The following is a 42,893-nucleotide window of genomic DNA, read 5'->3' as shown; positions in this document are numbered from 1 at the left end:
GGGAAACAAATCTGGAAGGAAAAATTCATCGGCTGAATTTGACCTGACAGTCACGCCATCGAAATCGGTAACTGTCAGATTAAGTCCCGACTACTACAAATAAGGTGGGCTGAGCTCTCTGCTAGTTCACTCCTCCTGCTCTTTCTTCTCCGGCTCTTCGATCTGCAGGTGGCTGATATCGGGCAGCACTGGCGGCACCACGATCTCATTGAACTCATCCAGGTTGCCCTGCTGGGCTGGCGCAAGGCTCAGCTCATGGGTGTCGATCTCGACTGGCGGTGCGGCTTCGGTCTCATCGATGATGCTGCCCACCGCACCGAGTTGCAGGTGACTGGTATCGGGGGGCGGTGCCGCTTCGCCCTGCAGCGCGAACGCCTCCAGGCTGCCGCTGTTGGCTGGCGCCAGGGTCATGCCGGATTCGCTCTCTGCAGCCTGTTGCTTTGTGGCGGTTGCAGTGGGCGCCGGAGTGCGGTGCGGTGTGGCTGGCGGCGCCTCGCCGGCCGGTTTCTGTGCTGGCTGGATATCGACCAGCGCGCCGGCTTCACGAAACGCGACCCGGTATTTGACCGCGGTATCCATGTCGACCCCCCGCTTGACGGGGATCGGCTTGCCGGTAAACAGGCGGTCGAGCTTTTCGCCCTCGAGCTTGAAGATCTTGCCGATGTGGCGTTTCACCCGAGCCGGGTCCTGGCCGCTGATCATCTGGCCGGAGAAGAAAATGTCGTAGGTATCGAAGCTCATGGTATCTGATCCTCCCTGCGGGGATTGCCATGTCCTTTTCCATGCATATAGCACAGATGTTTTTATAGAGCTTGAAAGAGGTTTTGGTGGAGTGTACCTGAGCCAGCCTACCTCGCAAGCGCAAAAGCATTGATGATTATCATCAGCTGGCCTGGTTCACACTTGTAGTATCCTCCCCCCTCACACAACAACCCGGAAGAGAGAGCAGTATGATTCAACTCAGGAGATTAGTGACTATTGGTAGCCTGTTAGTGATGGGGGGCGCAGCTATCCCGACCCAAGCCGCCACCCTGGATGGCAAACAGGTGCCGCTAAATCAGCTGAGCGCTGAGAGCTGCAAGGATTGCCACAAGGCGATCTACAAGCAGTGGAAGGGCTCGATGCACGCTAACAGCACCGCATTAAAAGACCCGATTCACGGCGCTATCTACCGAAAACTGATCGGCGACCCGAGCCAGCCGGGGCAGACCGATAAGCAGGGCAACTTTCCGGTCTGTCTCAACTGCCATGCACCCAACGCGGCCCGTGACACGAGCACCAAACTGGATGCCATGCCGGCCTACAACGAGGGGGTGAGCTGCGTCTCCTGCCACAGCTTTGTGCATAACAAAGGGGCTGGGTTTGTCGATGGCAAGCCGGTGCTGGGGCTGAAGGCCTATGAAGTGTCGGACCAGCTGCAGGGGCCGATGGGCTTTGTGCATGAGCAGGGGGCTGCTGCGGATGCCCTGCGCAAGGCGCTGGATGATGAGGGTGAACTGAACCCCCATTTGGGGCGTGATAATCAGGGAAGGGCCTACCTGCCGGCGAAAGAGGTTGCGGAGCTCGATCTGCCGCTGCAAGGCAATACTAGTCTGCAGACCTCCAATGCGTGTCTGGGGTGCCACGACAAGATGCAGAATGTGCATGGCGTGCCGCTCTGCGCCACCGGTGATGAGTATGACAAGAGCGCGACCCAGGAGAGCTGCCAGTCGTGCCACATGGCCTCGGTCAAGGGGGTGGCGGATCACAGCATGGGGGGGGGGCACAGCGTCGGTGTGCTGAAGCGCGCGGTGAAGTTGGATCTGCAGGTAGAGCCAGAGGCGGGTCAGCTTGCAGTGAAGGTCCAGCTGCATAACAAGAGCGCTCACAACGTGCCTACTGGTGCACCGTTTCGCAATATGTACCTGAAGCTGAGTGCATTTGATGTCAACGGCAAGCTGCTGTGGCAGAACTTTCAGAAACATCCGATGAAGGAGGACCCGCAGGCCTTTTTCGTTTACGCACTGGCGGATAAGGAGGGCAAACCAGCGATGCCACCGATGGCCACTCAGGTGGTGAAGAACACCCGCCTGCAGCCCTATGAACGGCGGGCCCTGGAGTATCGGATTGCGGCTGATAACGTAAAAAGCGTGCGCGCCGAGCTCTACTTCAACCTGCTCTCACCGGGCATGGTGAAGAAGATGAAGGCGCTGCCGGATGCGCTGAAGGCGCCGAAGCGTATCGGTTGGAGTGAAGTCCAGCTCTAAGAGAGGGGCCAAGCCGGGGTTGGTTTTGACTCCGGCTTGGCCGATAGGATGGACCGTTATTTCACGAAGATGGCTGGCTAAAATGCCAGATCAGTGAAGTGGGGTGCTGAAGAAATCAAAGAAAATCCACATGATGATGGATGATGCAAGCAAGGTAAGCAGCATCGCCGGTGTGCCTTTGCGAAACCAAAGCCCAGGGGTGATGCGCAGGCTGTCATCCCCCGTCTCTTTCGCAAGACGTTCAGAAATGGTCACGATAAAGACATTGGCGGTGGAGCCCAGATGGGTGCCATTACCGCCCATGCCGACGCCAACGGCCAGAGACCACCACAGGGGCGCAACATTGATGCCCTGCGATTCCATGCCGAGAAGGATCGGAATCATGGCGGCGGTAAACGGGATGTTATCGATCATTGCAGAAAGGATGGCCGCAGCCCACATCAGCATAATGGATGCCAGCAACAGGTCCGACTCAACAAATGGACGGATAAACTGCCCCAGATACTCAAGAAAGTGGCTGTTTTCTACGCCACCCACCAGCACGAACAGGGAGGCAAAGAACATCAACAGACTCATCTCCACATCCTGAAGCGAGCTATCCATATCGACCTTTCTGCCAATGAACAACAGGACGGTCAGACCTAAAACAGCTACCACCCAGGGTTCCCAATGCAGCGCGTGGTGGACGATAAATAGGACAACCATTATCGCAAGTACGCCCAAGGCGGCGTACCAGGTCTGAGGGTCTGCCAGTTCTTCCAGCTTGGAAAAGTCAGGCCGGGTGGTTTCTGCTTTGAGTTCTTTCGCAAACAGCCATTTCTGCGCCACCAAAATGGTCAGCCAGGCCACAAGAACTAGCCCGCCCATGTGAATAAAAAAAGTATTGAAGTCGATATGGGCGGCTGAGCCGATCATCAGGTTAGGTGGGTCGCCGACTAGTGTGGCAACACCGCCAGTGTCTGACAGCAGCGCGGCTGCCAGCAGATAGGGCACCGGACTCACCTTGAGCGCTTGGCTGATCAGTATGATCAGCGGGCCGAAGATGACCACCGTAGTGACATTGTCCAGCAACAGGGAGATGACGGTAACCGCTGTTCCCAGCAACGCCAGTAAGAGAAACTGACGCCCCTTGCTGATATCAGCAATACGATAGGCGAGTGCTTGGAAGCCACCCGTTGGGATCATGATCGACACGATGGTCATCATTGCCCCAAGCAAAAACACCACATTCCAGTCAATTGCGTGCAGTGCCTTTTCAGGGTCATAGAAGCCAAGCCATTGACCTGCCAAAACCATTAATGCAGCACCGCCCATGGCAAACTTGGTGCGGTGAAAGCCGTGCACGCCCTCGGTGAAGATGCCGACAAAAGTTGCGGCGAGTATGGCCCCTGAAATAGCCATCTGGTTATTCCAGGTCAGGGCCTCCGTGAGAATATGAGATTCCATTATCAAGCTGCCTTAGAAAACAAGGTTCATCATTACCATCATCACCACCAGAAACAGCACCGTCATGATGCCGCCGGCCTTCATGAAATCGGGCACCCGGTAGCCACCCGGACCCATAATCAAGGCGTTGACCTGGTGGGTGGGGATGAGGAAGGAGTTTGAGGTAGCGATCGCCACGGTCAAGGCAAATACCGCGGGGTTGGCACCGGCGCCGATGGCGATGTTGACCGCCAGCGGCACCAGCAGCACGGTGGCGCCGACGTTGGACATCACCAGGGTGAAGAAGGTGGCGAGTGCCGCCACCGAGCCCTGGATCACCCAGATCGGCATGTCGCCTACCACTGAGAGCACCTGATCGGCGATCCACTTGGCGGTGCCGGAGGTCTCCACCGCCAGGCCTAGGGGGATCAGTGAAGCGAGCAGGAATACGGTCTTCCAGCTCACTGCCTCATAGGCCTCCTCGATCTTCAGCACGCCGGAGAGCACCATCCCCATGGCGCCAGTGAGCAGGGCCACCGAGAGGCGGATGTCGGTGAACAGCACCATGAACAGGGCGATGCCGAAGAAGATGCCGGCTGCCCCGACCTTGTTCGGACGTAGCTCCTCATGCGGGAATTCGGTGGTCACCACCACAAAGTTGCGGTCTTTTTCGATGCGCGCCAGGACATCCCAGGGAGTGTGTACTACCAGGGTGTCGCCAGCCTGAAAGGGCGTGTTGCGGATGTCTTCGCCCTCGCGCATCGTCTTACCGTTGCGGTGCAGAGCAATCATGGCCAGGCCGTAGGTTTTGCGCAGCCAGATGTCGCGGGCGCTCTTGCCGACCAGGTTGGAGCCTGGCGGGATGACTACCTCAGCGATACCGGCCTTGGTGGTGGCCAGCGACTCGGCGAAGGTGCGCAGCTCGCTGCGCTGCTTCAGGCCATACTTCTCGGCAAAGTGGGCCAGGGCCTGTGGATCGGCCACTACGCCCAGCACCATGCCGGCGACAAATTCGGTGTCGCGGGCCAGGGTGCCGGCGCCGATGCGGCTCTCCTCGCCGGAGCGTTTGCTGGCGATGACGCGCACCCGATAGGCGGTCTCTACATCATCCAGTTTGTGGCCGATCAGACTGCTGTTATCCGTCACCACCACTTCGGAGAGGGCGAAGTCCACGCCATAGATCTCCTGGAAATACTGCATTGGATCGGAGCCGCTGGTGCTGCTCTCGCTATCGCTCTTGGTTGTAGGCAGAACGAATCGGCCGGCCAGGACAAAGTAAAGGATGCCGGTGGCCACCAGCACCAGGCCGACAGGGGTCACCGAGAACAGGCCCCAAGTCTCCATCTGCTGCTCCGCGGGCAGAGCCTGGTTAGAGGTGAGAATCAGGTCGTTGAGCAGGATCAGTGGGCTGGAACCGACCATGGTCACGGTGCCGCCGAGGATTGCGCAGAAGCCCATTGGCATCAGCAGGCGTGACATTGGCAGGCCGGAGCGGGCCGAGATGCGCGCTACCACTGGCAGGAACAGCGCTGCGGCGCCGACATTCTGCATGAACGAGGAGATGATGCCGACGGTGGCGGAGATGATCGGGATGATGCGCGTCTCGGTGGTGCCGCCGACCTTTAGGATGAAGGCTGCCACCTTGCTCATGATGCCGGTTTTGTCGAGACCGGCACCGATGATCATCACCGCGATGATCGAGATCACTGCGTTGGAGGAGAAGCCGTCGAACAGATGCTTGGTATCCACCAGTCCCTGATCCAGTCCCATGTAGGGCGCCAGCAAACTGGTTAGTCCGAGCAGCACCATCACGGTGATTGCTGCCACATCGACGCCTACCACCTCGAAGGCGAACAGGTAGATGGTCAGCATCAGGATCGCGCCGACCCAGGCGATCTCGACGCTCGGTACCGCCCAGGCGAGTAGCAGAGCGCCGGCCAGGAAGATGGCGGCGGCTATGATCTGTTTTAGCGACAGAATGCCGGGGGCGGCAATCGTCTGTTCTTCATCTGCAAGTTTGTTCATCTCTCTCCTCTTGGTATGGAGCAAATAGTGTTGTTGTCTGGATTATCTGCCCGGCACCGGTCGGCCGGGTCGATGGTGAAATTTAGGCGGCGGAGCGCTGATAGCTCACTTCCGGTCTGCGGTCTTCGATCAGTACCAGCGGCACCGGGATCTGCCCGCCGTGATGCGGGATCACCTCTTCAGCCAGTACTCGGACGCTGGTGTCGTCAGGTATTCCCACCAGGAACAGCAGTGAAGGGTGATTGCAGATATATTCGAGGATTCCGGTGGTGACGTCGGAACCGAGCGGGAGGGTGCGGCAGATAACGCCGGCTTGGCGCAGCTGCTCTTCCAGCTCGTTGATGCGGCTCTGTTCGATCTCTCCATGCAGCAGCAGATCGATCTGCGCTCCTTGCTGCATGCAGGTGTCGATTGCATAGTCGAGCGGCGCGCCAGCGCCACGGCCATCGCTGATCAGGGCAACACGCTTTGGCTGAGCGCTGCTCGTCACCACCACCGGACGCTCTGCTTGTCGGGGACTGGCGTCACTACCGCCTAGCGCTGAGAGCTTTTCGCGCATCGGCAGGTAGTCACCGGCGTGCTGCAGCGCCAGGGCGGAAAGAATACGCTTCAGTTCGGTGTTAAGTCGCTTCATGGTTGTCTCCCGTGTAAGTCAGTTGTTGCTTGTAAAGCAATAGCCATGCCAGTTTTTTTGTCGGCAAGTGGTTGTTTCTTTGATGCATTTTCTGACTGCTGCGGGGCTTACTGTTGCTTGTTGCAACACTTGTTTTGGTGGTTCCGTGAATATGTGGGAAATGCAGGGGATTCAGGAAGTTGATAGAGTTGTTGCAATATGTAACGCGGGGTTGTGTTTTGTGACAGCGGTTGGACAAAGATGAGCAGTCTGCAGGGCAAGATCAGTGGCGCCTACATCGCCCTGGTGATGAGTACAGTGGTGCTCGCTATCATTGCCTTCTGCGATCTGCTGTTTCTGCAGCGGCAGGTGACAGAGGGTGAGACAGTCACGGCGCTCAACGATGCGATTCTTGAGATGCGCCGTGAGGAGAAGAATCTGTTCCTCTATGCCGGTGAACGGGCGCTGGCCGATACCGACCGTCAGGCGCTGCGTGCGCAGCAGATCCTGCAGCGTGAGGGGGCTGCGTTGCGTGAGAGCATTGGCCAGGATGAGCAGGCGCAGATGCGCCAGGCGTTACAGGTCTATCGTGAGCATCTGCGCCAGTGGCAGTCGGTAGCGGCTGAGCGGCGGGATGCGCTACATCAGGATCTGCGTCGCCTCGGCCATCAGCTCTATCTGGTGGTCGAGTCTGCTTCCACGCGCGAGCGGCACCTGCTGATGGCGGTGATTCAGGAGTCGCAATGGTTTCTTTTCATCTCTCTGGTGTTGATCGGCCTGTCGATATTTATTGTCGGACGCAAGCTCAGGCGTGCCGTGGTCAACCCGCTTCGGCAGCTGGAGTCGGGGTTGGCATTGATCGCTGAGGGGCGTTTCGACCGGCTCGCCCCCCCCTCCGGCGACCGCGAGTTCATTGCTTTCACTGAGGCATTCAACCGCATGCTCAAAGAGTTGGAGGTCCGCCGCCGACGTCTGCTGCAGTCGGAGAAGCTCGCCTCCCTGGGGGTTCTCTCCGCCGGTATCGCCCATGAGTTGAACAACCCGCTCTCCAATATCTCCTCCTCCTGCCAGCTGCTGATGGAGGAGTTGGAGGAGGCGGAGCCTGCACAGCTTCAGGGATGGTTGCGCCAGATCGACAGTGAAACCGAGCGCGGTCGAAAAATTGTGCGCAGCCTGCTCGACTTTGGTGATCAGCGGCTGTTCCGCAAGCAGCGGCTGAAGCTGCTCGATCTGATCGAGGAGACTCGCATCATCATCGACAACATGCTGCGTCAGCATCGCGCCCATCTCAGCGTCAATGTTCCCGCCGAGCTCACCCTGGAGGCCGACAAACAGCGCCTGCAGCAGCTCTTCATTAATCTGATCCAGAATGCCTTGCATGCCACCGGAGAGGGGGGCCGACTGCGCATCAGCGCAGTGCTCTGCGAGCGTGGTGTGGCGATGATCCCGGTGGAGGCGGAGGTGGCCGGCAACCTAAAGTGCATCACCAATGAACAGGGGCGCTTTGTCGAGATCCTGGTGGCTGATGATGGTCCTGGGATACCGGCCGAGCACATTGGGCGGGTCCTCGACCCCTTCTTTACCACCGGCGAGCCAGGGCAGGGTGTCGGCCTTGGATTGTTCATCGTGCAGGAGATTGTACGTGAGCACGATGGCTGTCTTGCCATCACCTCCCGTGAGGGGGAAGGGACACAGGTGATCCTGCTGCTGCCGGGGGAGGTATCGGCCGATGAGTGAGGCGGCGCGTATCCTGATCGTCGATGATGAGGAGGCGGCGGTGGAGAATTTGGCCCATGTCTGTCGTAAGGCGGGACACGAGGTGACCACACGTACCAGCAGCAGTGCCGCGTTTGAGCTGCTGGAGAGCCACGAGTTTGATCTGGTGCTGAGCGACCTGCGTATGGAACGGGTCGATGGCATGGCTATCCTGCGGCGAGTCAAAGAGTTACAGCCGGAAACGGCGGTGGTGTTGATTACTGGTTATGCCACGCTCGATTCGGCGGTGGCAGCGATGAAGGCGGGGGCCTTCCACTACATTGCCAAGCCATTTCGCCTGGACGAGGTGCGCGAGGTGGTGCGTACTGCCCTGGAGGTGGTGCGGCTGAAACGTGAGAACCGCCAGCTCAAGAGGCAGTTAAACCAAGAGCAGGTTGGTCCCACCATTATTACCCAGGATGCCGGTATGCTGCGCCTGCTGGATACTGCCCGGCAGGTTGCTGCCACCGATACCACGGTGCTAATCGGGGGGGAGAGTGGTACCGGTAAGGAGTTGCTGGCGCGCTATATCCATGGCCACAGTGGGCGGCGTGAAGGCTGTTTTCAGGCGCTCAACTGCGGTGCTTTGCAGGAGGAGCTGCTGGCCAATGAGCTGTTCGGTCACGAAAAGGGTGCCTATACCGGGGCCAGTGAGGCGCGTCCGGGACTGATTGAGAGTGCCCAGGGCGGTACCTTGTTTCTCGATGAGATCGCCGAGATGTCATCGGCGATGCAGATCAAACTGCTGCGGGTGATCCAGGAACGGGAGCTGGTACGGCTGGGGGCGAGCCACCCGATTGCGGTGGACATCCGGCTGATCGCTGCCAGTCACCGGGATCTGCGAGCTGAGGTTGCCGCCGGACGGTTTCGCCAGGATCTCTACTACCGGCTCGACGTAGTTGGCCTGCAGTTGCCGCCGCTGGCGCAGCGCCGTGACGATATCCCGCTACTGGCCTTCTACTTTCTACGCAAATATGTAGCGCGCATGGGGCGCCATGTGGAAGAGATCGAACCGGCGGCGATGGCTGCGTTGCAGGCCTACGACTATCCGGGCAACATCCGTGAACTGGAGAACATCATCGAGCGCGGTGTGGCGTTGGCACACGGCAGTGAACTAACCAACGCTAGCCTGCCGCCGAGCCTCACCGAGCGGACGCTGCAGGTGGTGCGGGAAGAGGCCGGGCGTCTACCCACTCTGGCGGAGCGCGAGACCGACTACATTCGTTATGTGCTGGAACGTAGCGGTGGAAACCGTACCCGTGCGGCACAGATCCTCGGTATCGACCGGGTCTCGCTGTGGCGCAAGCTGAAGAAGTACGGCATGGATGAGGGCTGATACACTCTTTCGCCGTCGCGGCTGCGCCCCATCACTGCTGGAGTGATGGGGGGCGATCAGGCGTTGCCCTTGTTTTGCATACCGATGCCGTGGGTTTTGGCGAAGTCGAGCATGCGCTGGATCGGTTTCACCGCCCGCTCCCGTACGGCCGGATCGATCTCAATGGCGTTCTCACCACTGCGCAACACCTGCGCCAGATTCTGCAGTGAGTTCATCCCCATCCAGGGACAGTGGGCGCAACTGACGCAGGTAGCGCCCTCGCCGGCGGTGGGGGCCTCGATCAGTACCTTGTCCGGCGCCATCTGCTGCATCTTGTAGAAGATGCCGCCGTCGGTAGCGACGATGAACTCCCTGTTCTTCATCTCTTTGACCGCCTTGATCAGCGCGGTAGTAGAGCCGATTATATCGGCTTGATCGACGATGTTCTGCGGTGACTCCGGGTGTACCAGTACCGCTGCATTGGGGTGCAGGCGACGGGTTCGTTCCAGCGCCACCGATTTGAACTCCTCGTGGACCACGCAGGAGCCGGGCCAGAAGATCATCTCCGCACCGCTGATATGCTGCACATAGTGGCCCAGGTGGCGGTCTGGCGCCCACAGAATCTTTTCGCCACGCTCGGCCAGGTGCTGCACGATGGGCAGGGCGATGCCGGAGGTGACCACCCAGTCGGAGCGCGCCTTTACCTCGACACTGGTGTTGGCATAGACCACTACGGTGTGGTCAGGGTACTGGTCGCAGAAAGCGCTGAACTGATCCGCTGGACAGCCCTCGTCGAGGGAGCAGGTGGCCGCCAGGTCGGGCATGATGACCTGCTTTTCCGGGTTGAGGATCTTCGAGGTCTCGCCCATGAATCGCACTCCGCAGACCACCAGGGTTTCGGCCTCCTGCTCGGCGCCGAAGCGGGCCATCTCCAGGGAGTCGGCGACACAGCCGCCAGTCTCCTCGGCCAGCGCCTGCAGATCGGCGTCGGTGTAGTAGTGGGCGACTAATACCGCGTTGCGCTGTTTCAAAAGCGTCTTGATCTCTGTCTTGAGTGCCTCTTTCTCCGCAGCCGATAGCGCGGGCCACTGGGGATGGTCGGGGACCTTGATGGTGGGCAGGTCGACAGTGATGGATGGGGCGTTGGCGCTCATGTCAGGTCTCGGTGTTGGGTTCATTTGATGATCTCTACCCGCTTCGGGTTTTTTACCCGATAGACGCGGGCGGGGCGATGGTTGCCGGTGCGATGTTGCTCGCCGGTCTCCTCGATCTGGCCGAGGGCGAGCATGCGCTTGCGGAAGTTGCGTTTGTCCAGTCGGGTGCCGAGCAGGATCTCGTAGACCGATTGCAGCTGACTCAGGGTGAACTGCGCCTCCATGAACTGAAAGGCAATGGTGGAGTAGTCGAGCTTGGCGATCAGCCGCTGCTGGGCCAGGGCGATGATCTCTGCATGGTCGAAGGCCAGCGCTGGCAGGGTGTTGAGCGGGAACCAGTCGGTCGCTTTGGCATCGCTGGCGGCCTTGGGTGTGAGCCGGTCGGAGGGGGTCAGGGCATAGTAAGTGACGCTGATCACCCGTTCGCGCGGGTCCCGATCGGGCCTGCCGAAGGTGTAGAGCTGCTCCAGATAGATGCCACTGATGCCGGTCTCCTCCTCCAGTTCCCGCTTGGCGCAGTGCTCAAGATCTTCGTTGATCTCAAGAAAGCCGCCGGGCAGCGCCCACATGCCACTGTAGGGCGCATTGGCACGCTGGATCAGCAGTAGCTGCAGTTCCCCTTCGCGGATAGTGAACAGCACCACGTCGGTGGTGACTGCCGGGTGGGGGTGGCGGTAAGTGTAGGGTGCGTTCTGGTACATGGGTCGGAGTGGTCGGTGTCTAGTGTGGCGCTATTTAGTGTGAAGTGTACACCAAGATAGTGTCATCAATACACCTGTCGGGGTTGGGTATGAACTGGAGGGGTAAATAAGCGAATGTGGACGGGGTGCGGGTTAAAGGAACGGTTTGCTAGGCCGATCTTTATGGATGTCAAGATGAGTAGGGGAGTCTGGATGTCTGCACAGCTGATGGCGAAAGAGAGGGTGTTGCGGGTCAAGCATCTGCCGCCACTGTCGGCAACGGCGTCGCAGTTGCTGGAGCTGTTGCCGCGGGAGGATGTGGAGCTCAAGGAGCTGGCTGAGGTGATCGGGCAGGATCCGGGGTTGACCGGGCGTCTGCTGGGGCTCGCCAACTCGGCCTATTTTGCACTACCCAGCCCGGTGCTGACGGTGGAGGCGGCGATCATTCGGGTGCTTGGGCTGAAGATGGTGAAGAGCCTGGCGTTCAGTATCGTGCTGGCCGGCGCCTTCGATACCCATCAGTGTCCGGCTTTTCTGCTCGATCGTTACTGGTACAAATCACTGGCCACCGCTTTTTTAGCGCGTCGCCTGAGTGAGCTGGATAGCGGTGATGAGGTGACAGACCCGGATCGGGCCTACCTCTGTGGCCTGCTGTTGGATCTGGGGCAGTTGCTGCTGGCGTATGAGTTTCCACACGTCTATTCGCAGGTATTGAGTGAGGTGGAGCGGCGGCCGGAGCTCGATTCTGCACAGCTGGAGCGGCAGTCGTTGGGGATTACGGCACAGGATGCCGGCGTTTGGCTGGCGGACCGCTGGCACCTTCCAGCGGAGGTGGTGGCGGTTCTCGCCGGCTGTTCTGGTGTTAAGGAGGGGATGCGCGTACCAGCAGAGACTCCCCTGGTGATGGCGGCTGAGGCCTTGGTGCTGATCTCAATGCGTGGTGAATCCTTTGCCAAGTTGGGCGACGGCCGGCCGTCTGGTTTGCCGGCAACAGAGCAACTGCAGCGGATGGATGAAGAGTTTGTGCAACAGCAGGATGCGATTCAAGCGCTAGCGGGTCTGCTGGTGAGTTAGGGTGCCTTTGAATGAAGCTGGGTGAGCAGAATTGTGAGGCTGAATTTTCCGCTGCAAGGCGGAAATTGCAGGTAATAGCCGGACTATTGCCAAGATTTTCAACGCAGCAGCGGGAAATTTGGACCGCAAGGCTGCCATCCATGATTCGTTCAGGGGCTCCTTAGAGGTAGTGTGGTGGATTTCTCCTTCAGTCAGGTATCAATGGATCTTCGCGAGCGGTTCTTCAACCTGCTCGATTCGCTATCGGCATTGCGTGCCCTATCGCGGATCGACATGGCGCGGCTGACCGAAGAGGAGCTGGTCGAGCAGGCGCTTGAACAGCTGGTGCGTTACCAGAACCTGGAAAGTTGCTCGGTGTTTTTCCTGGAACAGGGCGAGCTGCGCTGTGTTGCGGGAACCAGCATGTCGGAAATCCATACCAGGAGGGCCGGGATCCAGATGCATGCCAGTCGCGGCTCGTCACAGATGCGTTTCGGGCTGGGGGAGGGGATCATCGGCATCGCCGCCCAGACCGGGGACCTGCAATATTGCAATGATTGTCAGCAGAGCTCTGCCTACAAACCCTTTCCCGATGAAGAGATAGGGCGGCCGGGGTCACTGGTCTGTGTGCCGATCAAGATGGGAGACCGGACTCTCGGTGTGCTCAACGCCTCCCATCCGATGAACGACCATTTTGAGCCCTGGCAGCAACACACCATCAGCCTCTTCTGCAGCATGCTGGGACAGATGTTGCACAACCATCGGCTGCTGCATGACCTGGAGTATGTCGTGGATCAGCGCACCGTGGAGTTGCGTGCGGCGCTGCGGGAGGCGGAGCAGCTGAGACAGCGCTATGAGCGGCTCGCTGCCATCGATGAGCTGACTGGCCTGCACAATCGGCGCTTCTTTTTCGATGAGGCGGGTAGGATGCTGGCCCAGGTGCTGCGCCACGATTTCGCCTGCAGTCTGCTGCTGCTCGATGTGGACTACTTCAAGCGGGTCAATGAAGAGTGGGGTTTTGCGGTGGGGGATCGCCTGCTCTGCTGTATCGCGGAGATCCTCAAGGCAGAGGCGCGCGGCGGTGATCTGGTGGCGCGGATTGGGGGAGAGGAGTTTGTGGTGCTGATGCCAGATTCCCAGTTGGAGGGTGCGCATCTGCTGGCGCAGCGGATCCAGGAGCGTTTTGCGCTGATTGATCTTGGCGTGGAGATTGGCCGGCCCAACCTCAGCCTGAGTGTAGGAGTATCGATGTTGGACCGGCAGAAGAGCCGGCTGCGCTCACCGGCTGAATTGGTGGAACAGCTCTACACAGAGGCAAATCAGGCGCTCTACCAGTGTAAAAGCGAAGGTTGCAACTACAAGGCCTACTCTCTGTAACGCTCAGCAGGCGTAATCAGTTACTTGTTTCTCCGGCCGCGGCAGTGTCGGTTTGGAAGCACTGCCGCGGCTATTTTCTCTATGCGTTCTGCTCCTGAGCGGTCGCTATTTCCTCTGCTGGAGCAGTATCAGTGGAATCCTCCGGTGCTGCAGAATGGTGTGCGGTCTTCAGGCTGTTGCCCGACGGATTGGTGAAGCGGTCGTTGAGGGTCTGCACATAGTTGTCAGTCGACTTGATCACCTCGGTCAGGCGGGCACGTGTGCGACGTCCCCAGCCTGCGGGAGCGCGCATGAGCATACTGCGCCAGGGTTTGGTGCTGCGCAGGAAGCTGCCGAGCGGGTTGCACAGCAGGCCGGCCGCTTCGCTCTGTTTGTGCAGGCTGGCAATCAGGCTCTTCGCTGCCAGTGAGCGGACACTGAAGTGGATCGCGCCGAACACCAGCAGCAGCGGGATCAGTAGCAGCCATGGGTTGAAGATCGGGTTGCCTGCCGCGTCGAGCAGCCAGGGCGGGGTGAAGCTGAAACCGTTCCAGTAATTGGCCTTGATGCTGAAGAAGAGCAGCAGTGCGAGCAGGCCTCCGATCAGCACGCCATCCCCCCAGAAGACTCGTTTGCGCCACCTCTTCAGGGTCTTGGCGACCAGCGGAATGCTGCGCTCCTCGATGTCGCGCGCGGTCTTTTCGAGGGCGCCGACGATGCGGTAGGCGCGCTCGATCTCGACCTCCTCCATGCGGCCGTGGATGTCTTTCAGGTCCTGGTCGCGTTTCTGCTCGTAACGTTCTCGCAGGGCAGTATCTTCGATCGGTACCGCCGCATCTGGACTGTAGATGGTGTAGAAGCGTCCTGCGGTGAGTCCGCGCTCACCCAGGGCACGTTGCCAGGCAGCGATTACGTCTTCCGGGTTGTTCTCGCGGGCAGTGGTGTCGATCTGGTTGAGAATGTAGAGGAACTTGCCGGAGTCGGGGCGGCTGATAGTATCGTCGATCAGGTGGTCGAGGGTGTCGCGCATGGCGCCCGGTTCCGGGTGACGCGCATCGAAGAAGACCAACACCAGATCCGACAGGCCGATGATATGGTCGGTGATGCGCAGGGTGGCGGTGCGTTGCGCATCGGCGTCAAAGCCGGGAGAGTCGATGACGATTTTGCCGCGCAGCTTGTCGCTGGGGCAGGTCTTGAGCTGTAGGTAGGCGTCGATGCGAGCGCCCTCGCCGGTGGCCACCTTCTCGATCTCATCGGACATCTGATAGAAGGGGAAGCGCGGGTCGGAGTCGAGCGCGACACCGGGCAGGGCGTGGCCGGTCTCCTCTCGGCTATAGCAGATCACGGTGAATTTGTCGTCCACCGCCTGGTTGCCGGAGCGCTGGATCTTGTGGCCGATGTAGTGGTTGATGAAGGTCGATTTGCCCGCCGAAAAGGTGCCAAGAATCGAGATCAGCGGCCACCAGGGGATCTGCATGGAATAGGAGTTGTCGCCTGCGAGCAGGCCGAGTTTAAAGCCGATCTCGTCCAGGGTGCGGAAACTTTTGACCGTCTCCAGCAGGACGGGATTCTCCTGTTCAAGGTGGGTTTCCAGGTGTTGCAGGCGCGATTCGATAATCTTTCCGGCGGGGTGCATAGGGTGCTTTCTCCTCAACAAGGCCGATGATGTCGGGTGGTTGTTCAACGTTCCCTTAAAATTAGCGATTTCCACATACTAGCGCGAGCCAGATTTAGGTTACAGGGATAATTTGTCTCTGTGGATTGCATGCCAAGTTACAAGTCAAAGGGCGCGCGCGAAAAAAGTCGTATTTGTGCAGATGCTTAAATAGCCGTTATATCGGGGTGTCGAGCTGTCTGTTTTGTTGCATTGGCAATCGGCATCGGGGATACTTTCACGCCAAAATCACTCCAGTTCCTCTACTGTTTGCTGGAAAGCGTCTTGGATTTTGTGGAGATGGTATGGCTGATCTTTTTTCCGATGCATGGATGAAGGGTTTCATGGAGCACTGGAATGCCGAGCCAGAACTCTCCGACGCACTGGCCCAAATCGGTTTCAATAGTGTCATCGGCTATGGTTTTGTTGGCGATGCCCAGCCGCGTGGTGTGTTGGTTGTGGATAATGGCAAGGCGACCTCTGCTGGGGAGTATGAGGGAGAGGCACTCAACTGGGATATCCGGGCTTCGGAAGCACAGTGGAAAAAGTGGTTGGCAAAGCCACCGGGCATGATGGGATTGGGCGTTGCTTTTACCTCTCGTAAGATGCGTTTTGAAGTGGGTGATTACGCCTCGATGCTCAAGGACCCACGCATGGCTGGTCCCTTCATCAAGAGTTTTTCGGTAATGGGGCGTGTCTGATAGCCTCTCCTCCGGCGGATCGCTGGCTCACTGCTGAGCCGAGGATTTGGCAGATTTCTCATAAAGATTCGGATATTTATACTCATCTAGGTTGCGCAGGATTATGGGTGACAGAATAAAAACGTTGGTTATTACTCTTAGCATGGCCTTGGCGGCGGCATCGGCAAGCACGCAGGCTCAGGAGTATGACGCCAGCAGCGGTGATCGCTTCGTGGTGCAGCAAGCGCAGGGCGTAACCCAGGTTTCTTTGGGCGGCACGGTGGTGCCCTATAAAGAGGTGACTCTGTCGGCGCAACTGCCTGGTCGGGTCAAATACCTGGCCGGTATCGAGGGCGATGCCTTCAAGTCGGATGATCTGCTGGTCGAACTGGATGACAGTGAGCTTTCGGCGAAGCGCCAGGCGGCACTGGCGCAATTGGCCAACGCCGATGCTCAGCTGCGTAATGCCGGGGTGCAATACTCCCGAGAACTCTGGTCGCCGAAGTCAAAAAATTCTCCTGGTGGCATGGGGGTGCCGAATCTGTTTGATCAGATGTTCACCCGTCAGATGGAGGATGTGATTGGCGAGCGTGATCGTGATGCAGAGCGCGGCGCCGATCTCTATGCCTCGCAGACCCGTATCCAGCAGGCGCAGAACACCATCCTGCGGGTCCAGTCAGAGATCCGGGCGATCGATGCCAAGCTGCGTGATGCCAAGAGTGTTGCGCCATTTGCTGGCGTTATCATGAAGAAGTTTATCGAGGTGGGTGACACGGTGCAGCCGGGCCAGCCGCTCCTCAAGTACGCGGATGTGGAGTACCTGCAGATCGTTGTGGAGGTGCCCGGACGGCTGCGTCCCGGTCTCAGCGAAGGAATGATGCTGCGTGCCGAGCTGGATGTCGGCTCCCAGGAGATCCCGGTGAGGGTGGCGCAGATCTTCCCCATGGCCGACGCCCAGCGCCACACAGTCACCATCAAGTTTGACCTGCCGCAAGGGGTCTCGGCACCCGGCATGTACGCCAAGGTGCAGGTGCCGGACTTCAACGCGCCGACCCGCAGTAATCCGGTTATCCCCTCCAGCGCCATCCGCTACAACGGTAGCCTGCCCGGGGTCTACGTCATCGGCGAGGATGACAAGCCGATGTTGCGCCTGATCCGTGTCGGTGAGGAGCTGCCTGGTGGTTATACCATGGTACTTTCCGGTCTGCGGGCGGGCGAGCAGGTGCTGCGTAACCCCGGTGTCGGTGTTAGTGCCGGCTGGACCCAGCCACAGCGCTAGTTAGCAGCTATTCAAACAGAGGCAGGTGGGTGATGATCAAATTCCCGCGCCTTTTCTTTCGCTATTCGTAAGGGGACCCAGCCCCTTCTGTTGCAGAGGCTTTGCGAGCGAATATGAGCCAGAACGACGACCACAACGATCAGCTCCACTCGATGGATCCCGATTACGAGGCCCACCTGGGCATAGCCGGCAGGACCGCCCGGTTCTTCATCGAGTCGCCGCTGTCGCCGCTCTTCTTCATCGCGATGATGATGATGGGGCTGATGGGCCTAATGCTGACTCCGCGCCAGGAGGATCCTCAGATCTCGGTGCCGATGGTCGACATCTTCGTCCAGTATCCGGGGGCGGCGGCGGAGCAGGTCTCCAGCCTGGCGATCGAGCCGCTGGAACGGATCATGTCGGAGATCCCGCGGGTCAAGCATGTCTACTCTGCCGCTCAGCGTGGTGGCGGTGTGGTCACCATCGAGTTCGAGGTGGGCGAGGAGATGGGTGCCTCGCTGGTCAAGGTGAATGACAAGCTCGACTCCAACATGGACAAGATTCCGCCGGGGGTGATGCCACCACTGGTGAAGGCCAAGGGTATCGATGATGTGCCGGCGGTCAATCTGACTCTCTGGTCGAAGGATATGGATGGGGATTCAGTCCCCGATGTGGACGATGGCCAGCTACGCATGCTGGCCCACGATGTGCTGCAATCGATCAAGCAGCTGCCCGACACCGGTAGCGGTTTTGTGGTGGGTGGTCGGCGTGAACAGATGACCGTCGAGGTCTATCCGGAGCGCCTGTCGGGCTTCAACATCAGCATCGATCAGGTTGCCCAGACGATCAAGAAAAACAACATCGAGCTGCAGGCGGGCGGCATCGAAAGCGATGATAGCCGGTTCAATGTGACTACTGGCGCCTTTCTGCGCTCTGCCGACGACATCAACCGTCTGATGGTCGGCATGCATAACGATGTGCCGGTCTATGTGCATGACGTAGCGCGGGTGACCCAGGGGCCGGAAGATGCCAAGCAGCTGGTGGCCTACTACACCGGCAAGGCCAGCAATCTCGATATCCGGGCCGATGGCGTCCCTGCAGTGACTATCGCGATAGCCAAAAAAGAGGGCTCCAACGGCGTCACCGTGGCCAGTTCGATCATCTCCCGGGTCAACAAACTCAAGGGCACCCTGATCCCCAACAACGTCGCGGTCAGCATTACCCGGGATTATGGTAAGACCGCCGACGACAAGGTCAGCGATCTGATCTTCAAGCTGTTTGTGGCCACTGGCTTCGTCTTCCTGCTGGTGCTGGCGGCGTTTCGTGCCTTCCGTCCCGCTATAGTGGTGGTGCTGGTTATCCCGGTGGTGCTGCTGATGACCATCTTCAGCGCCTGGCTGATGGGCTATACCATCGATCGGGTGAGTCTGTTTGCCCTGATCTTCTCCATTGGCATCCTGGTGGATGATGCGATCGTGGTGGTGGAGAATATCTACCGGCGCTGGCTGGAGGAGGGCAAGACCGATGTGGCCACCGCAGTGGATGCGGTGCGTGAGGTGGGTAACCCAACCATCCTGGCCACCTTTACCGTTATCGCGGCGCTGCTGCCAATGGGGTTTGTCTCCGGCATGATGGGGCCCTATATGGAGCCGATTCCGGCGCTGGGTTCGTCGGCGATGCTGATCTCGGTATTTGCTGCCTTTGTCTTCACTCCCTATCTCACCATGTCCCACTGGCTGCGCCCCTCGATGCGCTACCTGAAGACTGCCGGCGAGCGCGAGCACAAGGAGGCGGAGAGGTTGGAAAGGATGTTTCGTCGCGTCCTAGTGCCGATGATCGAGACTCCGAGCAAAGCGCGCTTGTTTCGGCTAGTGATGTGGGGGACGTTCCTGTTCGCCTGTTCGTTCTTCTACTTCAACTGGGTGGCGGTGAAGATGCTGCCGTTAGACAACAAGCCCGAGTTTGCGGTGGTGCTCGACATGCCGGAAGGCACCGCGCTGCCGGTTACCGCGAACCTGGCGCACCGCATGGCGGAAGCGATCCGGGTCCATCCCGAGGTGATGGCGGTGCAGGTCTATGCGGGGACTGCGCGCCCGTTCGATTTTAACGGCATGGTGCGTCACTACTACCTGCGACAGGATCCTTGGCAGGCCGAGGTTCAGGTGCAGCTGACGCATAAGGGCAAGCGTGCTGAGAGTAGCCACGATATTGCAGTGTATACACGGCGCCTGCTGACCGATATGACCGAGAAGCTGAAGCGGCAGAAGAGGATCCCGGCGGGTGTCAAATTCTCGGTGGTGGAGATGCCGCCAGGTCCGCCGGTGCTGCAGTCGGTGGTTGCAGAAGTCCACGGCCCAAATCAGGCGGTGCGCCACCAGGTGGCGAGTGAGTTGACCGAGATCTTTAGCCGCACAGAAAGTCTCAGGGATGTCGATAACTATATGCGCGATCCCTACAAATACTGGCGTTTCGAGGTGGATACTGAGAAGGCGGTGCGGCGCGGTATTTCGGTGGAGACGATCAATCGCAACCTGGCGATGGCGCTGGGCGGTGCGCCGGTGGGTGACGTTAAACAGCGCGCCGGGCATGAGCCGATCAATATCGTGATCCAGGTGCCTCTGGCAGAGCGTTCCGAGGTGACCCGTCTGGGCGATCTGCCGGTTCACTCCGACAGCGGCATCACTGTGCCGTTACGGGAGTTGGGACAGTTTGTGCAGGTCACTGAAGAACCGATTATCTATCATAAGGATCTGCGCGACGTGGAGTACGTGGTGGCAGAGGTCGGTGGCAAGTTGGCGGCGCCGGTCTACGGTATGTTCCAGGTGCAGGATCTGCTGAAAGAAGATAGCTACATCAGCCCCGACGGGGTGGCGCTCGAGAGCTTCTGGCTGGGGCCGCCGAAGGATGACACCACCTCCGCCATCGAGTGGGCCGGCGAGTGGACAGTGACCTACGAGACCTTCCGCGACATGGGCGCAGCGTTCATGGTGGCGCTGGTGCTGATCTATGTGCTGGTGGTCTGGGAGTTTGGTAACTTCCGCATCCCGGCGTTGATCATGGCGCCAATCCCGCTGACCCTGCTGGGCATCATTCCTGCCCACTTCGTGTTCTTCCACTTTGGTGCGGGCGGCGAGTTTACCGCCACCTCAATGATCGGCTGGATCGCCCTGGCGGGCATTATCGTGCGTAACTCGATCCTGCTGGTCGACTTCTCGATCCATCAGATCCAGCAGGGTGAGCCGGTGGTGGAGGCGGTGATCCAGTCCTGCAAGACTCGCACCCGGCCTATCCTGATCACTGCCTTTGCGCTGGTGGCGGGTTCCTCGGTGATCTTTTTCGATCCGATCTTCCAGGGTATGGCAATCTCGCTGGCCTCAGGTGTGCTGGTCTCCACGGTGCTGACCCTGATCGTGATCCCTCTGGGCTGCATCAAGGCGAGCAAGGATCTGGTGGAGGTTGCCGCGGCAACCTGTCCCGCCGGGGTGACCATGAAGAGCTATGAAGAGCTGATGCCGGGCGGTACGGCAGCAGCGATGAGTTCGGCGCAGCCAAAGCTGGTGGCCGATTCGCCACCGCTCTGGATTGGGGTGTGGGGCAAGCTGATCACCATCGTGACTATGCTGTTCTATTTTGTTCGCGGCATCGTTCTGCTATTGATGCAGCTATTCAGGAAAAAGCCATCCAGAGAAAAAGGCGCGCCAGCAGCCGACAATGCGTCGCCCCCGCCCTCCTCTGGAAGCGGTGGGGCTGGCGGTGCAGATCGGGTTGTCGCTGGCTTAGCAGAGGTCGCCCCTGCGTCAGCCTCCACGCCAACAGCAGCAGATGCTCCGGCCCGGGTGGAAGCGGAACCGGCAAAGATAGCCGCGCAGGCTGATGCCGTTGACAAGGTTTCTGGGGCGACGAGGCAGGAAGGTGTCGCTAGCGAAGCGCCTGAGCTAGTTGCGGAAGCCGTGCAGCCAGATATGACCGCAAGCGGGGAACCGGCGGCAGAAGCGGCACAGAGTGAACCGACGCCCAAAGTCCCGGCGAAAGCGCAGCCGAAGGCCAAAAAACGGCCATCGACTCTGAAAAAGAAAGTGGTAAAACCGAAAGCGGTCGAGGCCGTGACCAAGTCCGCTGTTGGCGTTAATTCAGCCGTGGCTCTGGAGGCGGGAGACGCCCCGAGCCGGAGCGGTTCCGCTCCGGCTAAGAAAAAGGGCGGGCGTCGGGGCATTCGTTTGAAGGGCTGAGTCTGATGGTGATGGCGTCGCTTTGAAAGCTCTTCTGAATCATCATCTGCTTAGCTTGGTGTTGGCTGTGATCTGCCTGTTCGGTCAAGCCACTGTTATTGCAGGAGATCCCTATCAGGGCTATCGCTTTCGCCCACTGAATGATCCCTCTGAGCAGCGGCCACAGGTTGTGGAAGAGCCTGCCGCTTTGCCGTGGCGCCCGAGTCCGGGTGAGACCAGAGACAAGAGGCGATCTGAGACGGCAAAGGGCTCGCTCAGCGATGGCTCTGCTGCATTGGGCCTGCCGCGAGGCACCTATCGTCCAGTCGAGCGCTTTACGCAGGTTCCAGCTCAGGTCGGCAGCTATCAGTTTCGTCCGATTTCGTCGACGGAGAGGAAGCGCATAGATGCCCAGGGCAGGCCGCAACCACAAGATCGCGCAGCCGCGCTTCACAATCCCCCCCAGCGCTACCGCTTTCGTGGTGATCCGCTGCCTGAAAAGCGTAATAAACCTGCCCCCTTCAATTGGAAAGACCCCGATCAGCCAGCGGTTTTGCCCAGGTTTCGACCCGATAGTCGATTTCGCAACAGCAGGGCCCTCACAAAGTAGGGAGGGTGGTTGCGCTATCCGGTCCCGTTCGAACTGAATCGATGTCTGCGAGCCGCCGCTGATGGGTTTCATATCAATCCTGTTGGTTATGCGATGATCTCTGGAACATGGGAGAACAATGAATAAGGGTAAAGGCTTGTATGCTGCTCTGGTGTGGCTGGCGTTGTTGTTCAGCGGCGCTCTTCAGGCGGGCTTCGCCTGCATCGAGTTTTCAGCGGAAATGGTCCAGCTTAATCCGGGCGGCGAAACCGTCAGCGGTAGGGTGTTCGTGGGCAAGCGACACATGCGTACAGAGCTCAGGCAGGGTGGGGACACGATTGCGTTGATTGCTGATAGTGAATCGGGGAGCAATCTGCTGCTAAATCTTGAGCAGCACACCTATCTGCTCCAGCAGGGGCGCCCGAACGTCGATGTAAAGTCTGGACGCGGTGAGCGAAATCCCTGTGAAGAGGTAGAGGGCGCACTCTGTGAAAGGCTGGGTGAAGAGCAGCTCAATGGACGGCCAGCGAGCAAATGGCAGATCACCCTCGGCAGTGGGGAGGGTGCTCAGAAGGTGACCCAGTGGCTCGATAAACAGCGAGGCTTTCCGCTGCGTACCCTCTCAGAAGGCGGGCAGCAGGCTGAGATGCGCCTGCTGGGCAGAGAGACCCTCGCAGGCCGGAGTGTGGAAAAGTGGCAGGTGAGTGTGAACCGCCCCGAGCAAGAGGTTGTTCGGACCACCCAATGGTATGATCCGGTGCTTTGTCTTGCCATTAAAGAGATTTTTCCGGGGGGTAGGGTGCGCGAGCTGAAACAGATCGAGCTTGGTGAACAGTCGCCCGCTCTTTTTGTTGTGCCTGAGGGGTTCAATCAGGTGGAGTTCCCCCGCTAGGGGGCTGATAAATAGGGCCTTGAAGGCGGAGTGACAGCTTCCCCGGTGGTTTTTTATCGGCTTGATTACCGTTAAACTGTGCGGCTAGTAATGGCGCGCCTGCTTGATCAGGCTGGCCGGCAATGCCTGCCCTGTCTGGCGCTTCCTCTTCCCATGTTGGGCCTTGTTCCCAGCAAAAATAGGTAGTTTGATGAAGACGGATAGACTTAAGCTGTTCTCTCTCGGCTCATTTTTCCTCATGTCTTTGCCGCTGATTGACGCGGAGGCCTATGTGCCAAACGGTGGCTTCTACTCGCCCTACGATTATCGTGCGTCGTTCTATCCGGAGCGTCAGCGGAGCCCTGATTATCCTCTGCCGCAGCCACGGGTTAGCTATCCGTTTCAATGGCAAGGCGTAACCCCGACACGTTTTCTTGAACAGCTGCCACCGCTATGGAGGGAGCGTTTTCGCCCCTATTCATCCGCTGGCGATCGCTATGGTAGAAGTTATGTTCAGCCCGCCGACTACCGGGAGCCGGCGCCACGGATTCGATACTCTTTTCCTGCTCAGCCTCATCAGGCGTATGGATGGCGGCATTCGAGGCCAGCGGTGGCGGATCGGTACCAGGGTTACACTGGACACATCTATCCGCCCTACTGGAATGCGTCAAGACAATCAGCGCCTCCTGCCTGGATGGCACATGAGTATGCCAACTATCGTTTCCGGCCGATGCGCCGGCAGTCTGGGCCGCAGCCGGTGCGCAACTGGGGCATGGTTGCACCGCGATCTACGGGGTACTACCCGCAGTTTGCTGTGTCGCAGCAGGTTCAGATGCCGACCTTTCGGCCATCCCCTGATTACTACCAAGCAGCCCAGGTGCCAGATTATTCCAGGTTCAACCAGGCGAGAGTTCAGCAAGGGTGGCAGCGACCTGGCCGTGAGTGGGCTGGAGCAGGGCCGGCTGCGAGCGGGCGCTATATCTATGGCTATTCAGCACCTGCACGCTATGTATTTCGCCCTATGACGCAACCAGTTGCGCCGCAAAACAGCGCCAGTGGCTATCGACAGAGCTATTCTGCCGGTGCTTATTCAAGATCCAATCCAGTCGCGCCGGCGGTTCAGGATAGGAGATCTGCCGCCTACAATCCTGCAGTGCAACCAGCTAATAACTGGAAGTTCGTGCCCCGTAATGAGAGCACGCCAGCGATGCAGCGGGACTATCGTTTTCGGCCTGTCGGGATGACGCGCCAGGTGCCGGTTGCTGTGAGTGGTTGGCGAGGCGGTTTTCGCAACAGGAACGAAGAGAACTATCGGCACGCTCAGCTTCAGGAGCTCTCCCCCAGTCGAGACGAATGGCCGATGTTGTCAAGCCTGCCGGACTGGCCGTCACGATGAAACGGATGATGATCCAATGCCTCGGCCTTTAGCTGCTTGGCGGGATGTCATATTGCAACGAGAGACGAACCTATGATCACGGTAGTCGGTAGTCTGAAGGGTGGTTCAGGAAAGAGTACCCTGACCTTTAATCTCGCTGTCTGGTTGGCAATGGCTGATACCGATGTGGTGTTGGTGGATTGCGATCCACAGGCGACTTTGACTGACGTGGTCGAAGTGCGTACCGAGGAGGGCTACGATCCGCGCATCAAGGTGCTCGATTCGGATGGCCTGGATGCAGCGCTGGCGGATGAACAGGGTGAGATGCTCATCGATGTGGGTACTGCCGATATCGAATCCTTGAAAAAGGCGTTGAAGATGGCCGACCGGGTGGTGATTCCGGTTCCCCCTTCGCAGGCCGATGTCTGGTCAACACAGCGTTTTATCCGCTTCGTTGAGGAGGCGCTGGGTGACCGGGAGATGCCTGAGTTAGTGGCATTTATTAATCGTGCGGACACCCACCGGGCGATCCGTGAGTCGGATGAGGCGGCCGTTGCTCTGATCTCCCTGCCTGGTATCGATTTCGTAAAGCAGCGCCTCTGCCAACGCACAGTCTTTCGGCGCTCCTTCAGTGAAGGGCTGGCGGTGTTCGAGCTCGATCCGCGCGGCAAAGCATCGCGGGAGTTCAATTCACTTACAGCAGCCCTCTATCCGCAGCATCTGCGGGCATAGGCATCAGCCGTTTATCAATAACCAATCGCAGCATGATAATCAGGCGTTCGCAGAAGCGTCTCTGTTTGCCAAAGAGGAGAGAGGTATGGGGATTATAAAAAATTTGTTGGCATTGATTGGCTTGGTTGCCATTGTTGCCGGCGGTGGGCTTTATATGAAATATAAGAATGTGGCCTCAGAGTTCGACCCGGGAGCGATTGATGCCTATGGGGATATGGTGCGGCAGCTGCTTGAAACGAAAAACGCAGCAGAGGCGACGATCTGGAAGCTCCCCGTCGAGGAAGGGCTCTCGGCTGATGAGGTTGAGGAGACCATGAAGTTCGTTGCAAACGAATACAATATGTCACATGTGGGTGAGCTGCCGCTCTCCAAGGATATCGAGGCGAAGAGCGGCAAGAAGTATCGCTATGTAAAGATCTTCCTCTTCTGTAACTCACTGACTGCAGCCAGAATGCTCGACTATTCGGATGCCTACTCGGCCTATCTGCCCTGTAGAATCACCCTGATAGAAGACGATCAGGGAAAGCTCTGGCTGATTGCGCTCAATATGGATTTGATGATCTACGGTGGTAAACCGCTGCCTCCTGCATTGAAAGAGGAGGCGATTCAGGTCAAGGAGTACATCCTCGATATCATGAAGCGCGGGGCGTCCGGAGAGTTCTGAGCCTGGCCGGAAAGGCCAGTCAGTAGCTAAGTGGTTCGGGATTCGGTATCGCTTGTTGGTCTGGGAATCTCTGAATTAGAAGGCCTGCGACGATTATCGTCGCAGGTTTTTTTATGGGCTCGGGGGGAGCAAACAGGCAGCCATAGTTGCAGCTGGCAGCGTTTGACGAGAAACGCCCCTGTTCAGGGGCGCTCTTATATCGTTATCTGCAGTGCGGAGTGGGCCTGCGGCTACTCCACTTTTTCGATGCGCAGATTGGTTGGTGGATCTGGGGCGTAGGTCTCGATGGCGCCGATCTCCCAGGCTGCCCCTTTTGGCCGCCGGTTGCCCTTTAGATCGTAGCGGATGTCGATGCCGTAGAGGTCTTCGAATTCCTGATACGCTTTGCTGAGAATGCCGGCATCAACACCAGGGGAGTTGGAGACCTGCTCGTAGCTGTCTCTGGCAAATACAGGGGCTTTCACCAGATTGTTGCTGCTGCTAGCCAGCTTTGATACCAGGCTAGAATCTGACAGCAGATCGACATCCGAACCGGAGCGGGAGGTCCCGCCGATATCGACCGAAGCACCGGCCGTGGCGCTGTTCCACAGCAGGTTGTTGCGCAGATCTATCTGTTCCGAGATGCAGCTATCTACGATGATGTTGTGTAGAGATGCGTCCAGGATCAGATTGTTCTCGATACTGAAAGAGTCCGCTCCGCACTGCCAGGAGTGATGAATGCCATCCTCTGTGTTGACGATGGTGTTATTCACCACTTTGACATTGGTGGAGTCGCCGCCGATATCGAATTGGATGCCTCTCCGAACATTGCGGATTATATTACCGATGACATAGCCATCCTTGACCCCCTCGATTCGCAATCCACGTCCACCTGCCTGTGAGATGTCGTTGAAAAGCAGCCATGCACGGATAGGCCCATAGCCTCCAGCGAGATCGATGCCGTTACTGCCGAAGATGACGGCGTCGCCGATGGATGTATCAGACCTCTCATATCCGTAGATAGTGTTTTGGGAGATGATAGCGTCATGGATGGTTTTCAGGTCGACGCCATTTTCGCGGTCCTCATGCATCACGTTCTTGCCTACATAGACAAACCGCGGTGCAGGTAGACAGCGGTGGCAGCCTTGGAATGAGTCGCCGCTGTTGTGGTGGATGTGGTTCTCCAGAATCCACATATTGGTGGCACCGCTGCTCAGATTGACGCCATGCATGTCGATCGGATTGCTTGGGCTGCCCCGGTGGTTGTCATGAATGTGGTTGTGGTAGACCACATTGTTATTCGAGCTCCCCATCGAGACGGCGGAGCCATGGTTGCCCCAGTAGTCGGGGTCGCTGCTGACTTCACTGTGGCGGAGCACGATGCTCTCGGAGCCCGAGGCCATCTTAATGTTGATGCCGGTGTGGAAGTGGAGGTTCTCGACGATCAAGAACGAGCCGCCAAGCTCGATAACGCTCTCGCCGGGATCCTCAAAGCGGGGCATATTGTCAGGATCGGTGCCGCGGATGAAGACCGGTTGGCTGGCAGTGCCCGATGCTGTGATGTATTTGTCCCGACCGATGTAGTAGGGGCCGCCATGGATCTCCACCACCGAGCCGGCGGGTAGAGAGATGGAGCTGCTTTTGAATAGGTCACAGATGGGGGCGTTCTTGGTGCCAGGCCAGTTGTTTTCGCTGCAGTTCGGGTCAGTGTTGTCCACATAGTGGGTGTAGGGGGCAGTGCTATCGTTGCCATAGCCGGAGGCCCCGCTGTACATCTCGACAGATTCATCGATGCCAAATGGCGGCTCTGGAATGCCGATCGGTGGATTGTAGGCCAGGGCGTGCTGGACTGGTAGAAAAACACACAGCATTGCTGCCAGTTTGATCTTGCTTAAGCTGTTCATATCGCTCACTTTAGCGTTAGTTCCCAACGTCATGTCGTATGTCGTCCTGTGCTGCCGTTTATAAAGCCCTGCGGCTTGGGTTTGTGACCAACTCTGCGTTCCGGGTGTCATGACAGGACGCAGGAGACGTGTCGGGTGTCCGGCTGGGCCGGGTACGGCTGTTGAGGCGGCAATCCGCGGGTGAATCGTTCCGTTAGTTGCCAGATAGTGCCAGGATTATAGGTGTCAATTATCCCGACAGTCTTCGGCCTGCTTCACACTCCCCGCGTTCGGCAGCCTCTGAATGATCATGGACAGCAGACTGCAACGTGAGACTGTGTCAGCAGTCGAGTTTGGCGATGATGCGGTTGCGCACAGGTTCATTCATGTCCGGGATCGGAAAAAGAGATGTTTTTGCCCAGAATCCCCTCCATCAAAAATCTGCCAATCGATCTGCTGATCTGTTGCGGCCCACACTGATCACCCTCCCGGGTTTGCAGCTGTCCGCCAATGATGAGCATCGCGAGGCCATGCATCATGGACCAGGCGGCAAGCGCCAACTCTTCGGTAGGCTCGTCACGGAAGACGGCTGCAGCCTTGCCGCTCTCGATCAGGGATAAGAGACTGTTGAATGCCCTTTCCGAGGCCTCGGCCAGTGTGCCGGAACACTCATCAGGCGTGATGAATCCGCCAAACATCAGCTGGGTGATCTCGGGGTTTTCTACGGCCAGCTCAACATAGGCGATGCTTGCCGCCTGAAGCTGCCTGGTGGGGTCATCGGGGAAAGCCTGGGATGCCTCCCGGGTGCGTGTCGCCAGCGCATTGAAGCCGGATTCGGCGATCGCCATGAGCAATGCGCCTTTGTCTTTGAAGTGACGATAGGGGGCAGAGTGGCTGACCCCGGCCCGCTTGGCCACCGCTCTCAGGCTGATGGCGTTAGGCCCCTTCTCGGCAATCAGACTGATTGCCGCCTTGATTAAGGTGTTTTTCAGATCACCGTGATGGTAGTTCAATCGCTGTTCCGTCTGATTACAGTGAGTTAGTGGTTAATCTACGCAATGTTGACACTGTCAACTTGTGGTGTAGGATTGCATTCCCAGATTCACACCAACAGCTGTATTGATTGGTGCTGCCAAGCAGGCAGCCACCGCTACAAGGGAAGATAACAATGAAATCGATACTATTGGTCAGATTTTTTGCTGGATCGCCCCTGTTCGCGGGAGTCGCTACACTAACCGTCATGCTCCATTCTGTCATGGGGCTCCTCAGCATGCTGACTGCATAGGTGGGGGAGGCAATGGACAGCTACCTACTGCTGAAGGCAATCCACCTGCTGGGTGTTACTGCCGGTGCAGACCAAACAGGCCAGAATGGCGAAGGTATTTCGGCGGGATCAGCCGATCCCCGAGCACTACTGGCAGCTCGGCTGGATGTGAATCATGTTCGGTACCCTGGCGACCCTGCTGCCGCTGATGACCCTCTACTGGATGGTTTTCAAGCCGGTGTCATAGCCTCATCTTCTGATGTCATGCGACCTGTTGGCGAAAAAGGAGTTTGACGTGAACAAGATCCTCACTCTACCTCTGCTGATGCTATTGTTGCCGCTGCCAGCACTGGCAGCCCAGCTGCAGAGCGTTGCGGCCCGTGTGGCCACCCAGCAGGAGACCCTCACCGGCTTCACCCGTGAGGCGGCGCTGCTGGTTGTCTCTGCCGAGGTTGCCGGCCGGGTCGAGCAGGTGACAGCGGATGTGGGCGACAGGCTTGAGAAGGGCAAGTCGCTCGCCTGTCTCGACACAACCTTCATCGACCTGGAGATTCGCGCCAATCAGGCGGAGCAGCAGCGTCTGCAGGTGGATATCACCCACTACAGCAAGCAAGTGAAGCGCTTCAGCCGGCTACTGCAGCAGAAGAGCTCATCCCAGAGCCAGCTGGATGAGTCAGAACGCGCCCTGCAGAGCAGCCGTGCCCAGCTGGTTGCCAGTCAGGTGCAGGCCCAGATCCTGCGCGAGCGCCGGCAGCGTCACTGCGTGGCGGGGCCTGCAGGCTGGCGAGTGATTGAACGCCATGTGGAGCCGGGGCAGTGGCTGAATATCGGAACGCCAGTGGTGACCCTGGGGGACTACTCACGCCTGATCGTACCGTTTGCCCTTAACAATGCGGAGTTCACCGTACTTGAGCGACAGGCTGGCGATCTGAAACTGCGCCTGCCAGATCGGGGAGGGGAGGTAACGGCGCAGATCGAACATGTCTCTCCTGCCTTCGACCCCGTGTCACGCAAGATCCAGGTAGAGCTGGCGATCGAACAGCCCATGCAACAGCCCCGCGGCGGTATCCGTGCCGAACTCCGGCTTGAGTTGCCAGCATCTTCCGGGGCCGTGCTACTGCCCCGCGCCGCTCTCAGCGAGCGTTATGAGCAGCACTGGCTGACCCGCGTCGACGGCGAGCAGCTGAAGGTGGTCTATCTTGGCAGCGCCAGCGGTATTGAGGGCGACTGGGTGCGGGTCGTCTCCCCTGAGGTAAAACCCGGCGACCGCTTCCGGCTCCCGGCGGAGTGAGCGCGATGGAGCCGGTGATACGTTTCTCCCTCAAACAGCGGGTCTTCTACAACCTGATGTTCGTGGTGTTGATGGTAGTGGGCTTCATCTCCATCTTCGCCATGCCCGCAGAACGCTACCCCAACTTCGGCTTTGGTGAGGTGATCATCAACACCATCTACCCCGGTGCCTCGGCGGTGGAGGTAGAGACCCTGGTGACGCGCAAGATCGAGGATGCGCTGGAGACGGTGGATGATGTGGAGTGGGTCAACGCCACTTCCTTTAGCGGTCGCTCCAATGTGCGTCTCAAGTTTGTCGACGATTCGGACTACGAGGCGCTCTACGACGAGGTGCGCTTCGAGGTGCTCAATATCATCAACGAGCTGCCAGAGGGGGTCGATCCGCCGCACATGCTGTATGTGACGGTGCAGGACTGGCTGCCGGTGATTGCCGTCAACCTGGTGGGGGAGCATAGCAACCGGGCGCTGGCGCTGATGGCGGAGGAGCTGAAGAGCCGCCTCAAGCAGATTCCCAACGTGCAGGAGGTGAAGCTGAGTGGGGAGGATGTGCAGGAGTTCCACGTCTCCCTCGATCCCGCCAAACTGCGAGCGCTGGGGGTCAGCTACGAACGGGTTGCTGCTGCCCTGAGCAGCGCCAACCTGTCGATCCCGGCGGGCAGGTTCACCGCCAGCAGTGGTGAGTTCCTGGTCAAGGTGGATGAGCGTTTCGTCAGCCGTGAGCAGGTGCTGCAGACCGTGGTACGCAAGGATGCCGATGCCAGCCTGGTGCGGGTGGCGGATCTGATCAGTCACGCCGGCATGGGCTATCGCGATCCGGTGGTGATCTCCTCGGTCAACGGCCGGCCCTCGCTGGGGTTGCAGGTGATCAAGTCCGATGCGGGCAACGCGATGCGCATCCGTGATGCGGTGGTGGCGCTGCTGGAGGAGTTCAGGCCACTGCTGGCAGCCCAGGGGGTGGAGCTGGTGCTAACCCAGGACTCCACCGTCTATATCGAGGATGGCCTCAACACCCTCGGCATGAACATGTTGGTGGGTATAGTCCTGGTGTCGCTGATCATTTGGTACTTCATGGGCATCCGCAATGCCGGGCTGGTGACCATCGGCATCCCCTTCTCTTTTATGATCACGATGCTGATCATGTACCTCACCGGCAATAGCTTCAACGAGATCACCCTGTTCTCGTTCGTGCTGGTGACAGGCATCATCGTCGACGATGCGATCGTGGTGACCGAGAACATCTACCGTCACGTGCAGGAGGGGGAGCCGCTGCAACAGGCGATCGTTAGTGGCACCGCTGAGGTGGCGCTGCCGGTGATCTCCGCCACCATGACCACCGTCGCCGCGTTCCTGCCGATGCTGATCATGTCGGGCACCACCGGCCAGTTCTTCGCCCTGGTGCCGAAGGCGGTGACCTTTGCCATCCTCGCTTCGCTGGTGGAGTGCCTGCTGATCCTGCCGATCCACTACCTCGATTTTGGCCCCCGTGGCGGCAGCAGGATCAAAGCGGTGGAGCGCGACAATCTCCTGCTGCGGCTGCTGCGCAGCTTCACCGACCGGGTGCTGCGGTTCACCCTGCGTTTCCGCCTCACCAGCGTGTTGCTGGTGGTGATCGCTTTCGGTGCGGCGGTGGTGATCCTGGGCCTCTCAGTCAGCGGCAAGGCGCCACTGATCCGCATCCAGTTCTTCCCCGACGACTACAAGCTCTACTATGTGGATGTGGTGGGGCCGAGCAACACCCCGATCGAGACCATCGACCGCAAGGTGCGGACGATCGCAGAGGCAGTGATGGAGGATGGCCCCGGCTACGCCCGCTCCGCTGCCGGATTTGCTGGCTACTACTTCAATGAGGACTACGAGCCGGTGTTCGGTAACAACCACGGCTCAGTGATGGTCACCATGCCCTCGGTGGGGGAGCAGGCCTTCGAGGATCCGCTAGCACACCTGGAGCGAATGCGTGAGCGGCTCAAGCCGCGCTTCGAGACCGAAGGCTACCAGCTGCACATCCACCCGCAGAAGGATGGCCCGCCCACTGGCAAGGACATCAATGTGCGTATCGTCGGCTCGAAGACCGAGACGGTTGCCGCGCTCGCCGCCGAACTCCTCTCCTTCATGCGCGCCGATCCTGATATCGGCCCGCATCTGCTCGATCTGGCGGATGACCAGGGACGCCCGCGCCGGGTGATCCGGCTCGAGGTGCTGCAGGATCGGGTGGCGGAGTATGGTCTCGATAACGCCCGGGTGGCGCGGCTCGCCGCCAGCGTGCTCGACGGCCGCTATATCGGCAAGTACCGCCATTTGGATGAGGAGATCGACCTCAAACTCTATGTGGATCAAGCACAGCTGACGGAGCCGGAGCATGCACTCTACCTGCCGGTGGTGGAAGATGCCGACCGGCCGGTCCATCTGGCCGATTTGGTGCGGCTGCATAGCTACTCGGAGCCGGGCGAGATCAAGCGCTACCAGGGGCAGCGGGCGATCAGCCTAAAGGCGAATATCAAAGAGGGCGCGCCGACTTCGACGCCGGCGATCGTCAGCGCGGTGCGCGCCCACTACGAGACCCTGCGTGATCGCTATCCGGGCGCTACGGTAATCTTCGGCGGTGAGCATGAGGACACTCAGCGTTCTTTTGAGTCGCTGGCCTACGCCTTCATCATCGCGGTACTGGTGATGTATGTGATCTTAGCGACCCAGTTCCAATCCTACCTACAGCCGATGATTATCCTCTCGGCGATTATCTTCGCCCTGATCGGCGTGGTCTTCGGCAAGCTGGTCAGCCAGTCGTTGTTCACCGTTAACAGCTTCATCGCGGTGATCGGCGTGGCCGGGGTGGTGGTCAATGACGCGCTGGTGCTGATCGACTTCATCAATCGTCGCTACCGGTCGGGTATGGCGCGGCGTCAGGCGATCATCGAGGGGGTGCATGTGCGGCTGCGGCCGATTGTCCTCACCACCCTCACCACTACCCTTGGCCTGCTGCCGATGGCGCTGGGCATCCCCAGCTACTCGCTGGTGTGGGGCAGTATGGCTTCCACCTTCGTCACCGGCCTGGCCACCGCCACCGCCCTGACCCTGTTTATCGTGCCGGTATTGTGGGATCTGCTGACCGGGCTGGAGGAGCGCCGCCAGCGTCGTCGTAAGGGTACAAATCGGAGCGTGGATCTCGATGTGGATGAACATGAACAGATCACGGGTTGATAGATTGGGAAAAATGGACCGATTATGACCTGAAATTGACCGCGGCAGAGGGATATAATCAGTTCTCATTTCGATTGCAGGAACGGGCCATGCGATCACTTATCATGATCTATCTGCTGCTGGTAATGACTCTGCTAGCAGGCTGTGGCGGAGGTGATTCATCCACTACCACCACCCAATCCACTGACAGTGGCGATGGGGGTGGCGCCACGCTCCCGCTCACCAGGGTCGACGCTGGCCCGAGCGGCCGTGTCGATCTGCGAGTCTCCTGGGATCTTACCCCCACCACTCAACTGCCGGTAACAGGCTTCAAGGTCTACCATGCCGCCACTCCCGACTACGATGCGATGCTGCCGGTGGGGGAGCAGAGCGATGGCAGCAGCAGGCAGTTCATACTGCGGGATGTGGCGGTCGGCACGCACTACTTTGCGGTCACCGTCGATGACATCGACGGCTACACCAGCGCCTACTCGGATATGTTGGCGGTGGAGGTCCAGTAGTGCGGCTTCAGGCCTATTCCGGTAGCTGTTCCTTTAGGTAGTCGATGCGCTTCAGGCGTTTTTTCAGATCTCCCTGTAGCGCCTGGGCGGCTGGGTTATCTAATCCTTTTGTGGCGACCTGAGTCGCGTCCATTGCCTCCCTGTAGCATTGTGCAGCCGCCTCGATCATCTCCATTTCCTCCATCACTTCGCCTAAGGCGATCTGGCTTTGGGCGTACAGCAACGGGTCGTCTATCTTTGTGGCGATCTCTGCCGCCCGCTGGAGCTGCGATTCTGCTGACGCACGATTGCCCCGCTCCTGTTCCAGCTCTGCCAGTTGTAGCAAGGCATCAAACTCAGCGTTAGGAATATTGAGCGAATCGGCTAGTTTCTGAACTTCTTGGTAGATCGGATAGGCTGCTCCAAGATCACCGCGCAGTCGTTCAGTTTTTGCTTCGACGAGCCGCAATCGTAATTCTGCTTTACGGAAACGGTTAGACTCGGCGATCTCCAGAGCTTGATGGATATAGTTTTTTGCCTCATCGAGTTCGCCTCGTTGCTGGTTGATGGTGGCGAGTGTCTCCAAGGCCTCTAGCTCGGCGCGGCTGTCGCCAATGGCCCGCGCCAGGGAGAGGGCCTGGGCGGCCGGTTCCTGGGCCTCGGCAGGATGTCCGGCGGCGAGTTCGATCTGTCCCTTGAGGCTGAGCGCCGCCAGTTCCAGGTCCCGGTCCTGATGGTCGATGCCTGCCGCCAGCGCCTCCGCCACATACTGGCGCGCCCAGCGCAGATTCCGTTGCTTGAGACGAATCTCGGCACGCAACAGTTGTAGTTTGCCGCTGCCAAGCGGTTCCTCTCTGCTTTTCGTGATCTTCAGGGCCTTTGCTGCCACGGCCTCAGCCTCATCGAGCTGATTCTGGCCTAGCAGTTGATGGGTCTGCTCCAGCGCCTTGAGCACCCTGTCACTGACATGATCAGCCGGTTTGGTTGGTGGTGGTTCAGCGGTAGTTTCTGCTTCACTGGTCGATGTGGTTTGGCTGACGGGCTCAGGGGGCAGACCGAATTCGAAGTAGCTCCTGGCCTCCTCGATACTCTCAAAGCTGCTGACCAGCGGTTGCTCTGACGGCTCGGCATAGAAGCAGGTGGCGAACAGCTCGGCCAACGCCTCGCTGCGATGAAAGGGGTCATCTTCCTGCTCCCCAAAGGCCTCTGTCAGCGTCTGACTCTCCTCTTCATCAAGGGCGACCTCGCCGCTGGCCAGTTTGAGAAAATGGCTCTGATAGCGCACAAACAGGCCGGGATCAGCGCGGCAATGGTCGATGAATCTGCTGAAGCGTCGGTTCAGCACGATCATCAGTGCCACTCGGCCCGGTTCGAGTTGGCTGCTGCCATTCAGGTTGGTGTTGGCCTGCCCCTTGTCCCACTCTGAGATGAACTGGTTGATCAGGCGTTTGACATCGCGGAAGTTGGCGCCGCTGGCATCGCGGATGATCTGCGCCCAGACCTCCGGTCGCTCTAGTAACTGATCCACCGCGCTCTCCCCCAGGCAGTGGCGAACATATCTGAGAAAGCTAGCGCTGGTGACCTGAGGGACAGGGAAGGGGATCTGGATCAGTTTCTCGATGTAACGCTTGCCCCACTCTGGGTCGAGCTTCTCCCGGTCGGTATTGAGCAGCTTCGAATAGAGGGCGTAGACTGCGCGCGACAGCTCCTGTTCAGCAATCCCCATCACCACGATCATGTTGGGCTGGTTGAGCACCAGTTTCAGCGCCTCCAGCACCGTCGCTGCGGCATCGGGCAGGCAGCGGTCCAGGTCATCGATAAATAGCACCACCAGCCGCTTTCTGGGCTTTTTGGACGCCCCTGAATCCTCGGCGCGGGTAACCTCGCTGATCAACTGGCCAATGTTCTCCTCGAACTGGTGCAAAAAATCCGGCGACCAGGGCTCCTGTTGTGCGGCGTGAACCAAGGTTGCTCCGGGCTTGCCTAACAGCCTGTCCCACAAAAGTTTGGCGAGACTGAGTTTGATGGCAGGCAGACGGCGCTGGAATTGTTTTTTCGCCGAGTCGTGCCTGGTGATCTTGTGCACCAGCTCCAGCGCCAGGCCCTTCCACACCTCCTCCCGGCTATGGTATTTCCAGGGGTCGAACCAGACCGTATGGCACTCATCCTTCAGGCGTTGCTGCAACATGTGCATGATGCTGCTCTTGCCCATGCCCCACTGGGCGAAGATGCCGATGGTCAGCGGCGTGTTGTGCTGGTCGGAGGCGAGGATGCGATGGGCGAGGGGGTTGATGAAGGATGCAAAATCGAGCCGGTCGTCCCGTGAAGCAGAATCTTTTACCTGATCATGGCCGACTGGATTGTCGTTGAGAAACTTGAGGCGGATCTCGGATGCCATCAGTGTCTTCCTCCCGTTCCAGCTGCTGGAGCCATGTTGAGAAACTAGTTCCTGCTCTGATAGGCGTCAAGCCGGTGATTGGCTCGGTTATACTGCCGCCTCTATAATGTAACCTAACTGATCGCCGATGAAACTGCTTGCCCTTGAGACAGCCGCCGAAGCCTGTTCCGCCGCCCTCTATCTGGAGGGTGAACTCACCAGCCGTTTTCAGGTAAAACCCCGCGGCCACAGCGAACTGATCCTCACCATGATGGACGAGTTGCTGGCCGAGGCCGGTCTGCACCCGAACCAGCTCGATGCGTTGGCCTTTGGCCGTGGTCCCGGCTCTTTCACCGGGGTGCGCATTGCCACCGGGGTGGTGCAGGGGGTGGCTTTTGCCGCCGAGCTGCCGGTAGTGCCAGTCTCGACCCTGGCCGCGCTGGCGCAGCGGGCGTTTCGTGAGTGTGGTGAACGCAGGCTGCTGCCAGCGTTTGATGCCCGGATGGGGGAACTCTACTGGGGCGCCTACCGGGTCGATGATGCGGGTATCGCGCAGCTGCAGGGGCAGGAACTGGTGGCTCAGGCCGACCAGGTAAGCCTGCCCAACGGGGAGGGCTGGTACGGCATCGGTGGCGGCTGGCAGGCCTATGGCGAACAGCTGCGTCCGCGGCTTGGCGCTCAACTCAAGGCCAGTGATGGCGAACTGCTGTGCCGCGCCGAAGAGGTGGCCCTGCTCGGCGTCGATGGCTTTGCCCGCGGCGAGGCGGTGGCCGCCGAGGCCGCACTGCCAGTCTATCTACGTGATCAGGTGGCGAAGAAGCCCCGTTCCTGATTACGACCCACCCGGCACGCATCGAGGTCGTTCCAGCTCTCCGGAGCTTGGTACGGCTGGGTTTAGCTAGGCTCTTGCGTTGATCGAGAAGTGGCAGCCTGTCACCGGTGTTCAGATTGCCGAGTGGGGCATCAGGCGCATGCGGACGCGATGGGGTAGCTGTAATATTGAGGCGCGGCGCATCTGGCTGAATCTCGATCTGGCCAAGAAGTCACGTCAGTGTCTGGAGTACGTCGTTGTACATGAGGTGTTGCACTTGCTGGAGCGTCATCATAACAATCGGTTTCGGCGCTGATGGACCGTCTCATTCCGTTGTGGCGGGTGTATCGGGAAGAGCTGAATCGCGCGCCGCTGTCGCATGAGGATTGCGTTACTGATCCTGCCTTCTCCATCCGCTCTCAGCCTTTGGCCAAGCGCACGCAGCAACCCCAGTTGAATAGTAAAATTGCCGGTCAGGCCAGATCCAGGTAAGTACAACATGACACTGCTCAAGACGCTGACAACGAACCAAATCAAACGCTGGGCCGGTTCCCGCGCCTATGGGCGTGGTGAGGCCTATTACCAAGATGAGCGGGTCCGTAACCTGCGGGAACGCCGGGGCAAGATCGCGGCGACGGTTAGAGGCACTCACAGCTACCATGTTCGGTTGTGGGAAGACGGCAAGACTATCGATTATGATTGCGACTGCCCGGTGGGGCTGGGTGGCGATTTCTGCAAGCATTGTGTGGCGGTTGCACTGGCCTGGCTGGAGAAGCAGGCGCCGGCTGGCAAGACGGCCAGACGCAGGCAGCCGAAACAGGCGGAAGCGGATCTGACCATGAAGGATGTGCGAGCCTGGCTGCTGCTACAGGAGAGGGAGGCTCTGGCGGATATGCTCCTTGAGGCCGCCGTGGAAGATGAACAGCTCGTCGACCGGCTGATGCTCAAGGCTGCCGCAGCCCGGGGCGTGAACCTGGATGCCTATAGAAAAATCATCGACCAGGCGATCGGTAGCGACGGATTCATCGATTACTATGCGATGCCCGACTATTACCGCGGCATGGACGGAGCGATCGATGCCATCGACGAACTCCTGGCCCAGGGCCATGCCGCCGCGGTGATCGAACTGAGCGAGTATGCTCTGCAACGGACGACGCGCGCTATTGAGACTGTGGAGGATTCCGACGGCTACATGAGTCTGCTGTTGGAGCGACTGCAGGCACTGCATCTGAGTGCCTGCCGCAAGGCAAAACCTGACCAGGAGGTGCTGGCAGAACGGCTGTTCCGTTGGGAGTTGAGTGGTGACTGGGATGTGTTTCATGGCGCCATCAAGAGCTACACCCAGGTGTTGGGGATGCGGGGGCGCGAGCACTACCGCGCACTGGCCGAGGCTGAGTGGGCCAAGGTTCGGTCGCTCAAGCCGGGTGAAAATGATCAGAGCCGATACTGCCGGCGTTTCTACATCACGAGCATCATGGAAAGCCTGGCCGAACAGAGCGGCGATATCGAGGCGCTGGTGCAGGTCAAGAGCCAAGACCTGTCATCCAGTTACGCCTTCTACCAGATCGCCGAAATCTACCGCAAGGCGCGCCGCAGCGAACAGGCGCTGGAATGGGCGGAGAGAGGCATCCAGGCCTTCGGCGATGAGGCGGATAGCCGCCTGCAGGATCTGCTGGCCGATATGTATCACCGTCGCAAGCGGCACGACGAAGCGATGACTCTGATCTGGCCCCAGTTTGAACAACGCCCCTACCTCAGCAACTATCAAAAGCTGAAAAAACATGCTGATCGCTACAAACATTGGCCCCACTGGCGTCAGCGTGCCCTGGATCAGTTGCGGGCGGTCATCGAGCCGAGGGTGAAGAAGCCGCCGCGCGGCCAGCGGCCTTATCGTCCCGGGTCGGATCGCTCCAGGCTGGTGGAGATCTTTCTGTGGGAGAAAGAGATCGAGGCCGCCTGGCAAGAGGCTGTTGAAGGGGGATGCAGTGAGGAACTCTGGCTCAGGCTGGCTGGCCTGCGGGAGAAGGAGCATCCTCGCGATGCAGTTGCTATCTATCAGAAGCTGATCGGCCCGATTGTGGAACGCACCAACAACGATGCCTACGCCGAGGCCGCCGCCTTGCTGAGCCGGGTCGAAAAACTGATGGGCCGGTTGGGAGACAAGGCTGAATTCCGGCACAATCTTTTGCAAATCCGGGAGAAATATAAACGCAAACGTAATTTCATGAAATTGCTGGAGCGGTTTGGAAAATAATCAAGAAAGCCGCCTTAAAACCGATCCCTTTATTTATCAACCATTGTCCTAACTTCCTCTTGCGCTTGCTCCAGCCAAGCCTCCCGGAGGCCAAATATCGGCCATACTTAAAGCAGCAGAGGAGGGCTGGTATGCAATGCGGGCGGGGTTTCCAGCAGTTGCTGGTGGTGTTGCTGTGGTGCGGGGTGTTGTTCCCAGTTGCCGCAGAGGATGTCTATCGACAGCAGCGCGAGGTGATGCTGGATGAGGTCGAGCGGGAGCTGCGGGTATTGGCTGTGCCATTTGGGCTGGATGGACTCTCACCCCGGCTCCGCATGGCGATGGCTGATGTGCCCCGGCACGAGTTTGTGCCGCCACAACAGCGCGCCAATGCCTATCAGAATCGTCCGTTGTCCATCGGCTATGGCCAGACCATCTCACAACCCCTGATTGTGGCGTTGATGACCGAACTACTCCAGGTCTCGACAGGGGATCGGGTGTTTGAGCTGGGCACCGGGTCCGGCTATCAGGCGGCGGTGCTCGATAGGCTCGGCGTGGATGTCTACTCCATGGAGATCGTCGAAGAGCTGGCGGATCAGGCCAAACAGCGCCTGCAGCAACTGGGTTTTGACCGGATTCGGGTGCATCTCGGGGATGGCTATCATGGGCTGCCGCAGGCTGCACCATTCGACGCCATCATTGTCACCGCGGCAGGCAGCCACGTTCCGCCACCGCTGGTGCGCCAACTGAAGCGGGGTGGGCGTATGGTGTTGCCGGTGGGCAACCGCTACCACGTCCAGCAGCTGGTGCTGGTGATCAAAGGGCTGGATGGCAGTCTCACCACCCAGGAGATCCTGCCGGTCTCCTTTGTGCCCCTGACGGGCAGTCACTGAGTGGTGTGGGAAGGGGCGTCTGGAAAATAGATGACGACCGTTTCTCATCGTTGTATAGCGGATGCGGGGGTTCCACCCTATCTGGCGATCGGCCTGCTGTCGGCTTCGGCGCTGGCCTACGAAGTATTGCTGACCCGGCTCTTCTCTATGATCCACTGGCCCGGCCTGGTCGGTATGATCATCAGTCTGGCGCTGCTGGGGTATGGCGCCAGCGGTACCTTTCTGAGCCTTCTGGGCGACACACTGACACGCCATTTCCGCCTCTTTTTCGCCCTCAATGCGCTGCTGTTTGGTCTGCTTGCCTGGTATGCTTTCCAGTTTGCCGCGCGGGTGCCGCTGAATCCGCTCGATCTCGCCTGGAACTGGCGGCAGTTGGCTTATCTGCTGCAAGTCTATCTGCTGTTAGCGCTGCCGTTTTTTGTGGTGGCGAATGCGCTCGGTCTCGCCCTGCGTCGCTATCGCAGTTGGGTCAACCGGATCTACGGCAGTGACCTGCTGGGGGCCGGGATTGGTTCTGCTGCGGTGCTCCTGTTGCTGTTTCTCTCTGCGCCGTCCGAAGCACTGTTCATCGTGGCTGCCTGTGGCACTATGGCGGGGATCGTTGGCGTCGTGGAGTCGATGGGCTGGCGACGCCGTCCGTTGTGGTGGCTGCTGCTGCCCTGTCTGTTGGCGCTGATCAGCTGGCTTGCCAGGCTGGAGCTGGCTGTAGAGCCGGCCGACTACAAGGATCTGTCTCAGAGTCTGACGGCGCGGGGAGCGGCGGTGCTGGTGCAGGAGAGTCATCCACTGGGGGTGGTGACGCTGCTGGAGAACCGCCAGGTGCCGATGCGCCATGCGCCTGGCCTGAGCCTGCTGTCGCCGGTTGCGCCGCCGGGGCGTGCGGCGCTGTTTGTCGATGGGGATTTCAGCGGGGCGCTGGCTGCGCCCGATCAGCAGAGCGACTATCTGGGGTATCTCAGCTCTGCGCTTGCCTATCAGCTGGTGGCGCCAGCTCGGGTGCTGTTAGTTGGTGCTGGTGATGCGACTGGAGTAGAACAGGCGCTGGCGCTGGGCGCGGAGCAGATCGACCTGATCGAGCCTCATCCCAGGCTATTGGCGCTGCAGCAGGCCCAGCTTGAGCATAATAGCGCGTTTGCTGGGCGGGTGAGTTTCTATCCGCGTACCCTGCGTAGCCATCTGCGCCAACCGCACGCTCGTTACGATCTGATTCAGTTGACGGTAGGGGAGGGGCTGGGTGATGCGGGCGGACTGAACTCCAGCCAGGAAGAGTATCGCTACACCCTGGAGTCGTTACGTGGCTGTCTGGAGCGGCTCACGCCCAACGGTGTGGTGACCCTGACCCGTGGGCTTAATCTGCCGCCCAAGGATGGCCTGAAACTGGTGGCGGCTTTCAACCTGGCGCTGATCCGCGGCTGGAATACACTCACCCTGGTGGTTTCGCTTGAGCCCTTGAGTGGTGTGCAGCGGCAGGCGGTGCGGCGCTTCAGTCGTGAACGGATGTTCGATCTGGTCTATCTCTCCGATCTCGGCCCGGAGGAGGTCAACCGCTTGCACCGGCTGGCGCGACCCTTTTTCCATGAGGGGGTGCGGGCCCTGCTGGGGAAAGGCGGGGAGCGATTCATCGATGATTATCGCTTCGATATCAGGGTGACGACGGATGACCGCCCCTACTTTAACCACTTTCTGCGTCTATCCAGAGTCGGAGAACTGTTGCAGCAGCCTGCCGGCAGCGGTCTGGCTCATCTCGACTGGGGCTACGTCCTGCTGCTGATCGCCCTGCTGCTGGCCCTGTTAAGCAGCCTGTTGCTGATCCTGTTGCCGCTGGCCCTGTTGCGCAGGCGTTTGCTGGCAGAGCCGGGTTGGGGGCGGGTCGTGCTGTTTTTCAGCGCCATCGGCATCGCCTTTTTGTTTATCGAGATCGCCTTCATCCAGCGCCTGCAGCTGTTTCTCGGTCATCCTGTCTATGCGGTGACGGCGGTGCTGGCGGGTTTTCTCGCCAGCGCTGGCGTGGGGAGTTTTGCCTCCCACTGGCTGGCACAGCGATTTGGCGCCCGTGTTGTGCTGGCAGCGGTGGTGGTGACGATTGCGCTCTGGGTGGTGCAGTTTCTCTGGCTGGGGCCCGCGCTGCTGGAGGGGATGGGTGATCTCCCGCTGCTGGCCCGGTTTGTCTTCAGCTTTCTGCTGATCCTGCCACTGGGGCTGGCGATGGGCATGCCGTTTGCCTTGGGTCTACAGGCGCTCGGCGAACGTCAGCCAGCCCTGATGCCTTGGGCCTGGGGCATCAATGGTTGCGCCTCGGTGGTGAGTGCGCTGCTGGCCGCGCTGCTGGCGGTGGATCTGGGGTTTAGCGGGTTGATGCTGCTGTCGGCCGCGCTCTATCTGCTGGCATGGGCCGGGTTTCCTGGCGCAGATTGACGCTAGTTGTGGCTTCAGAATTGGATGCCGACACCGACCCCGGTGCGGATCCGGCCGCCTGAACCGCCGCTGATGCCGAAGTTGAATCTTGGCGTGACACCGCCCCGGCTCTGCTCGGGCCAGAGCTCGATCTCGCTGCTGTCGACCACAGGAAAGAGGTAGTCGGCCTCACCCACCTTGCCGGGACGCAGTGCCGAGATCCTGCCGCTGAGGGTGACCTGGCGGCCCTTGGCATAGTCCACATTCTCCAGATAGCCCGGGCTGACGACGATGAAGCGCCCGTTGGGCGGTTGGTCGAGATCGGGGCGTGCCGCAGTATCCAGCGGGTAGGCGAGTACCTGGAGTTCGCTGTTCTGGCGCAGGTTGCGTGACTCGACGATCACCCCGCCCCATTCGACCTGATGGGAGAGATACTGCTCCC

General features: G+C 59.3%; 30 protein-coding genes and 1 pseudogene (1 of these 31 cut by a window edge). 20 read left to right on the top strand and 11 right to left on the bottom strand.

What is annotated here, in order from left to right:
• Positions 1-126 precede the first annotated feature (126 nt).
• Complete coding sequence (locus Ga0074115_RS07800) at positions 127-741, bottom strand: hypothetical protein (protein WP_057955671.1); 615 nt, start codon at positions 739-741, stop codon at positions 127-129.
• Positions 742-971: 230 nt separating this feature from the next.
• On the opposite strand from Ga0074115_RS07800, the gene Ga0074115_RS07795 reads away from it, so the two are divergent.
• Positions 972-2,246 (top strand): cytochrome c family protein, encoded by a 1,275-nt coding sequence (locus Ga0074115_RS07795; protein ID WP_232432972.1) that lies wholly within the window; start codon positions 972-974, stop codon positions 2,244-2,246.
• A 90-nt stretch (positions 2,247-2,336) separates the two neighbouring features.
• Here Ga0074115_RS07795 and Ga0074115_RS07790 read toward each other — a convergent pair whose 3' ends face one another.
• From Ga0074115_RS07790 to Ga0074115_RS07780, 3 genes are all read right to left on the bottom strand, one after another.
• Entirely contained in the window at positions 2,337-3,692 is a 1,356-nt protein-coding gene (locus Ga0074115_RS07790) for an ArsB/NhaD family transporter (RefSeq protein WP_057955670.1), read from the bottom strand.
• Positions 3,693-3,704: 12 nt separating this feature from the next.
• Positions 3,705-5,696 (bottom strand): SLC13 family permease, encoded by a 1,992-nt coding sequence (locus Ga0074115_RS07785; RefSeq protein WP_060528388.1) that lies wholly within the window; start codon positions 5,694-5,696, stop codon positions 3,705-3,707.
• A gap of 82 nt (positions 5,697-5,778) precedes the next feature.
• A complete protein-coding gene (locus Ga0074115_RS07780; RefSeq protein WP_057955669.1) occupies positions 5,779-6,330 on the bottom strand; it encodes a hypothetical protein in 552 nt (183 codons plus the stop codon).
• A gap of 240 nt (positions 6,331-6,570) precedes the next feature.
• Here Ga0074115_RS07780 and Ga0074115_RS07775 point away from each other — a divergent pair, with 240 nt between their 5' ends.
• Both Ga0074115_RS07775 and Ga0074115_RS07770 read left to right on the top strand, forming a co-directional pair.
• Positions 6,571-8,046: a sensor histidine kinase gene (locus tag Ga0074115_RS07775; RefSeq protein WP_057955668.1), complete on the top strand. Its 1,476-nt coding sequence runs from the start codon at positions 6,571-6,573 to the stop codon at positions 8,044-8,046.
• A complete protein-coding gene (locus tag Ga0074115_RS07770; RefSeq protein WP_057955667.1) occupies positions 8,039-9,400 on the top strand; it encodes a sigma-54-dependent transcriptional regulator in 1,362 nt (453 codons plus the stop codon). Before Ga0074115_RS07775 ends, Ga0074115_RS07770 begins: the two co-directional genes overlap by 8 nt.
• A 56-nt stretch (positions 9,401-9,456) precedes the next feature.
• On the opposite strand, the gene nadA is transcribed toward Ga0074115_RS07770, so the two are convergent.
• Both nadA and Ga0074115_RS07760 read right to left on the bottom strand, forming a co-directional pair.
• On the bottom strand, positions 9,457-10,533 hold the full coding sequence (gene nadA, locus Ga0074115_RS07765; RefSeq protein ID WP_408642709.1) for a quinolinate synthase NadA: 1,077 nt from the start codon (positions 10,531-10,533) through the stop codon (positions 9,457-9,459).
• Between the two features lie 20 nt (positions 10,534-10,553).
• The gene (locus tag Ga0074115_RS07760; RefSeq protein WP_057955665.1) at positions 10,554-11,234 is read right to left on the bottom strand and encodes an NUDIX hydrolase; all 681 of its coding nucleotides are present in this window, start codon (positions 11,232-11,234) and stop codon (positions 10,554-10,556) included.
• A gap of 192 nt (positions 11,235-11,426) precedes the next feature.
• Here Ga0074115_RS07760 and Ga0074115_RS07755 point away from each other — a divergent pair, with 192 nt between their 5' ends.
• Positions 11,427-12,287 (top strand): HDOD domain-containing protein, encoded by an 861-nt coding sequence (locus Ga0074115_RS07755; RefSeq protein WP_232432971.1) that lies wholly within the window; start codon positions 11,427-11,429, stop codon positions 12,285-12,287.
• 201 nt (positions 12,288-12,488) lie between these two features.
• The gene (locus Ga0074115_RS07750) at positions 12,489-13,643 is read left to right on the top strand and encodes a GGDEF domain-containing protein (RefSeq protein ID WP_057955663.1); all 1,155 of its coding nucleotides are present in this window, start codon (positions 12,489-12,491) and stop codon (positions 13,641-13,643) included.
• Positions 13,644-13,722: 79 nt separating this feature from the next.
• Here Ga0074115_RS07750 and Ga0074115_RS07745 read toward each other — a convergent pair whose 3' ends face one another.
• Positions 13,723-15,258, bottom strand: a complete 1,536-nt coding sequence (locus Ga0074115_RS07745) for a dynamin family protein (protein WP_060528387.1) — start codon at positions 15,256-15,258, stop codon at positions 13,723-13,725.
• 323 nt (positions 15,259-15,581) lie between these two features.
• Between Ga0074115_RS07745 and Ga0074115_RS07740 the strand changes: the two genes are divergently transcribed.
• The 6 genes from Ga0074115_RS07740 to Ga0074115_RS07710 all read left to right on the top strand — a co-directional run bounded on the left by Ga0074115_RS07740 (position 15,582) and on the right by Ga0074115_RS07710 (position 25,653).
• Positions 15,582-15,977 carry a hypothetical protein gene (locus tag Ga0074115_RS07740; RefSeq protein ID WP_006473640.1) on the top strand — a complete coding sequence of 132 codons (396 nt, stop codon included), beginning with the start codon at positions 15,582-15,584 and terminating at the stop codon, positions 15,975-15,977.
• Between the two features lie 142 nt (positions 15,978-16,119).
• Entirely contained in the window at positions 16,120-17,235 is a 1,116-nt protein-coding gene (locus Ga0074115_RS07735; RefSeq protein WP_006473641.1) for an efflux RND transporter periplasmic adaptor subunit, read from the top strand.
• A 113-nt stretch (positions 17,236-17,348) separates the two neighbouring features.
• Positions 17,349-21,443: an efflux RND transporter permease subunit gene (locus Ga0074115_RS07730; protein WP_060528386.1), complete on the top strand. Its 4,095-nt coding sequence runs from the start codon at positions 17,349-17,351 to the stop codon at positions 21,441-21,443.
• A gap of 707 nt (positions 21,444-22,150) precedes the next feature.
• Entirely contained in the window at positions 22,151-22,903 is a 753-nt protein-coding gene (locus tag Ga0074115_RS07720) for a hypothetical protein (protein WP_057955659.1), read from the top strand.
• A gap of 1,447 nt (positions 22,904-24,350) precedes the next feature.
• A complete protein-coding gene (locus tag Ga0074115_RS07715; RefSeq protein ID WP_057955658.1) occupies positions 24,351-24,989 on the top strand; it encodes a ParA family protein in 639 nt (212 codons plus the stop codon).
• A 154-nt stretch (positions 24,990-25,143) separates the two neighbouring features.
• Positions 25,144-25,653, top strand: a complete 510-nt coding sequence (locus Ga0074115_RS07710) for a DUF302 domain-containing protein (RefSeq protein WP_232432970.1) — start codon at positions 25,144-25,146, stop codon at positions 25,651-25,653.
• Between the two features lie 230 nt (positions 25,654-25,883).
• Here Ga0074115_RS07710 and Ga0074115_RS07705 read toward each other — a convergent pair whose 3' ends face one another.
• Positions 25,884-27,536 (bottom strand): right-handed parallel beta-helix repeat-containing protein, encoded by a 1,653-nt coding sequence (locus Ga0074115_RS07705; RefSeq protein ID WP_232432969.1) that lies wholly within the window; start codon positions 27,534-27,536, stop codon positions 25,884-25,886.
• Between the two features lie 359 nt (positions 27,537-27,895).
• Positions 27,896-28,528 carry a TetR/AcrR family transcriptional regulator gene (locus tag Ga0074115_RS07700; protein ID WP_057956336.1) on the bottom strand — a complete coding sequence of 211 codons (633 nt, stop codon included), beginning with the start codon at positions 28,526-28,528 and terminating at the stop codon, positions 27,896-27,898.
• A 284-nt stretch (positions 28,529-28,812) separates the two neighbouring features.
• On the opposite strand from Ga0074115_RS07700, the gene Ga0074115_RS16230 reads away from it, so the two are divergent.
• From Ga0074115_RS16230 to Ga0074115_RS07685, 4 genes are all read left to right on the top strand, one after another.
• A complete protein-coding gene (locus Ga0074115_RS16230) occupies positions 28,813-29,073 on the top strand; it encodes a hypothetical protein (RefSeq protein WP_157292700.1) in 261 nt (86 codons plus the stop codon).
• A 1-nt stretch (position 29,074) separates the two neighbouring features.
• Positions 29,075-30,070: an efflux RND transporter periplasmic adaptor subunit gene (locus Ga0074115_RS07695; RefSeq protein ID WP_157292698.1), complete on the top strand. Its 996-nt coding sequence runs from the start codon at positions 29,075-29,077 to the stop codon at positions 30,068-30,070.
• 5 nt (positions 30,071-30,075) lie between these two features.
• Entirely contained in the window at positions 30,076-33,264 is a 3,189-nt protein-coding gene (locus tag Ga0074115_RS07690) for an efflux RND transporter permease subunit (RefSeq protein ID WP_057956338.1), read from the top strand.
• Between the two features lie 89 nt (positions 33,265-33,353).
• The gene (locus Ga0074115_RS07685; RefSeq protein ID WP_232432968.1) at positions 33,354-33,764 is read left to right on the top strand and encodes a hypothetical protein; all 411 of its coding nucleotides are present in this window, start codon (positions 33,354-33,356) and stop codon (positions 33,762-33,764) included.
• Between the two features lie 13 nt (positions 33,765-33,777).
• On the opposite strand, the gene Ga0074115_RS07680 is transcribed toward Ga0074115_RS07685, so the two are convergent.
• Positions 33,778-36,141, bottom strand: coding sequence for a P-loop NTPase fold protein (locus Ga0074115_RS07680; RefSeq protein ID WP_057956339.1), 2,364 nt, complete (start codon positions 36,139-36,141; stop codon positions 33,778-33,780).
• A gap of 127 nt (positions 36,142-36,268) precedes the next feature.
• On the opposite strand from Ga0074115_RS07680, the gene tsaB reads away from it, so the two are divergent.
• The 5 genes and pseudogenes from tsaB (at position 36,269) to Ga0074115_RS07655 (ending at position 42,472) form a co-directional block, all read left to right on the top strand.
• Entirely contained in the window at positions 36,269-36,952 is a 684-nt protein-coding gene (tsaB, locus tag Ga0074115_RS07675; RefSeq protein WP_057956340.1) for a tRNA (adenosine(37)-N6)-threonylcarbamoyltransferase complex dimerization subunit type 1 TsaB, read from the top strand.
• Between the two features lie 79 nt (positions 36,953-37,031).
• Positions 37,032-37,315 (top strand): annotated as a pseudogene (locus Ga0074115_RS15770) (M48 metallopeptidase family protein); the annotation flags it as partial.
• A 115-nt stretch (positions 37,316-37,430) separates the two neighbouring features.
• Positions 37,431-39,185: a DUF6880 family protein gene (locus tag Ga0074115_RS07665; protein WP_232432967.1), complete on the top strand. Its 1,755-nt coding sequence runs from the start codon at positions 37,431-37,433 to the stop codon at positions 39,183-39,185.
• Positions 39,186-39,316: 131 nt separating this feature from the next.
• Complete coding sequence (locus Ga0074115_RS07660) at positions 39,317-40,057, top strand: protein-L-isoaspartate(D-aspartate) O-methyltransferase (protein WP_057956342.1); 741 nt, start codon at positions 39,317-39,319, stop codon at positions 40,055-40,057.
• 30 nt (positions 40,058-40,087) lie between these two features.
• Positions 40,088-42,472 carry a spermidine synthase family protein gene (locus tag Ga0074115_RS07655; protein ID WP_060528384.1) on the top strand — a complete coding sequence of 795 codons (2,385 nt, stop codon included), beginning with the start codon at positions 40,088-40,090 and terminating at the stop codon, positions 42,470-42,472.
• Between the two features lie 14 nt (positions 42,473-42,486).
• Here the strand turns inward: Ga0074115_RS07655 and Ga0074115_RS07650 are convergent, their stop codons facing one another.
• On the bottom strand, positions 42,487-42,893 hold the 3' portion of the coding sequence (locus Ga0074115_RS07650; RefSeq protein WP_057956343.1) for a Slp family lipoprotein. Its footprint extends 115 nt past the window's final position; only the last 407 of its 522 coding nucleotides appear in the window; its start codon lies beyond the right edge, outside the window; its stop codon occupies positions 42,487-42,489.

The organism is endosymbiont of Ridgeia piscesae (assembly GCF_001443665.1).
Classification (GTDB): domain Bacteria; phylum Pseudomonadota; class Gammaproteobacteria; order Chromatiales; family Chromatiaceae; genus Endoriftia; species Endoriftia persephonae.
The sequence above is the reverse complement of the archived record's forward strand: the minus strand, read 5'-3'. Positions and strand labels throughout refer to the sequence as shown.

What these genes read in the sequence shown, in the direction of transcription:
- Ga0074115_RS07800 (WP_057955671.1), bottom strand. Translation starts at nt 741, where the DNA reads ATGAGCTTCGATACCTACGACATTTTCTTCTCCGGCCAGATGATCAGC.
- Ga0074115_RS07790 (WP_057955670.1), bottom strand. Translation starts at nt 3,692, where the DNA reads ATGGAATCTCATATTCTCACGGAGGCCCTGACCTGGAATAACCAGATG.
- Ga0074115_RS07785 (WP_060528388.1), bottom strand. Translation starts at nt 5,696, where the DNA reads ATGAACAAACTTGCAGATGAAGAACAGACGATTGCCGCCCCCGGCATT.
- Ga0074115_RS07780 (WP_057955669.1), bottom strand. Translation starts at nt 6,330, where the DNA reads ATGAAGCGACTTAACACCGAACTGAAGCGTATTCTTTCCGCCCTGGCG.
- Ga0074115_RS07775 (WP_057955668.1), top strand. Translation starts at nt 6,571, where the DNA reads ATGAGCAGTCTGCAGGGCAAGATCAGTGGCGCCTACATCGCCCTGGTG.
- Ga0074115_RS07770 (WP_057955667.1), top strand. Translation starts at nt 8,039, where the DNA reads ATGAGTGAGGCGGCGCGTATCCTGATCGTCGATGATGAGGAGGCGGCG.
- nadA (WP_408642709.1), bottom strand. Translation starts at nt 10,533, where the DNA reads ATGAGCGCCAACGCCCCATCCATCACTGTCGACCTGCCCACCATCAAG.
- Ga0074115_RS07760 (WP_057955665.1), bottom strand. Translation starts at nt 11,234, where the DNA reads ATGTACCAGAACGCACCCTACACTTACCGCCACCCCCACCCGGCAGTC.
- Ga0074115_RS07755 (WP_232432971.1), top strand. Translation starts at nt 11,427, where the DNA reads ATGTCTGCACAGCTGATGGCGAAAGAGAGGGTGTTGCGGGTCAAGCAT.
- Ga0074115_RS07750 (WP_057955663.1), top strand. Translation starts at nt 12,489, where the DNA reads ATGGATCTTCGCGAGCGGTTCTTCAACCTGCTCGATTCGCTATCGGCA.
- Ga0074115_RS07745 (WP_060528387.1), bottom strand. Translation starts at nt 15,258, where the DNA reads ATGCACCCCGCCGGAAAGATTATCGAATCGCGCCTGCAACACCTGGAA.
- Ga0074115_RS07740 (WP_006473640.1), top strand. Translation starts at nt 15,582, where the DNA reads ATGGCTGATCTTTTTTCCGATGCATGGATGAAGGGTTTCATGGAGCAC.
- Ga0074115_RS07735 (WP_006473641.1), top strand. Translation starts at nt 16,120, where the DNA reads ATGGCCTTGGCGGCGGCATCGGCAAGCACGCAGGCTCAGGAGTATGAC.
- Ga0074115_RS07730 (WP_060528386.1), top strand. Translation starts at nt 17,349, where the DNA reads ATGAGCCAGAACGACGACCACAACGATCAGCTCCACTCGATGGATCCC.
- Ga0074115_RS07720 (WP_057955659.1), top strand. Translation starts at nt 22,151, where the DNA reads ATGAATAAGGGTAAAGGCTTGTATGCTGCTCTGGTGTGGCTGGCGTTG.
- Ga0074115_RS07715 (WP_057955658.1), top strand. Translation starts at nt 24,351, where the DNA reads ATGATCACGGTAGTCGGTAGTCTGAAGGGTGGTTCAGGAAAGAGTACC.
- Ga0074115_RS07710 (WP_232432970.1), top strand. Translation starts at nt 25,144, where the DNA reads ATGAAATATAAGAATGTGGCCTCAGAGTTCGACCCGGGAGCGATTGAT.
- Ga0074115_RS07705 (WP_232432969.1), bottom strand. Translation starts at nt 27,536, where the DNA reads ATGAACAGCTTAAGCAAGATCAAACTGGCAGCAATGCTGTGTGTTTTT.
- Ga0074115_RS16230 (WP_157292700.1), top strand. Translation starts at nt 28,813, where the DNA reads ATGGACAGCTACCTACTGCTGAAGGCAATCCACCTGCTGGGTGTTACT.
- Ga0074115_RS07690 (WP_057956338.1), top strand. Translation starts at nt 30,076, where the DNA reads ATGGAGCCGGTGATACGTTTCTCCCTCAAACAGCGGGTCTTCTACAAC.
- Ga0074115_RS07685 (WP_232432968.1), top strand. Translation starts at nt 33,354, where the DNA reads ATGCGATCACTTATCATGATCTATCTGCTGCTGGTAATGACTCTGCTA.
- Ga0074115_RS07680 (WP_057956339.1), bottom strand. Translation starts at nt 36,141, where the DNA reads ATGGCATCCGAGATCCGCCTCAAGTTTCTCAACGACAATCCAGTCGGC.
- tsaB (WP_057956340.1), top strand. Translation starts at nt 36,269, where the DNA reads ATGAAACTGCTTGCCCTTGAGACAGCCGCCGAAGCCTGTTCCGCCGCC.
- Ga0074115_RS07665 (WP_232432967.1), top strand. Translation starts at nt 37,431, where the DNA reads ATGACACTGCTCAAGACGCTGACAACGAACCAAATCAAACGCTGGGCC.
- Ga0074115_RS07660 (WP_057956342.1), top strand. Translation starts at nt 39,317, where the DNA reads ATGCAATGCGGGCGGGGTTTCCAGCAGTTGCTGGTGGTGTTGCTGTGG.
- Ga0074115_RS07655 (WP_060528384.1), top strand. Translation starts at nt 40,088, where the DNA reads ATGACGACCGTTTCTCATCGTTGTATAGCGGATGCGGGGGTTCCACCC.